Consider the following 57,671-nt stretch of genomic DNA (forward strand, 5'->3'; position numbering starts at 1 on the left):
TCAAATCAGGTACCCAGATTGTTATGGTATTGATATGGCCAAATTAGAAGACTTTATTGCGTTCAAAGCAGCTTTAGCATTACATGAAGACCATAATTCAATGCATATTGTAGAAGAGATTTATAAAAAATGTTTGACTCAGGTACAGAGTAAGGACAAAGATGTAGTGAATTATGTAAAGGATTTCTATGCGCCATTTTCTGCGAAACAGATTTCAAAGAAAATAGGAGAGCTATTGAGTCCGGACGGTATTAATGCTGAAGTAACTATAATCTATCAGACAATTTCGAGCTTACACAAAGCTTGTCCTAAAAATTTAGGAGATTGGTATTTTACTGGAAACTACCCTACCCCAGGAGGAAATAGGGTTGTTAATAGAGCTTTCATAAATTTTTATGAAGGAAATAACGAACGAGCATATTAAATAGATCTTCGATGAAATACATAGATTTTGCGCATTTCATCGTCAAAAAATGTATTTTATCGATAGAATAGTCGAATTGAACTAACCAGCTTTACTTTTAAAGCTACCATAGCATAAGTAGGTTAAGTTCATGGTAAGATTTGGGGCAAAAAAGGTGGAGGTTTCTCCACCTTTTTTATTTAACACCTTTTCCTAAAAACAGTACTCTTTCAAATAATTACTATTATTTGTGCTCTTAAACGTTATTACAGGAAGTTTAACCATTACCTTTTATCTTCATCATATACAGCCTTACTTTTGAACAACCATAGCATAAGTAGGTTAAGTTCATGGTAAGATTTGGGGAAAAAGGCGGGGCTATGCTCCGTCTTTTTATTTTGCACCTTATTTAGAAAAAACTTAAACTTAGAGCAATTATAGTATTATAACCAATGTACGGGGAGTTGAACGGAAAGCTTTCTCTAAAACCTAAACTACATATATATTTGGAGGACCATAGCATAAGTAGGTTAAGTTCATGGTAAGATTTGGGGAAAAGACGGGGCCATGCTCCGTCTTTTTATTTTATACCAATCGGGTTATCTACCCACACATAAGCTATCTTAACAACTGACTGAAATTCAACTTTCATTAAATTAAAGTTATTTTTTTCTTAAAATTTCTTTTTTTATTTACTCAATACCAGTAATTTAGTCGTGCCATAGCATAAGTAGGTTAAGTTTATGGTAAGATTTGGGACGAAAAGGGTGGAGACTTCTCCGCCCTTTTCTATTTTAAACCAAAAACCACCTAAGAATATTTCTTAAGTGGTTTCTTACAAAGCCCATAAGGTACTTTTCTTCTAAATACTATTTGTTACTTGCATAAAGTTTTGAAACTTCATCCCAATTGATGATGTTGAAAAATGCTTCAATATAATCAGGTCTTCTATTTTGATAATGAAGGTAGTAAGCGTGTTCCCATACATCTATACCTAAAATTGGGTGACCACCACATCCTACGCCAGGCATAAGTGAGTTATCTTGATTAGGTGTAGAACATACTTCTACTTTACCACCTTTATGAACGCATAACCATGCCCAACCAGAACCAAATCTAGTTCCTGCTGCTGTAGTAAACTTATCTTTAAATGCATCAAAAGAACCAAAGGCACTATCAATAGCTGTAGCCAATTCGCCACTTGGCTTACCTCCGCCGTTTGGTGATAAAATTGTCCAGAATAAAGAGTGGTTATAAAAACCACCACCATTATTTCTAACAGCTGCATTATTCATATCTAAACCAGTTAAGATATCTTCAATTGATTTTCCTTCAAGATCAGTACCTTCTATAGCGGCATTTAACTTGGTAGTATATCCGTTATGATGTTTTGTATGATGTATTTCCATTGTCCTCGCATCTATATGTGGCTCAAGAGCATCATATGCGTAAGGCAATTTCGGTAGTTGAAAAGCCATAATTTATGTATTTTTAGATTAATATTAATTGTCTATCAAAGTTACGGATTTTAACATTTATATTCATCTAATAATTTGTTAAGAACTGTACAGGAATCCTTAATTTGCAATAAAAATAGGTGCCCAGTAAATCATTTACCATATATAATGCTTCTGCAGGATCAGGGAAAACCTATGCCCTAGCCAAAGTATACTTAAAAATTATACTAGCTTCTCCACAAAATTTTAGAAAAATCTTAGCTATAACATTTACTAATAAAGCGGTGAATGAAATGAAGCATCGTATCTTAAATAGCCTATACGAGTTTTCAATAACAACATCTATAGAAGAAGCTTCTCCTTTATTTAACGACCTAATTAATGAGACGCAGTTTACTTTTGAAGACCTACCTTCTTTAAGCAAACTTAGATTAAAACAAATATTACACAACTACGCATTTTTTGATATTTCTACTATTGATAAATTTACACATAGACTTATAAGAACGTTTGCGAAGGACTTAAAAATTCCGCAAAATTTTGAAGTCGTATTAGATGTTGATTTATTATTACAAGAGGCGGTTGAAAGAGTAATCGGCAAAGCTGGTGATGATCCTGGATTTACTAAGGTGCTTTTGGATTTTGCCCTTGAAAAAATTGAAGATGATAGAAGTTGGGATATTGGCTTTGACCTATTAAAAATAGGAAAACTTATATTCGACGAAAATAACGCAGAGCATCTAAACCACTTAAAAAATGTAGAACTTGGAGATTTCTTGAAACTACAAAGTCACCTTAAGAGCCAGGTAAAAACATTAGAAAATAAAATTGTTGAACTCGCCACTGCCTCACTAGATATCATAATTGATTACGGAGTTGAGTTCAAGGACTTTCCTAGGGAGACTTTACCCAATCATTTTATAAAAATAAAAGATGGTAATTTAAACCCTACATTGCTCTATAATAATAAACTTGAAGAAAACTTAATTGAGGGTAAAATATTAAAAGCTACTATAAAAAATCCGCCATTAGAACTTTCTCCCCTATTACTTAATAAATACCAAAATATAAAACAGCTGATTTACAAAAGAGGCCTGTTTTCCAATATCAATAGAAACATTGTTCCTTTTGCGTTATTAAATGCCATTCAAAAGGAATTAAAAATAATTCAAGAAGAAAAAGACCAGTTATCCATATCTGAATTTAACACCCTAATAGCCAAGGAGATAAAAGATCAACCAGCACCATTTATTTACGAACGACTAGGTGAAAAATACAGACATTATTTTATAGATGAATTTCAAGATACTTCACAGATGCAATGGGAAAATCTTATTCCATTAATCGGAAATGCCATGGAAGGCGAAGATGAACTTGGTGACACAGGATCATTATTTCTGGTAGGCGACCCTAAACAAGCTATTTACAGATGGCGTGGCGGTAAGGCCGAACAATTTCTTGAATTAGCAACACAACAAAAGCACCCGTTCACTATAGAGTCAGAGCTTGTCACTCTACCGAAAAACTATAGAAGTTATGCTGAAATCATCAACTTTAACAATAGCTTTTTTCAAAGTATCAGTCCGTTTTTAGAAAATACATTGTATCAAGAGTTTTTTAAAATTGGAAATCAACAAGAAGTAAATCAAAAAGATGGCGGGTATGTCAACTTATCTTTACTAGAAGAAGACAATGCCGAACAATATGCTTTAGAAACCTTAGCCACCATCAGCAAATGCCTAGCACAAGGGTATACCTATAGTGATATCTGTATTATTGTTAGAAAAAAGAAACACGGCTCGGTATTAGCTAATTTTCTGATGCAAAATGAAATACCCGTAGTTTCACCAGACTCTTTATTATTAAATGGGAGTCCTAAAGCTATTTTTCTGGTTCACCTCATACGCTACATGGTTCAGCCAACTGAGCTAGAGATTCAATTTGAAATACTTAATTATTTATCTGAAGAAAAAGAAGATAGGCATGCATATATTTTTGAAAATCTTAACCACCTCGAAACCCACTTACTAGAAGAATACGGCTTTGATTGCTCAAAATTGAGACAGGCTTCAGTTTTTGACGGTCTTGCTTATGCCATTAAAATCTTTAATCTCATTCCTAACTCAGATGCACATCTTTCTGCATTTATGGATTTGGTTTTTGATGTTGAGCAAAAATATGGTTCAGATATACAATCTTTTCTGGACTATTGGGATAAAAAAGGGAATTCGTCAAGTATCAGTACCCCAGAGAATTTAGATTCTGTGCAGATAATGACTATTCATAAATCTAAAGGATTGGAATTTCCTGTTGTGATATTTCCTTATGCAAATTCCAATGTTTTTGAAGAAATTGACCCGAAGCTCTGGCTACCGGTAGATAAAGAAGAATTTCTTGGGTTTTCAGAAGTGCTCATAAATAAAAAACAAGAAGTAAAAGAATATGGTGAACTTGAATCACTACTATACGACCTTGATCATCAAAAATTACAATTAGACGCCTTTAATCTTTTATATGTAGTACTTACTCGAGCGGTAAACGCATTATTCATTATAAGTTCAAATAATCTTGATAAAAAAGGTGATTATAACCCAAACTATTATTCAGGCTTGTTTATTCATTTTCTAAAGAGTAAAGAACTATACGAACAAGACAAATTAGAGTATGAGTTTGGTGAATTGAAAAGTGTTGAAACAAAACGTTTCTCAAACACTATTCAAAAAAATATACCTTATATATATACCAATAAAGATCGACCAGATTTCAAAATTCTAGCTTTGGGAGGTATTTTATGGGATGAAGGTTTAGATGTGGCCGTTAATCAAGGTAATGTAATTCATACTATTTTAGGGGCTATTTACACAACAGCTGATTTGGAAAGAGCGCTTCAAATGGCCATTCAAAAAGGATTCATCAAAGACCAGGAAAAGGAAAAAATAAAAGCAATCGTTAAAAGAGTAATATATCATCAAGATTTACATCATTTTTACGAAACTGGTTTTGAAGTATTGAACGAACGAGATTTATTAATGGATAACGGAACCATTCAAAGACCAGATAGGGTTGTTCTTAAAGGCAACCACGCTACCATAATTGATTATAAAACAGGTGAACGAAATGCTAAATATCACAATCAATTGAATACCTATGCCGAGAGTTTTTCAAATATGGAATATATAATTGACCACAAAATCATTGTGTATATTAATACAGAAATACAATTAGAATATATATAAGTAATTATGTACGGAAAAATAAAAGAACACTTACAGCAAGAAATTGAGTCTATTAAAAATGACGGTCTTTTTAAGGAAGAAAGAATAATCGTTTCACCACAAGATGCTGTTATAAAGATTAACTCAGGGCAAGAGGTTATTAACTTTTGTGCGAATAACTACCTAGGGCTTTCATCTCACCCAGATGTTATACAAGCCGCTAAAGATACTATGGACACCCATGGTTTTGGAATGTCTTCAGTAAGATTTATTTGTGGCACACAGGATATTCACAAAACCCTCGAAAAAAAAATAGCGCATTTCTACGAAACAGAAGACACCATATTGTATGCGGCAGCGTTTGATGCAAATGCCGGTGTTTTTGAGCCATTACTATCCGCTGAAGATGCAATAATTTCAGACTCACTGAACCATGCTTCTATTATAGATGGTGTACGCTTATGCAAAGCTAAACGATATCGATATGCCAATAGCGATATGAAAGATCTTGAGGAGCAACTTAAAAAAGCGAATGAAGACGGATCTAGATTTAAAATCATCGTAACTGACGGTGTATTCTCTATGGATGGTATTGTAGCCCCATTAGATAAAATATGTGATTTGGCGGATAAATACGATGCATTAGTAATGATAGATGAATGTCATGCGGCAGGTTTTATCGGTGACAAAGGGAGAGGCACCTTAGAAGAAAAAAATGTTATGGGCAGAATAGACATCATTACCGGTACCTTAGGTAAGGCTTTAGGCGGTGCAATGGGTGGTTACACTACGGGTAAAAAAGAAATTATAACTATACTGAGACAGCGTTCTAGACCATATCTATTTTCAAACTCTTTGGCACCAGCCATTGTTGGCGCATCTATAAAGGTTTTTGATATGCTAGAGAACGATACATCTCTACGTGATAAACTTCAAAAAAATACAGAATACTTCAAAAAAGGTATCAAAAAAGCAGGTTTTGATATCGTCGATGGAGCCTCTGCAATTGTTCCTGTAATGCTTTATGACGCAAAATTATCACAAGAAATGGCAAATAAATTACTTGAAAGAGGCATTTATGTTATTGGTTTTTTCTATCCTGTAGTACCAAAAGGTAAAGCACGAATAAGAGTTCAACTATCAGCGGCCCATTCAAAGGAACATATAGATACTGCTATTAAAGCCTTTACAGAAGTTGGCAAAGAACTGAAAATCGTTTAAACGCGCTTTTTAATCTATTAAATGCGTTAAAAAAAATAGGAAATTGATTTTGTTAATAATATTTAACAAGTTACATTTGCACCTAATAAACACTTAAACTTAAAAATTTGAACATGAAACATCTTAGCAAATTATTGGTTGTTGTACTACTTGTTGTAGGTATCAACAACATACAAGCGCAAGACGAGAATAACCCTTGGCAAGTGCAATTTGGGGTTAATGCCATTGACGTATATCCAACTTCGGATGTAAGTTCTTTCGGTAATGAATTCTTCAATGTGAACGATCACTGGAATATTTTACCTTCCATTTCTTACGTAGCAGTATCTAAAAGTGTAGGAGATGGCTTCTCTATAGGAGCAAGAGGTTCTCTTAACAAAATCAGTAAATTAGGTGACGTTAGCGTTGATGATTTATCTCATTACGCTATAGATGGTACAATAAAATATGATTTCATCAAAAGAAATACTGTAATTGATCCTTTCGTTGAGATTGGTGGTGGTTATACTTGGGTTGACGAAATCGGAGCTGGAACTGCAAATGGTGGTCTTGGACTTAACATTTGGTTCTCAGAAAACGTTGGTCTTACATTACAATCTACTTATAAGCATGCTTTTGAAGATTATGGTGTAAAACATTTCCAACACTTAGCTGGTATTTCAGTTAAATTTGGTGGTACTGATACTGACGGTGATGGTATCTATGATAAAGATGATGCTTGTCCAGAAGTTGCTGGTCTTGAAGCTTTCAACGGTTGTCCTGATGCTGATGGCGATGGAATCGAAGATAGTAAGGATGCTTGTCCTAACGAAGCTGGTTCTAAAGAAATGAACGGATGTCCTGATGCTGATGGAGATGGTGTTGCCGATAAAGATGATGCTTGTCCAAACGAAGCTGGTCTTCCTGCTTTAGCTGGTTGTCCTGATGCTGATGGCGATGGTGTTGCTGATAAAGATGACGCTTGTCCTTCTGAAGCTGGTCCTGCTGAAAACAAAGGTTGTCCTTGGGCTGACAAAGATGGTGACGGTGTACTTGACAAAGATGATCAATGCCCAGATGTTGCTGGTACAGTAGCTAACGCTGGTTGTCCTGAAGTAACTGCTGAAGTTCAAAAACAATTGAACGATTATGCAAGAACTATATTATTTGATACTGGTAAATCTTCTATCAAAGCTGAGTCTACTTCAGTAATGGTTGATATTATCACTATTCTTAAAGAATATCCTAACGCTAAATTTACAGTTGAAGGTCATACTGATAGTGTAGGTAGCGAAAAATTAAATCAAAGTCTTTCTGAGTCAAGAGCTCTTTCTGTAAAAGAATTCTTAGTTGACAAAGGAATTGAGGAATTCAGATTATCTGCAGTTGGTTACGGTGAGTCTAAGCCTATCGCAACAAACAATACAAGAGCTGGTAGAACTCAAAACAGAAGGGTAGAAATTAACTTAGTAAAATAAGTTTAAAACAAACCTAAGTGTTTTAATAAAAGCTCCGCAATATTGCGGAGCTTTTATATTTTTACACTATGCAGAGTTTTATACAAGATGTAGTAAAAGACGTATTAAGAAATAACCAGGACACAGGTAAAATTATCTTTGTTTTGCCCAGTAAACGGGCTGGTGTATTTCTTAAAAAAATAATATCCCAATCACTTGCTAAAACGGTACTTGCACCTGAAATTTACAGTATTGAAGATTTTATTGAAAAGGTCTCTAACCTTGTAACCGCAAATACGACGACCCAACTTTTTGAGCTATATAATGCTTATTTAAATGTTGGTGATTACGAAAAAGAATCTTTCGATTCATTTCTAAAATGGGGACAGATACTTTTGCAAGATTTTAATGAAGTAGATAGATATTTAGTTGACGCCTCTACCCTTTATAAAAATATAGAGGCAATACAAGAAGTCAATCATTGGTCTTTGAATCCTGAAAATTCAGAAATGATTGAAAATTACCTTCATTTCTGGAGGTATTTAGAAGAAATTTATAACCTATTCAATTGCAACCTAATTAAACAAGGTCTAGGTCATCAAGGTCTTATTTATAAAACATCGGTATCGGAATTAACGAACTACCTTAAGACAACCCATAAAAAACATATTTTTCTTGGTTTTAATGCTCTGAATACTGCTGAAAGTATTCTTATACAAACCATACTAGAAAAGACCGATGCCAAAATCTATTGGGACATCGACCCTTATTTCTTACAAGATAACATTCACGATGCAGGTTATTTTATAAGAAAATATCAAAATACATGGAGAGTTCTAAAAGGAAAAACCCTTAACGGACTAACCACCCACTATAATACTGAAAAGCATATTGAAATTATAGGTGTGCCCAAGAATATATCACAGGTAAATTTTGTAGGCGATTTACTTTACAAAATTCAAAATGATCATCCTGAATCCCTAAGTAATTCAGCAATAATATTGGGCAATGAAGAATTATTAAATCCTTTATTAAATTCAATTCCTTCTAATATTTCGGCTACCAATATTACTATGGGACAAAAACTAGAATCGACTCCATTAGCTAGTTTTTTCACTAACCTCATAGACTTTCATGAACAAAAAACAGAGAAAGGATGGTTTTACAAAAACCTATTAAACTTACTCACGAATTCTTATGCGGTACTACTATTTGAGGCTAATGAGATGTCTGTCGAGGCATTAATAACCAAAATAAAAATAAATAATTGGTCTTATATCTCTAGTTCTCAAATTGAAGATTTAATACCAACAAATGCAACAATATCATTATTGTTTAAGGAAACCAGCAAAAATCCGAATAACTTAATTGATAACTTCCTAGTGCTTGTTCAATCTATCAGAACTATAGAAATAGTAAAAGAAAATACACTATTACTAGAACAGCTTTATAAATTTTATACCCTATTTAATCAGCTTAAAGATTTATGCGCTACTTTTTCTTATATCAATAATCTGAAAAGTTTCAAGCATCTATTTAAGCAGTTACTAAGTACCGAAACATTAGACTTTCAAGGTAACCCAATAGAAGGGATTCAAATTATGGGAATGTTAGAAAGTAGATTGCTCGATTTTGAAACTATTATTATAACCTCAGTGAACGAAGGGGTTTTACCTTCCGGCAAATCTAATAATTCATTCATACCCTTTGACCTTAAAATCAAAAACGGACTACCCACTTATAAAGAAAAAGACGCTGTTTACACATATCATTTTTACAGATTGTTACAGCGAGCCAACAACGTATATATTTTATATAATACTGAACCTGATGCCTTAGAGGGTGGTGAAAAAAGTAGGCTGATTACACAACTGCTAACCGATGAAAATAGAACGGATATTACAGAGTATATCGCTACCCCTCAAATACAATCGGTTACTAGAGAAAATGAAAAAATTACTAAGACAAAAAGCTTAGTGTCATTAATTCAAGAAAAAGCTAAAAAAGGTTTTTCACCAAGTTCCTTAAGCAACTACATTAGAAATCCAATAGATTTTTACAAACAAAACCTTTTAAATATTAACGATGTTTTACAAGTTGAGGAAACTCTTGCCCCTAATACTTTTGGCACCATCGTACATGACAGTTTAGAAGAACTTTATACTCCATTAGTTGGAATAAACCTTACTGTTGAGCTTTTAAATGGCATTAAAAAGAAAATACCACAAATAGTATCGCTTAATTTTGAAAAGACGTATAAAGAGGGAAATATCAGCTATGGGAAAAACTATATTTCTTTTCATGTTATTCTTAAATACATACAAACCTTTATTGATGCCGAAATATCTACATTGAATGACCATAGCATTAAAATAATTGCTTTGGAGCAATCCTTATCCGTACCGCTTCAAGTAAACGGATTGAATTTTCCTATCATTCTAAAAGGTAAACTGGACCGTGTAGACGAATTTGATGGCATAACCCGTATCATCGATTATAAAACAGGGAAGGTAGAAAGACGTAATGTGGAAATTATGGATTGGAACATTCTTACCGAAGAATATCAATTTAGCAAAGCTTTTCAACTGCTTTGTTATGCATTAATGTATTTTAAAACCAATCCGAAAGAGAATCAATCTATTCAGGCCGGGATTATCTCGTTGAAAAATTTTGCTGAAGGTACGTTGCTTTTCGCTCAAAAAGAATCAGCACGAGGTACCAAAAATCATATCATAGACAATGAGGTAGTTTTTGATTTTGAACAGATTCTTGGTCAGCTGATTACAGAAATCTGTAATGCCGACATTCCGTTTACCGAAAAAGAACTTTAAAGTTATTTTTTATCTGGTCGAGTAGGCCTCACCTCTATCTTACTTGGTAATGTTCTTTCGTTCATTTGTAACAGGTCTAGTACCAATTCACCAATATCTTCTGGCTGAATTTTCCATGCGTCTTTTTCATCTGGTTCATTGTGATTAAAATGTGTGGCCACAGAACCTGGCATAATGGTAGATACCTTAATTCCATACTGTCTTAAATCTAACATCGCCGCTTGTGTAAAGCCCACAACCCCAAATTTAGAAGCATTGTAACCCGCTCCTTGTGCAAAGAAATTTGTACCTGCCAAACTAGCCAACGTAATGTAATAACCCTCTGTTTTCTTTAAAGCTTCTACAGACGCTTTTAGCGTGTGAAAAACACCGTTTAAGTTGGTATCTATCATTTGGTGCCATTCGTTCTCGGTCATTTTATCAATCGGTGCAAAATTACCTACACCGGCATTTGCCAAAACAACATCTAATTGGCCCCATTTTTCCATAATTTTTGAAACGGCATTCTTTTCATCTGTCATTTTAGATACATCGGAAACAATTCCTAAAACAGCATCATTATTAAAATCCTTTAGCGCCTGATCTACACTTTTTTGCGATCTGCCACTAATGGCAACTCTCATACCCTGATTTAACAATGTTTGCGCTACTGCAAAACCAATACCCTTAGTGCCTCCTGTAATATAGGCTACTTTATTTTTCAAATCTTTCATCGTTCAATTTTTAAAATTATCACAAGTTACCAAATCTTTGATTTTTTTGTTGTCTATATACATTAAGATTTAACGGTTTCAATTTGTTATATTTAACGGTTACTTAAACAACCTTAACAACATGAACAAAATACTCATTTGGTCTATTACCGTAGCCCTTGCCGGCTTTTTATTTGGATTCGATACCGTTGTAATTTCAGGAGCGGATAAACAACTACAGGCCTTGTGGCAGAGTTCTGATTCATTTCATGGTTGGGTCGTGATTTCAAGTGCTTTATGGGGTACCGTTTTGGGTGCTTTGTTTGCCGGTTTTCCAACCAACAAATTCGGACGAAAAAATACCTTAATATGGATCGGTATTTTATTCAGCGTATCTGCCATCGGATCAGCACTTGCCAATGACCCTATTACATTTGCTGTTTTTAGATTTATTGGTGGTATCGGTGTTGGTGTTTCTACCATTGCAGCTCCGGCATATATTTCTGAAATTTCACCTGCGGACAAACGAGGTAAACTCGTTGGTTTCTATCAATTCAGTTTAGTATTCGGTATTCTTATCGCCTTCCTATCTAATTATATGCTTAGCGGATTAGGGGAAAACGCATGGCGGTGGATGGTTGGTGTAGAAGGTATACCTGCCGTTATATATACCTTGTTCGTACTTACCGTACCAAAAAGTCCTAGATGGTTGATAACTCAGGGCAGAATTGATGAAGCTAAAAAGGTATTGAGATTAATTGACCCAGATCAAGATGTGGATGCTGTAGTCGATGTAATCCAACAAGACGATAAAAACAACGTTACTGGTGAATCTATATTCATGAAAAAATATCGATTCCCTTTAATGCTAGCGTTTCTTATTGCATTTTTCAACCAAGTCTCAGGTATTAATGCATTCTTATATTATGCTCCACGTATTTTTGAAGAAGCAGGTTTAGGAGAAAGTACTGCCCTTTTAAGTAGTGTAGGTATTGGCGTTACCAATATGTTATTTACGCTATTAGGCATTAACTTAATTGACCGATTAGGCCGTAAACAATTAATGTATATTGGCTCTGTAGGCTATATAGTTTCGCTATCTCTTGTTGCATGCGCTTTCTTCTTTGAGTGGGAAGGTATGGCTGTACCAATCTTCCTGTTCCTATTTATAGCGGCCCATGCTATCGGACAAGGAAGTGTTATTTGGGTATTTATTTCTGAAGTATTCCCAAACCATTTGCGTGGAAGCGGACAAGCATTTGGTTGCTCCGTACACTGGATCTTGGCGGCAGCCATACCGGCTGCTGTACCCTTTTTATTCTCCACCATTGGCGCAGGTACCGTATTCCTGTTCTTTGCAGCTATGATGGTTCTACAACTTTTTTGGGTGCATTTTATGATGCCAGAAACCAAAGGTGTGTCTTTAGAGGAATTGAGTAAGAAATTGACTAATAGATGAAATAAGAAGCGCGTAACCATTATGTTGTTTCATATAATGCGGTAATTAGGATGTTGGTTTATAGCGTTTAATTTAACTAGCTATTGTTCGAAGGATTGTTTAGAAATGGTTGGTGATACTGTCGTTTTCCCGTTGCTTTATACATGGCATTGGCGACTGCGGCAAATGTGGGTGGAAAAGAAGGTTCTCCCAACCCTGTTGGATCTATACCACTTTTTATAAAATGAATTTCGATTTCCTTTGGTGCTTCCGTCATACGTATCATTCGATAACTATCTAAATTACTTTTTTGGGGTACACCTTCCTTAAAGGTCTGTTCGCCATATAAAGCATTTCCAATACCATCTACAATGCCTCCTTCATACAAATTAATAGCAGCATCGGGATTTATTACGATACCACAATCAATTGCACAGGTAACTTTTTTAATAACGGGTTTGTCATTTTCCCATTTCATATTCAACACTTGAGCGGCATATGAATTATGGCAGAAATACGCCGAAACTCCTCTAGATTGTCCTTCTGAATTCTCATCCCAATTCGATTTTTCCTTCACTAATTTCAAAACTCCGGTATAACGTTCGGCATCATAATCATTTCGTTCTCCAACCGGATTGTTTTTTGCTTGTTCTAACAACTCCAATCTAAAATCGATAGGATCTTTTCCAGCGGCTTCCGCCACTTCATCTAAAAAAGACTGTTCTGCACTTGCCATAAAATTAGAACGTGGTGCTCTAAAAGAACCTATGGTTATGTTAGAATTTATTTCCCAGCTTTCTGCCAAATAATTAGCAACGGCACCAGCAGGAAACCTATCTGCATACAAAGGACTCTCAAGTATTCTCCCTGTGTTTACATGAAATTCAGTAATATTATTATCTGTATCGATCGCAGCCCTATACTTAACTTGATAAGCGGCCCGGTAAATACCACCGGTCATATCATCTTAACGTGAATACACCAATTTTATCGGTGCTTTCACTTTTTGTGAAATTATTGCCGCTTCAACTAACCAATGTGCATATGACCTGTGACCATAGCCAACACCCAAACGGGTCATTTGAATGTCTATGTTTTCAATGGGAATACCCAATCGTTCCGAAATGGCGTGCTCTGTAAGTTCTGGTTTGTCTGCCGTAACATTGGCAAAAAAGTTCATAGGCTCCATGCAATTGTGAACCAAAAATGGTGCTGTGCTGGATGTTATTTTTAACTTAGGTGCAAGAAGCAAATAAATATGAGCAAACAAAAACTGATTAAAAGATTAAAGAGTTATTATCCTATGGAAAGATTACACGCTTTTGTGACTTTCCCAGCTATATTGTTTTATCTAATCTTTAATAACTCATTTTCAAATATATTTTTTCTGTTGTATGGAATTTTAGTTTGTATAGTAATACTAATTCAAGGTCAACACTATTGGAAATTAAAATTATATAGATTGATGAACAAGTCCTTCAATCAAGAAAAGAATCTAAATATTTTCAGGAATTCTAAAAAAATAAATTTGATATTAATTGGTCTGATTCCAATAATATTTGCAATTCAATGGTATCAAAATGACTGGGAAATTATACCTGAAAACTTAATTTTATGGGGCGTGTCAGCCAATTTTTTCGCAATTCTTGAACATATAAATTACTATAATCGCCAGTTAATGATTGACAATTCAGCTGATTTAGAATATTTAAGGCGGAATAAAAAATTAAAAATTGCAAGTTTAGCTAAAGATTTAAAAGAGAGTGAAATATAAAGCCAGCACCTAAAACTGGCTATAGTTAATACGGGTATTGGTACTTAACCCAAAGTCTAGGGCTTTAAAGGAGAAAAGATAAAACAAAATAAAATGTTAGGACTAAGAGCTTAATCAAAAGGTAATTACCTTTTAATCCCGAACTAAACATAGCAGAGTCGTTAGGTACGGCATATTTCCTTGAAAATCATAAAAATCAATAAAACAAGAACGGATACTGTATGCGTACTCATCTCAAAGTACTTTCTTTTGTGACCTAGTAAACCCATTTTACATTAGCGGCATGAATTTAAAACTTAAAAATTTTAGTATGAGACAAACAAAATTAGTTCTAGTAGTTACCGCTATTTTTCTTGGCGGATTATTGGCAAATGCACAATCAAAAACGCTAACATTTAAAAAAGGAGAAGTTTTGGATATTCTTCTATTTTCAGGTAAGCCAGATTTTTCTAAATTATTCCCCAGATACAAAGAAACCGCATTTACCTTCGCCCTTAAAACAGGGTACCAGCCGCAACCCATTCTTTCCATAGCAGAAACCACCCAAGGAGGTATACAGCCTGCCTCCTTTGTTTTTGGTAAATGGACAAGTGTAAGTGCACGAAAAAAATTCTTGAATGAAATTACTACAGAAGTGCCTGATTTTCATGAACAAAGAAGAGCTATGTGGTCATCATTTCATCTGGCTTATTATGAGATGGAAAAGGATGTTTCTTTTGATTTGAACCCAGAAAAAGCGATTGTGGCGACTGCTTATTGGAAAGACGAGAGTAATGGCTTCATGAACTTTAAAAAAGAGTGGCTTAAAGAAGCCAAGAACAATGGAGGAAAAGTACTGTTAGAATTAAATGATGCAATGTCATCTATAGGTTACATGTATAAACCCGATTATATGGTATTGACAGAATGGAATGATAGAGATGCTTTTGATACTTTCGCCAAAGTAACTAATGAAATGGGCGAAAAAGGAATTCAGAACGTGAATCAATTTATAATAAAGTAACTCATAATGTTGGCAAGCAACTATTGCTTGTCAGCATATTTCCTTATATGAATACATTCGTCAATCAGTTAGCTTATTTTGGCTTTTTCCAAAGCTTTTTCTTGCTATGTGTTTATTTGTTTTCAGCAAAGAATCGAAAAAATATTAATGGCTACATAGCCTTTTTGATTTTTGTTTTATTTATTGGATTAAGCGGTCGTGTTTTATATGTCTCTAAGCTTTTCGAAGAAAATTTTAGGCTAATTACAATTTCAGAATTTGCTATATTACTTTTTGGAGCAACGGTGTTTCTTTTTACCAGATCATCTTTAACGAATCAACGATTTGCAGTAAGAGATTTGGTCCATTACATTCCTGCTATTGCATATATCTTATTTGTGGTATTCTATTTTATGATTCCTTCAGATGAAGTCATCGTTGCTAGAATACGAAGAGGAGAATTATACAGTGTCGTTAACATTTTAGTAGGTATAGGGCTAACATTTAACTGTACTTATTGGTTTTTAAGTTTAAGACAGTTTCTACGATTTAGGAACAACCTTAAAAACGAATTAAGTTACACCTTAAAAACACAATTTTTCCTAAATTTTTTGATTGCTATCGGTGTTTGTCTTTTGGTTTGGATAGGCATGTATTTTATCAGTCTTTTTGGACCCGAAACCATAGAGCAAGAATCACGTAAATTCATTTGGCTAGGAATTGCTTTTATCATTCTTTTTATAGCCTATTATGGAATGATAGTACCAGATGTATTCCGGATCCAATCTTTCAATCTCTCCCAAAAATATAGTCAGTCTAAATTGAGCCATAAAGATTTAGATACATTGAAAACAGAGCTAGAGGACATGATGGCAGACAAAAAACCTTATTTAAACACAAAGTTAATGAAGGCAGAACTGGCCACGATGTTAGGTATTAGCAACCCGGAATTAGCACGTCTCTTGAACGAACGCATAGGCATGAACTTCTTCGATTTTGTCAACTATTATAGAATAAAGGAGTTTATAGCATTGGCTAAAACCGATAAGGCGAAAGAGCTTACTTTTTTTGGTTTAGCGCAAGAGGCGGGTTTTAATTCAAAAACAACTTTTAATAAATCGTTCCGAAGTTTAATGGGTACTTCTCCTTCAGCTTACTTTAGTAAAGAAGTATAGTTATAACAATATTCTTAAAGGGTTTTAAAGAACGCCATCCTATTATATAACTTAAAGGATTCAAATCCCAAATGGAAATCAGTTCTATGAAATGGAGGTTTTATAGAACTGATTCAAAAGGCAGAAAAGCATTTCTTTAAAAGTCCAATTCGTTGTTTATTTTAGTAGTTTCGTTAATTGACCTTTTATAGAACTTAGACTCCTTAATCTAATATTGAAGTTAAAGCAACCAATAGATGTGATACTATTTCAAAAAAAATATTCTGAAATGGGTAAGTTATGTCTTAAAATAAACCCATTTGTATCAAATAATACCAGGTTAATTTAAAACCAGTTTTGCGTGCAAATGAAAAAAGCTTCAAAAGTCAAAAACTCTTGAAGCCCTATAAAAATTGGTGGAGAATACCGGATTCGAACCGGTGACCTCTTGCCTGCCAGTCCGCAATTTAACACTTTTAACAAAATCAAAATTGTATACATTCTACTGATTTTCAGTTATTTAATAAGATTTGTATTCAAATGAATTCATTTGAATACAAATAAAAGTGTGCACAAAGTGTGCATTTTTATTCCTAACTTGAAGTAGTTTAAGCATCAAAAAATGGCTAAAGTTAGGCTCATATTAGATACAAGAAAATCATCGAAAAACGCTATTTCCAAACTTTTTCCGATTGCTTTGCGTGTATTCCATGCTAAGCCTAGAATTATTAGATTACCATATGAAACTTCAAAAAGTGGCTGGGATTCCAACTCAATTTCTTTAAAGCGGTCCGTTTTGGTTAATAAGGGCTTAGACTGCTCAAAAATCAATTATATACTTTATAATAAACTTCACGATGCCCGTAGCTTAATAAATGAGCTGGGTGATGCCATTCAATATTTGGACGTAGACACATTGGTTGAAGAAATCAAAAAGAAGTGGGAAAACCAGATAAGTCCAGAACTTAAAAGTAAGATGTCTAACGGATTGATGTTAACAGATTGGGGCCAAGTAATTATCGATAGAAAACTTAAATCCAATAAGCCAAGCTCAGCAGAATGGTATAAGAGCGGGATAAAAGCATTTATTAAATTTAATAATAACAAGGATCTCAGGTTAGATCAACTCAATGTGACCATGCTCAAGGACTATCAAATACATAAAGAGTCTGAAGGAGTGAAACCAAATAGTATTAGCTCCGTTCTAAGGGCGATTAGAGCCATTTACAATGCAGCTATTAACGAAGATAGAATAGAAGTGGCCAAGAATCCTTTTCATCGCTATAAAATCCCTTCTTCCAACCAAACAAAGAAAAGAGCGATTTCCAAAGATGACTTTCTAAATATTCGAAAATTAAACTACGAAAAGGGGTCCGCCTTATGGCATACTAAAAACTATGCCCTTATTATGTTCAATTGTCGAGGAATGAATTTGATAGATTTAGTAAAACTTAAAAAATCAAATGTTCGCCTAGAGAGAATATTTTATGGAAGAAGTAAAACTGGTGATCCTTTATCGGTTAAGTTGACCACCGAGTTGAAGGAAATTCTAGGTCATTATTTAGAAAACAAAAAAGATGATGATTTTCTATTCCCGTCGAATTATGACGGTAGCACAGCTAAATATGAAAAGTATAAGACCATTAGGAGAAGGGTAAACGAAAGGCTAAAGATAATTGCGGTAGATGCTGGGATTGAGCAACATTTTACAACCTATGCAATTCGTCATTCTTGGGCTACGATTGCAAAATTCATGGGTATTTCTACCGCTATCATTAGTGAAGGTCTAGGGCATAGTTCTTTAAAAACAACCGAAATCTACTTGAAACGTTTTGACAATGACACTTTGGACGAAGCTAACGAAAGAATTGTGGCTTAGGAGAATCATCCCAAATCTTACCATAACTTACTTGCGCATGGATCCTGTTTCGATTTTATAGTGTTCCGGTAGATAAGCGTAAAGTAAAATCGAAATAGGGCGCAAGCTACTTTTGATTTGGAACTCTTTCTTTTCGATTCATATTACTTTGCGACCATCGGGAGTAAAGCGAGTTTGTTTTTGTGGCAACAAAGACACATCTCGCGCTTCCTGACCAAACCCATTTTGAGTGCCAGATCGCCGATATAACTTTTGGTCTTCCATGACCCCTATTTCACCGTAACTTTTATAGTTCCGGGGCTAATTTTCCATCTTATAATATTTTTTAAATGCTGATGAAGAAAAAAATAAATTCTTCTCTAGTACTAATTGTATAAAGTAGATTTCTATTACATCGACTTTTTTAAACCGAATGTTGAAGATCAAAACGATTTAACGGTCTTTTTTCTTCATCAGCTTATTTTATCCAATTTCACCTACCTTCTTACCTTTTCTAGCAATTATGGGACTTTTGGCTTAGGTTACTTGTTTTTTTGATGTGACCTATGTTACCATTTCGGTAGGATAGGTAATCTTTAGGTAAGATAGATTTATAGAAGTTACCTGAAACGAGGTACAGGTGCCGTTAGCATTCTTCATCCTTAGGTAACTAGGTAGGTGCTATTCCATATTTTTGAAAATTTTAATGGATAGCCTTTATCAAAAAAGCCAGCTTAACCGAATATAATCCAAAAGTCATTGATAACGATTTGCTTTAGTGAACCAATTAATAATGTTGGATGGAGAAAGGTACGAGCTTCTTAGCCAATTTTTTTTCTTTCAATAGCCAATGAGTTTTACACAAATCTTTGATGATATGATGACAATGTCCGCTATAGCCCATAATCATTGCCCTCAAAACGTCATCGATTTATCATCACAGCATCATTCTTTACTATTTCCAAGACTGTTCCGTCATCATTATTTTTTTGATGATAAAATGATGACAGTTTGATGACAGCTTCAGCCTCCGTAAACATTGGGCTTACCCTTCTCTGTCATCATATCATCAAAAAATTTAAAATTAGTAATATGTTTTTTCCTTTCAATAGCAAAACTTAGTGTCTAAAGATGTCTCTTAAAATCTCTAATCTGTACTAAAATGCGAACAACGTATATTCCCTGTTTTGTTGGTTCGTAAAAGATGGTGTGTGCTTTAAAATTAAATCTTTTTAACAGAGGTGCAAATTCAGAAGCGGAACGGCCAAGATCAGGATTTTCGGCGAGAGTTTGCAAGAATTGTAGTAACTCGGTGACATAATCATGTGTTTGTGATTCCCCCCAGGTCTCCAAAGTATAATCTACTATATCGTCGATATCGCCATCTGCCTTTGAGGATAAATTGTAACTAGGCATTTTCCCTAGTTTTACGATTTTTAGCTGCCTCGATAATTTCTTCAACCGATCTATTTTTAGAACTCACCCCGCTATCATAACCTTCCTGTATGGCTGCTTTGGTAGTTATGAATTCCCTATTGCGCTCTTCGTCTAAACGAATTAGATGTCGCATATATTCACTGTCGTTGGCAAAGCCTCCATTTTCAATTTGGAGTTTAATCCATTGCTCTTGGGCCGTGGTGATAGTCAATGATTTTCTAATTGTAGCCATTGTTAAAATTTTAAATCACATACAATATACGCAATTAAACATATTATCAGCACATAAATCATATGATTTTGTCATATCCGGTTGTATATTAGTTGTTGGCAACAATCTAGATTCCTTTCTACAGATTTATTAAGCCCATTATCAAAACTTTTGAGTTTAAGTTTTATTTTATCTTTCAATCCAAACCAGCTATAAGCAAAAAAAAAGAAATACAAAACCATCAATAGCCTAACTAACTGTTTTTCATCTAATTGCTTGAGGTAATTTTTAAGTACGGAAGTTTGAAATAAAGCCATTAATTAATATGTAGTTTAACAATCCTAAAAGTAGGAAATACCACGCTAAATAAACTCAAATGAGTTCCTTTTAGTACAAATAAGACCAATTAATGTTAAATTTTACGTCAAAAGGAAGGAATCTTCAAAAGTGTGCACAAACTGTGCATTGCTAAAAATGAAAAAGCCCTCACATCTGTGAAGGCCCGTGTTTACTGGTGGAGAATACCGGATTCGAACCGGTGACCTCTTGCCTGCCAGGCAAGCGCTCTAGCCAACTGAGCTAATCCCCCGCTTTTTAGAGTGAATCAAAGGAAATACATTTTATTAACCTATCAAAGTACTACTTAATCTTTCTTTACACTTAGCACCAATACCGGTACTGGGGCATAAAACTCCGATTTAGAAATGGTACTTTTCTCCCACAACTTCTTGAAAAAGCCACGTTTTCTTCTAAAAACACATAATAAATCTGGGTGTTGCCCTTGAAAATGTTCCAAAACGCCATGATAGGTAGTTGGGTTCTCTGTAAATGTTAGTTGAGAACTAATATCCATTAATGCCGTATTAATTTTTAAATCATCATCTGTATATCCAGGTGTCTTCACCATTAAAAGATTTACCTTTGACTTATGCTTGTTCTTAATTTCAATTAATGGATCAAGAATTCGCTTTCTCTTTAGAATACCTGATTTAAAGGCTACCAAAATATTTTTAAATGGCTTATATACCGTTCCTTTAGGCACGATCAAAGTTGGAATATTAGTTCTTTTAATAATTGCACCCGAGGTTTGCCCTAAATAATACTCTTCTTGAATATCATTACTTCTAGGTGCCAAAATAATTAGATCAAGACCTATTTCTTTATCAATTTCCCTTAGTCCGTCCTTAAGTTCACCATTAAAGCTTGCAATTTTTATAGATACCTCCTTTGTGTCGACTCGTGCAATAATTTCTTTCAATCGTTCTTTACCACTATCGGCGATTTTTTGGGTAACATTGGTTAACGTACCTGTTTTTCCGGTTACGTTGAAAACCTCCATTACATAAATTTCGGCACCAAAAGCTTCTGCAAAATCTACTGCATATTGTAATGTTTCTGTCGCATTTGTGGAGGTCCCTATTGGAACAAGAATATTCATCATGATAAAAATTGTTGATTATTACTCTAAATTTACGATTTATATAAATCGCTTTTATGATTCAACTGGCAAAGATATCGCAAATACCTGAAATATTAACCATGACCGATGCTTGTAGATTGGCCATGGAAGCAAATGGTATTTACCAATGGACAAAAGAATACCCTTCTAAAAAAGCATTTGAAAATGATATTGAACGCAATGAACTTTATGTACTTCTACATGATAATGAAATAGTAGGATGCATTGTCATTTCCCTTTTTATGGACGAGGAGTATCGTTCGGTAAACTGGCTGACAGAAAACTCCAAAAATTATTACATTCATCGTTTAGGGGTACATCCTAAATACCAAGGACAAGGTTGTGCCCAATGCTTAATGGATTTCGGTGAAAACTTTGCTAGAGAACATAATGCCCAATCTGTTAGGTTAGATACCTTTAGCCAAAACAAGAGAAATCAGAAATTTTACGAGCAACGTGGCTATACTAGATTGGGGGATATCTATTTTCCAAAACAAAGCGAACATCCTTTTCATTGTTATGAACTTGTATTATAGAAACCCACTTTATTGAAGACTTCCGTTAATTTTAAATCTATAAACGCCCTTGCTATTCCGGCAACAATTGCCGGTATTGCTGAACCCTTGTTGTCTATTACAGATACAGCTATTGTAGGCAACATTCCCGTTGACGGATTGGAATCTTTGGCAGCCGCAGGTATTGTTGGTTCATTTCTTTCTATGCTTATCTGGATTCTTGGACAAACCCGTAGTGCCATATCTGCCATAATATCTCAGTATTTAGGTGCTGGAAAATTGGATGAAGTCAAAACCTTACCCGCACAAGCTATTTATCTCAACATTACATTGAGCATTCTTATATTGCTCTCTACCATTTTTGTGATCAAAGAGATTTTTGAATTGCTCAACGCCTCTGGAAAAATATTGGACTATTGCATCAGCTATTACTCCATAAGGGTATGGGGTTTTCCTTTAACCCTCTTCGTTTTCGCTGTTATGGGTGTTTTTAGAGGTTTACAGAATACCTATTGGCCCATGGTGATTGCCATTACAGGAGCTTTACTAAATGTAGTTTTCGATTTTGCATTCGTATATGGCATTGAAGGTATACTTGAACCCATGTATTTAGAAGGCGCAGCTTGGGCGAGTCTACTTGCACAAGCGATTATGGCGTTAATGGCTTTCTACCTACTATTGACCAAAACAGATATTAGTTTGAAACTCAAAATTCCATTACATCCAGAATTGGGAAGATTAGTTATTATGAGCCTTAATCTTTTTGTTAGGGCAATTGCATTGAATACAGCCTTAATATTAGCGGTAAGGGAGGCGGCGGCATTAGGCGATAAATATATTGGCGCACACACAATTGCCATAAATCTTTGGCTATTCTCGGCGTTTTTTATAGATGGCTACGGCGCAGCTGGCAATATTATGGGCGGTAGATTGCTTGGGGAACGAAATTATGATGAACTCTGGTCATTGGTAAAAAAAATTACTAAATATGGACTCATATTAAGTATGGTCATTATGGTTCTGGCTACCATTTTCTACAAACCTTTGGGTAGTTTATTTTCTAACGAAAGTGTAGTGCTATCAGCTTTTTATGGTATTTTCTATATTATAATTCTTGGACTTCCAGTGAATACAATTGCCTTTGTCTTGGACGGAGTTTTTAAGGGTCTTGGTGAGATGAAATATTTAAGAAATACTCTACTGGCGGCCACATTTTTAGGCTTTGTACCCATGCTTTTCTTAGGAAAATACCTTCATTGGGGACTTACAGGAATATGGCTGGCTTTCACCGTATGGATGCTAATAAGAGGTGGAGCGTTAGTGTGGAAGTTTATAAGAAAGTTTAAACCTTTATTGCAAAATCAGTAATTTTGAACTAAACACAATGCTATGGTCACCTCAAGAAAGAATGGAAGTTTATACACACGAATAGTTGGTCAGGTAGCACATGTAGAATTTGGCCACCCAGCAAGCAATTCGTTTGTAGCAGAATTATTGCAAAGACTTACAGATACAATTAATGAGCTATCTGAAAATAAGGGTGTATCAGTAATTCTTTTAAAATCTGAAGGAGAAAAAGCATTTTGTGCAGGCGCTTCTTTCGATGAGCTGTTAGCCATTTCGAACTTAGAAGAGGGCGAAGCCTTTTTTAGCGGTTTTGCCCATGTCATAAACGCTATGCGCAAATGTAAAAAGGTAATCGTAGGTCGTGTTCATGGTAAAACAGTTGGCGGTGGCGTTGGTCTTGCTGCTGCTTGTGACTATGTATATTCTAATGTTGAAGCATCTATTAAACTTTCTGAACTAAGCATCGGTATTGCTCCATTGGTCATAGCACCTGCTGTTGAACGAAAAATAGGCGCAGCTGCTTTGGCAGAATTGTCTCTTGCCCCTGCCGAATGGAAGAGTGCTTATTGGGCAAAAGAAAAAGGCTTGTTTTCAAAAGTATATGATACTGCTCAAGAGATGGATAAGGAATTAGACTTCTTTATTCAAAAGCTAGCAAGTTATAATCCTGATGCATTAACCGAATGGAAGAAAGTTTTGTGGGAAGGTACCGACCATTGGGATATATTATTGACAGATCGTGCAGCGATAACGGGAAAATTAGCCCTTTCTGACTTTACGCGGAATGCCTTGTCAAAATTCAAAAAATAAACAATAACTGAAACAGCTGTTCGTTTTGTTTCTAAATCATAATTATGGAATTCTTTCAAATGTTAAACGGTAATCTCGTTTTCCCTATCCTTGCCCTTTTCGTTTTAGTCATCTATTTTGTAAATAAAGTACGCGCAAAAAGAAAGTATAAAAGGTAAATACGAATCGTAAGCAACTGATACGTATTCACGTATCTACTTAAAAAACATTAATATGTTTCCTAAAGTTACACTGGTAATTCTATCGATATTTCTGGTTGCGTGTCATGACAAAGATGAGCCCACGCAACAAGATTGCACAATGGTTGCTTGCACACAAAATTTTGTCACCCTTACCGTAAGTGTAAAAGATGCATCAGGTGCAGCTATAGTATTAGATAGCTATGAAGTAATCAATGTTGATTCTGGCAAAAACCTGACCGATGATTTCAACGATGAAGAAAATCAGTATTTTAAAGAACAAGGCCTATATCCCATTCTTAGTGATGCTCATAGAGTTGAATATCAAAATTCAACGGCAACACTAACTTTCAAAGGTTATATTTCTAACGAAGAGGTCATAAACGAAGAATTTGTTGTGGGTGCAGACTGTTGCCACGTAAGCTTGATTTCTGGAAATACCGAAATTATTCTAGATTAATTTCTAACGTTTAAATCCTTTTAAACTTTCCCTACCTTTGCCATATAATCACAGGCTATGAGCAGTATTCGTATTACCAAACAATTCAATTTTGAAACAGGTCATGCACTTTATGGTTATGACGGTAAATGTAGAAATGTACACGGTCATAGCTATAAGCTATCCGTAACGGTTATTGGTAAGCCTATTACAGATACCAGTCATGTTAAATTGGGAATGGTGATAGATTTTGGCGATTTAAAAAAAATAGTGAAAGAAGATATCGTAGATATTTTTGATCATGCCACCGTATTCAATAAAAATACACCTCACGTAGAACTGGCTAAAGAATTGACAGATAGAGGGCACAATGTAATTTTAGCAGACTACCAGCCTACAAGTGAAAATATGGTTATCGATTTTGCCGCAAAGATAAAGGCTAGGCTTCCAAAAAATATTTCATTGTTTTCACTTAAGCTACAAGAAACAGATACTTCTTTTGCAGAGTGGTATGCCAGTGATAATTAATTTCATCAAAATTTAACTGCCAACATCGTTTTCATCTACAACTATTGTATTATTTTAAAGGTAATACCTTGATATACAGCAATATAGTGAAGCATCAAATTTACTGGTGGAATCTTGAAAATCTGTTCGATATTGAAAAATCGCCCCGTAGAAGTGAATTTTTAAACAACCTTTAAGCACTGAACTCAACGGTTGGGATGACACCATTCCAGACCAGAAAATAACTAATCTTACTTCGATTATTTCCAAATTAATGATAACAAAGGACCTGATATTTTAGGGGTCTGTGAAGTAGAAAACGAACATGTTATTGAGCTGCTTATAACTTCCATGAGTACCGCTTTAAATAAAAATTATGGGTTTCTTTTATCTGAAGGAGATGACAAACGAGGTATCGATACCGCACTTATTTATGATAAAACCAAGTATGGTCCTGAACAGGTAACTTTTAGCTTTCGTATTATTAAAAGAAATACCACCAGAGATTTATTTCAAGTTCACATAAACACTACAAATGGCAACAAGATTATTTGTATACTTAACCATTGGCCGTCTAGGTCTGGCGGAGAATTAGAAAGTGAACCGTTTAGAATTATGGTAGCGGAAAAACTTATCTTATTGGATCGAAAGAATCTATGAAGAACAGGGTGCAGACACCAATATCCTTCTGATGGGAGATTTTAATGACAATCCATTTAACAAAAGTATTACCCAGTATTTAATGGCGATAAATAATAAAGTATTCGTAAAAAGTAATCGTGTTCGGCTTAAGTACTTTTATAATGTAATGCATCGATTTTTAGATGCACAAATTGGCACCTTCGTATTCGGAAATGAATATAATATGCTCGACCAGTTCATGATCTCTAAAAGCATCTTATCTGAAAAACAGAATTGCCTTTTAATTAAGTACGGTAGCCATTATTTACTACTCAGAACTTACTTCTGGGACGTACCAGAAACCTGTAAAGTTTGGTAGACCCAAATCATCCACATTTAATATAAATGGCTTCAGAGATCACCTCCCCATAAAAATTGTTCTGAACGAAAAAGAGGCTGCAACTTAAATAGACGTACAAAGAACTGCAATCTCTTATTTTGACCTTCGTATCCTCTAGGTAAGCCAAACAGTTATTATATTTACAACCTGATGACGAACATTGAACTTCCGATAGGGAAAAAAGTATATTTTGCTAGCGACAACCATCTAGGCGCGCCTACTATGAAAGATAGTAGATTACGGGAACAAAAATTCGTTCGTTGGTTAGATACGATCAAGTCGGATGCAGGAGTTCTATTTCTTATGGGCGATCTGTTCGATTTTTGGTTTGAATACAAAACCGTAATACCTAAAGGATTTACTAGAACCTTAGGAAAACTTGCCGAACTATCTGATGCGGGAATAGATATCCATTATTTTGTGGGCAATCATGATCTGTGGATGAACGGTTATTTTGAAGAGGAATTGAATATACCGGTATATCATAAACCCCAGCAATATAACATTAATGGCATTTCCTTTTTCATAGGCCATGGTGACGGATTAGGTCCCGATGACAAAGGTTTTAAAAGGATGAAAAAAGTCTTTACTAATCCTGTAGCAAAATGGTTCTTTAAATGGCTACACCCAGATATCGGGGTACGATTGGCTAAGCATTTATCTGTTAGCAACAAATTGATTGGCGGTGACGATGATGCCAAGTTCTTGGGAAATGATAAAGAATGGCTTGTGCAATACGCACATAGAAAATTAGAACTACAACACTATGATCATTTCATTTTTGGTCACAGACATCTTCCATTAGAGATACCATTGAAAGAAAATTCAAAATATACCAACCTTGGAGATTGGATAAATTATTATACCTATGCAGAATTTGACGGAGAAAAACTTTCTTTAAGAGAATTCAAATAATCACTTCATTTTCAACTAACTATCAGTAAAATAATTTATAATCCTTTTCTTTCAAAATAAATTGAAGAGCTCACAACAATAGTTTTATAAAACTAGTACTTCATTATATCTTTACAGTGTTGTAAAGTTTAAATGTTGAGTCCAAATCTTTACAATACCTACAAGTTCCCTCACTTGATGACTCAAATCTTAAGTATTACCTACATTAAAGTACAGCCCCTATTTTAGGGGCTTTTTTTTAATGATATATATTGAAATATCTAACTTTCATGTTCTTCAACATCTTTCTGCAAATCTAGTTTTCTAAAACCAGGTGAAACAATTGCCGTAAGACCAACAGTTAGTAAAGTCATGGTTCCTCCAAATACAACTGCCGTTACCGTTCCCATCAACTTAGCGGTTACTCCACTTTCAAAAGCTCCTAACTCATTAGACGAGCCAACGAACATTGAGTTAACCGACGCAACGCGTCCTCGCATATTATCAGGAGTCTTTAATTGTAATATGGTTTGTCGTATGATCATAGAAACCCCATCTACCGCGCCACTTAAAAACAACGCAATAACCGATAACCAGAAATAGGTTGAAAGGCCGAAAACGATCATGCAAATACCAAAACCAAACACTGCAAATAATAATTTCTTACCTGCATTCTTATGCAAAGGAAAACGTGTAGACCCTAACATGGTAATTGCAGCACCCACCGCTGGTGCAGCTCTTAAAACACCAAAACCTTCTGACCCTACATGTAATATATCTTGTGCAAAAATGGGCAATAAAGCTACTGCGCCACCAAATAAAACGGCAATCATGTCTAGGGTCAACGCTCCTAATATGGCACGCGTTTTAAAAACAAAATTTAGTCCTTCTTTTAAACTTTGAAAAACCGGTTCTCCAATCTTTGGATTAAGAATAGGCTTTTTAGAAATATTGAAAAGTGCCGTTAATGCTAATAAAGAAAACCCAAATATGACACACATAGACCAATGTACACCTATAAAACTAATAGAAAAACCAGCTAAAGCCGGGCCAAGAACTGAGGCCATTTGCCATGTTGTGCTACTCCAAGTAGCGGCATTTGGATATATTTTTTTAGGTACGATTAAAGCTATTAATGAGAAAATAGTCGGCCCTAAAAATGCCCGTACCAAACCACCTAAAAAGACTAAAGCATAAATCCCATAAAGAATAACTTTAGTTTCATAGGTTTCTAAAACAGAAGGCAGGCTTAATATGAATAGTCCAAAACTTATCACAGAAAATCCCAAAATGCACTTCATTAATAAATTTCGTTTTTCTTTCTGATCTACCACATGACCTGCAAAAAGTGCCATACCCACAGCAGGTATAACTTCCATTAAACCAATAATACCTAATGATAGTGGGTCTTTAGTAATGGTGTAGACTTGCCATTCTATGACAATAAACTGCATTGACCATGCAAAAACCATCGCGAAGCGAACTAAAAGAAAAATATTGAATTCCTTGAATCTTAAGGCAGCATAGGGATCATTTCCGCTCATATGATAATCGCTAAATAAACATCAAAGATATTTAATTAATTAGGTGGCATTTCACAATCAAAGAACTAATTAGCGCTTAAAAAATGTAAAAATTGCGATAACCGGTTGAAGTTATTAATTGATGCCAAACTCATCAAAATAGGAATCTAACTCCAATTTAAATAGCGTACCACTTATTAAATCTCTTAGTTCAATAACTTCTTGAAAACTCACTGCAAAGGTTATTTGATGGGCGGGTGAATTTAAAAGCAATGATCTACATTCCCCTTTAACTTTACAGTCTTTACATAAATTACCCTTACAACTCTGTAAAGTATCATTTATACATTTTGAAAAATATTGAAGTTCGTTGGGCATTAGCAGCAAACCAATATCTCTAAAAATCAATTGAACTTTATTCGATTTTTGAGGTTCATCATGTTTCCATTGAAATGCTATACCAAAATCATTTTGGTAAATTCGTCTAATCTCATTCATAACTATCTAACTATTTCATATACATATATGTATCTTATTTAGAATAATTATAAATAACGTGTTTAAATTGTGATTTCTTTTGATTCCCCTTGTGGTCTAAAATGACACTTTCATAATAACCATCACCCGTTGTACTTGGCTCACCAACAATGGTGTACCCATTAACCCTCAACTCATTGGTTAATGAATCTACCTTTTTCTTTTGATCCTAATGAAATGGCCATATGTGCAAAACCTGTATTTATAATATCGAGGTTGGCAGATGTATTTATCTTCGGCCTTTGCATTAATTCTATTCTTGACCCTTCGTTAAAACTTAAAAAATAAGTTATAAAGTTTTTGGTAGGATTAACATATTTTTTTCCCTGTAGCTGTATTGAAATATGTTTCATAAAAAGCACGCATTATTTCTAAATCGGTATCCCAAATAGCAATATGCTCTATTTTCATTTAATATCCTTTAGTTTCAATTGAAGACTAACTGTTCCTTGCCATTCATTCTCATCTAGTGAAAAGACAGCATTGAATGGTTTTCTGCTTGTTACCATTGGTAGTTTATCGCCCATATTAAAACCGATTCCATCAATTTTATAACTGTCTTGCTGTACCACGGAAATCTTTAAATGAGCTGCATTGGCTCCTACCCCTTTTGCATAACCTGTATCTTTTATATTTTCAGCCATAAATACAGGGGACATATTACCAGGACCAAATGGTGCGAACTGTTTCAATATTCTCATTAATTTAGGCGTAAGGTCTTGTAGCGTTATGATCGTATCAATTGTAATTTCTGGGGTGAGTAACTGTGGTTCTATCGTCTCTTTAACTACTTTTTCAAACTGATGTTTAAAATTATGATATTGTTCTTCTAGCAAGGTGAGACCAGCGGCATATTTATGTCCGCCAAATTGTTCGATATAATCAGCGCAACCTTCCAATGCATTGTACACATCAAAACCTTTTACAGACCGTGCCGAAGCTGCTAATTTATTGCCACTTTTGGTAAATACCAAGGTAGGTCGATAATAGGTTTCGATTAATCTTGAAGCTACAATACCTATTACACCCTTATGCCATGATGCATTATACACGACCGATGTAAAGCCTTCTTCTTCATCGTTCTCCTTAATCTGAACCAAAGCTTCTTCAGTAATAGCTTTATCCAATCCTTTTCTATCCGTATTAAACGTTTCAATTTCAGCAGCAAATTTTACTGCTTGAGCCATGTTGGTTTCCGTTAATAGATTTACTGCATATTGACCATGTTTCATTCGTCCCGCAGCATTAATTCTAGGAGCTATGATGAACACAACATCGGTAATGGTCAGCTCTTTTTTGTTCAGCTGATCAATAATGGCTTTAAATCCAATTCTAGGTTGTTGATTAATAACCTGTAGGCCATAAAAAGCTAGAATTCGATTCTCCCCAGTAATTGGAACTATATCTGCCCCAATTGCAGTTGCCACTAAATCAAGATAATAGACTAAATCGTCAATAGTTTCCCCACGGTGAGAGCCTAAGGCCTGAATCAGCTTAAACCCGACACCACAACCACATAATTCATCGTAAGGATATGAACAATCTTGACGTTTTGGATCTAAAACAGCTATTGCATTGGGTAATATTGTACTAGGTCTATGGTGGTCACAAATAATAAAATCTATTCCTTTGTCTTTTGCATAGGCAACCTTTTCAATTGCCTTCACACCACAGTCCAAAGCAATGATCAACGTAAAACCATTATCCTCGGCAAAATCGATTCCTTTATACGATACTCCATACCCTTCTTCATACCGGTCTGGTATATAGGTAGCCACATTGGGATAGTAACTACGCAAATAGGAAGAAACCAAAGCAACGGCCGTCGTACCGTCTACATCATAATCACCAAAAACCAAAATATTTTCACCATTACCAATGGCTTCTTCAATTCTCTTAACGGCTACATCCATATCCTTCATTAAAAAAGGATCGTGAAGCTCGCTTAACTGTGGTCTAAAGAACTTTTTAGCATCTTCGAACGTAGCAATTCCTCGTTGTAAAAGCAGTTGGGCTACCAAATCATCTACCTGAAGTTCATTGGCAAGTACATCAATGTCTTCTTGTTTAGGTTTTGGTTTAATAGTCCAGCGCATTGTTTGTAGTATTCAAGTGTCAAATGGAAGTTCGCAGTTAGCAATTTTATCTCATCATTGCTTTGTGCCTCTCAATGAAGTTATTCGTTATGAAATACAGTCTTTATATCTAACTCAGCAAACTTTCTGAACATTTCCATAACTCCACAATATTTCTCTACGGATAAATCAACTGCCCTTTGAAGCTTTTTCTCATTTAGATTACTACCATGAAAATGGTATTCTATAGTTACTTTATCATAGTACTTTGGATGCTCATCAGTAAGATTTGCAATGGTTTCAATTTGAAAATCATCCACTTCAAGTTTCATTTTCTTAATCAAAGCGGCTACATCCAAACCTGAACAACCTGCAAGCGCAGATAACATTAGTGCCTTAGGTCTATAACCACTTCCGTCACCACCATCTTTCTTAGCGATATCTATTTTTAGGGAATGCCCAGATGGATTATTACTTTCAAAGGCCATGTTGCCCAACCATTTTGTGGTAATATGATTTGTTGTGCTCATAATTTTTTGTTTCTTGTAAGGATACAAAAATACAATAATCTAGGCTGTCATTACTGGCAACGAAATGAACATCGCAACAAATAATTAGATTGATTACCGTCTCAAAATCTTAAAAAAATAACAATGGCATTAGTAACACCGCTTGACCCAAATCATGATCCGGAAACGAAAGAATTGGCCGCTTTTTTCAATGAAACTCTAGGGTTTTGTCCCAATTCAGTATTGACCATGCAGCACAGACCGGCAATTTCAAAAGCCTTTATCAACCTCAACAAAGCGGTTATGGCGAATGAAGGCCGAGTGACCTCTGCTTTAAAAAGAATGATTGCATGGGTGAGCAGTAATGCTACAGGATGTCGATACTGCCAAGCACATGCCATTCGTGCTGCAGAACGTTATGGTGCAGAACAAGAGCAGTTAGATAATATTTGGGAATACAGAACCCATTCGGCATTTTCTGAAGCTGAACGTGCCGCATTAGATTTCTCTTTACAAGCCTCTCAAGTACCCAATGGTGTAGATGCCGAAATAAAAGAACGCCTTTATAAATACTGGAACGAAGGTGAAATTGTAGAAATGCTCGGGGTGATTTCTCTCTTTGGATATCTTAATAGATGGAACGACTCGATGGGAACTTCTATTGAAAAAGGAGCTGTCGATAGTGCCGACCAATACTTAGGAAAACATGGATGGGAAAAAGGGAAGCATGATGGGTCGCAGTATTAGTTAATGGCTGTTGACTTTTGACAAAATAATAAATTTCGCCTTTTCGATCCCGATTGCTAGCGAGATCGAAAAGACGTACCCTATTTTAAAATATGGGCTACTAGCTCTTGTAACTCCCCAACAACCTCCTCTTCAAACCATGGATTTTTTCTTCGCCAAAAGTGATTTACAGGAGAAGGATGCGGCACTGGAAAATACTGTGGTAGAAAGTCTGAATAGTTCAATATATTCTCCGTCAGATTCTTTTTAGATGATTTCCCCAAATATTGGTCTTGTGAATATTTACCGATCAGTAGAATTAGCTTTACATTTTCAAATTGTTCCCATACTTTAGAATGCCATAACGGAGCACACTCTTTTCTAGGTGGTAAATCGCCTGTTTTCCCTTTCCCGGGAAAACAGAAACCCATTGGTAATACCGCAAAATTATCTAGATTATAAAAGACTTCTTCATTAACACCAAGCCACTCTCTTAGTTTTTTACCACTAAGATCATCCCATGCTTTATTTTCAACATGGGCTTTTCTACCTGGCGCCTGACTTACTAGAATTATTTTTGACTTTATTGAACCAGAAATTATTGGTCGAGGGTCTAAAGGCAAATGAGCTTTGCAAACTTCACATCCTCTTATTTCGGTCAATAATTTTTCCATTACGTTAGATTACAAAATACTTCACCAACCAAATCGTCAACATTCCCCAAAATGTTCCTGTCGCCATGCTTAAAATAGCCAGTACAATGGCATGTGGCATCCATTTTAAATTATAGGCAGCGGTAACTGCCGGTGCCGTAGCTATACCGCCAACGTTTGCCATACTTGCAATTGGCACCCATGCCATATTTATATTTAAAAGTTTTGCAATAAGTATCATAAACAAAAAGTGGCCAACCAACCATACTACCAAAAATCCAAGAAAAGGCATATTAAACCCAAGTGTAGCAATTTGTAGTTTTAATCCTAAAACGGCCATAACCACTATAATAAGAATTCCACCTGCTTTTAGGGCGAATTTGTAATTCCATTGTTTTATAAAATTGCTTATTGCCAATCCTAAAAAGGACAATAGCACCACTTTCACAACAAAACTCTCTATTAAAAAATTACATAGAACTACTATTCCTAAAATGATAGCTATACTTACCATGGGATTTAATTTAACACCGTTCTCAACCCGAATATCTTCGGGAATGGCAATGTCAGTAACCTTAAACCATATATTAAGTTTGTTGCTTTTTTTAATACTTTGAAACATTAGAATGGTCCAAACATTCACCAAAATATTATCCATCACCAAAACAGTAAGGAATATATTTTCTGGACATTCTACCAATTCCTTTAAGACCAATTGACTGGTACTACCCCCAATCCAACTTCCTACAATAGGAGGTATGCCCATCCAATAACCCTCTTGTATCATGATTTCAGACACCAATTCGGTCTCAGAAAAAAGTAATAAAAATACTAAAGGGAATACTGCGATGAATAATGACCCCGATGCAAAAACCAATAAAGGTTTTAATCCGATTGCTTTTAGCTGGGTAAGCGACAAACTACTCATCACAGCAATTATCGCTAAGGGAATAAAATAATCCTTACTAAAATCATGAATACTAGACTGGGAATAATCAACATTTAGCACATAGGAAATAATCGCAGGAATAATGTATGCTAAAAGGATGGCGGGTACCCAATCAAAAATAGATTTGATGTGTCTATTCTCCCATCGGTCTAAAAAATATACAGCTATGACCGTGATTGTGGCTATTACCCATGGTACTATCATGGTAACAATTTAAGGTATTTTTAATCCTATCCTGAAATTATTTCAAAGGTTCTCCATCAAAAGTCAAGCCTTCAAAACCGGTTTTCATGAAATTCCTAATATTCTGATGACCGCCACCTTCTGGTTCTTGAAGTACCTCATCAAAATAATAAGTGCCAAAACACGCCAATGTTTCCTGTTTTGTTAAACCTACTTTATTAGCAAAAGCAAATACTTTACATGAACCAGAATTTTGACCCGCTTCATTAGTTAAATTCCCATTTGAAAATGTCGTAGGCGTAAAAGCGTAATTAGATTCAATTACCGCCATAGTGTCGGAAAAAGATATACCCATTGGTTTTGTCGCTAATTTCTTCTTGAACTCTTCTATTTTCATACCACTTACTTTTTTCCTCCAATAACGATTACAATTTCTCCTTTAGGTGGTTTCTCAGTAAAATGTCTCAATACTTCTTCAACTGTACCGCGAACAGTTTCTTCATAAAGCTTTGTCAATTCCCTAGAAACAGAAACAGGTCTGTCCGCCCCGAAATATTCAACAAAATTTGCAAGCGTTTTCAATAATTTATGTGGAGATTCATAAAAAATAATGGTGCGTGATTCTTCCGCCAAAAACTTCAGGCGTGTCTGTCTTCCTTTTTTAACGGGTAAAAATCCTTCAAAAACAAACTTATCATTTGGTAAACCGCTATTGACCAACGCTGGTACAAATGCCGTAGCACCAGGCAAACAATCTACTTCTATATTATTTTCTACACAGGCACGAGTCAATAAAAAGCCAGGATCTGATATAGCAGGCGTACCTGCATCAGAAATCAATGCAATGTTCTCACCATTTTTTAATCGACCTACTAAATAATCGACCATATTATGCTCATTATGCATATGGTGACTTTTCATAGGCGTACCAATTTCAAAATGATGCAATAATTTACCACTAGTACGAGTATCCTCGGCTAGAATTAAATCGACCTCTTTAAGTATGCGAATAGCCCTTATGGTCATATCCTCTAAATTGCCTATCGGAGTCGGAACTAAATAAAGTTTTCCCATGTGTTTCTAAAGTAAACGACCTCGGGGCAAGCCCAAGATATTAGTAACCAAACGACTTAAATTTAGCTAGGCAAACCTCGGTTCATTTAAATCTCGATCATCGAGTAAAAAAACCCAATACAAGTGGCTGGATGTGTAATTTAATTATTATTAAGCAAATCTACGGGCGACCAATTCAATAAAACGTTCTTCATATTGCTCTTTACCTACCCAATTATTATAGTCTGGTTTTACCATATTCTTAATGAAAGAAATAGAACGTTCTTCAGAATCAATTGTATTTAATTGAGACAGCACCCGGTTATAATCTTCCATACTATTATTGAACAAATGCTTAACAAATGCCAACCGATCATTAAGATCGACTTTTACCTTGCTATTTCCTAAACGATCATTTAATGATTTAGGCGACACTTCACTTTTCTTTAAATCCTCATTCGAAGGCATAAAAAGTTCCTTGTCATTTTTCATATAGTTAGGTTTGGACATAAAATCAGCCAAAACATCTTCTAACTCTTCATTATTAGGCATTTCAGAAACCATATCCTTAATCGTATCCATACCAGGAATCATAATATCTTCATCGTGCGGATTATTCTCTGGTACTGATTTATTAGAATCTAATACTGCGTTCGCCAATTCTTCGAATTTAGCGGCAATAGCATTTTTAGAAACATCTACTTCCATGTCGTTAAGTTCCAGTTCAATAAACTTTAGCACAGCCAATTTTTCATAAAGATTTTTAGACAATTCATATAAACCGGAAATATCATCTAGATTATCTGCAGTTAGAATTTCCGTGGACAACTTCCTCAACTCCTTTTTCAACTTATTTTTCATCTCACAATTTTTTATGTCAAGACCAAGAAGGCATCTTTTTTTAATAACTTTATCATTCTAAAATAATAAACGAAAAACCCCTTATTTTCGTCTAAAATTACAAAATGTTTCTTGAAAACACAGTGAATCCGAAAGAACAATTCGGGTGGATAGAAGTCATTGCCGGGTCGATGTTTTCTGGAAAGACAGAAGAATTGATCCGGAGGCTAAAACGCGCCCAGTTCGCCAAATTAAAGGTTGAAATCTTTAAGCCTATGGTAGACACTCGTTATGATGATGAAATGGTGGTTTCACATGATGCCAATGAAATACGTTCTACGCCTGTACCTGCCGCTGCGAATATTCGAATACTTGCAGACACTTGCGATGTAATTGGCATTGACGAAGCACAATTTTTTGATGATGAAATAGTAACGGTTTGTAATGATTTGGCCAATAAAGGCGTTCGTGTTATCGTTGCCGGTCTTGACATGGATTTTAAAGGAAAGCCATTTGGCCCAATGCCAGCACTAATGGCAACAGCCGAATACGTAACTAAAGTGCATGCCATTTGTACCCGAACAGGTAATTTGGCCAATTATAGTTTTAGAAAATCCAGCAATGATAAATTGGTTATGTTAGGTGAAGTAAATGAATATGAGCCCTTAAGCCGTGGAGCTTATTACAAGGCTATGCTAAAAGAAAAGGTAAAAACCATGGATGTAAAATCTGAAGAGATCGATGCAATCAAAAAGAATGAAAATGGCTAAGGCACAAGAGACGGTTTTAGAAATTGACCTAAAAGCACTACAGCATAATTACGAATATTTACGTTCAAAAATAAAGCCAGAAACCAAGTTTTTAGCAGTTGTAAAAGCGTATGCTTATGGTAGTGATTCACAAGCCATTGCTATACACCTACAAGACTTGGGTGTAGATTATTTTGCCGTTGCATATGCTAACGAAGGCATTCATTTAAGAGAAGCAGGCGTCACTGTACCTATTTTAGTGCTTCATCCACAAAAGGCTCATTTTCAATCATTAATTGAGAATAACCTAGAGCCCAGCATTTACTCAAAATCAATATTATTAGAATTTATTTCAACCGCTAAAGATTTAAGTGTTACCGATTATCCAATTCATTTAAAATTTAATACCGGATTAAATAGGTTAGGCTTTTCGGTTGAAGATCTACCAGAAATTTCAAAACTCATCAATAAACAAGATGCTATTAAGGTAATTGCTATTTTATCTCATTTAGCCGCTACTGAAGATAGTAACGAAACTGAATTTACAACCTTGCAACTAAAACGTTTCGATGCCATTTGCAACGAAGCTGACATTACCTTTAAAGACAAACTTTTAAAACACGTTTTAAATACATCTGGAATTATAAATTACCCTCAAGCGCAATACGACATGGTACGAAGTGGTATTGGCTTGTATGGTTACGGAAACCAAACAGATGTAGATTCTCATCTAATACCAGTGGTAACCTTAAAAACCATAATAGCACAGAAGCATAGCATTCCTGCTGGGGAGTCTGTGGGATATAACCGTAAGTATAGTTCAAATTCAGAAACCATTACAGCAACTTTACCCTTGGGTCATGCCGATGGTATAGGTAGACAATATGGCCATGGTAAAACTTTCGTTAGTGTTAATGGTCAATTAGCTCCAATAATTGGAAATGTTTGTATGGATATGATTATGATTGACGTCACAAATATTGAATGTTATGAAGGGGATGAAGTCATCATTTTCGGGAAAGAACTACCGGCTTCAGAATTCTCGAAAACTGCAAATACAATCTCTTATGAGTTAATCACGGGGCTTTCGCAACGCATAAAGCGAATAATCAAACATTGAACTTATTAACATTTCTTTAAGGTTTGAGTATTTTTAGTAAATTGCCTTACATTAATATTAACCATTAATAAAACACTAAAACATGTTTAAAGAATTTAAGAATTTCATTATGACGGGTAACGTCATAGATTTAGCCGTAGCTGTATTACTTGCAGGTGCTATGGGATTAGTCGTTAGCGGATTTGTTGGCGATATCATGATGCCTATTGTTGGTCATTTCAGTGGAGGCGTAGATTTCGCCGATATGAAAATTGTATTATCTGACGCAATTATTGCAGCTGATGGTTCGGTAACAAAACCGGAGAATGCCATTATGTACGGTAAATGGATCAATGCAATTATCAACTTAATAATCGTAGGTTTTGTGTTGTTCATGATTGTAAAAGCTTACAACAAAACAAAAACTCCACCAGCTCCAGTAGAAGAGGCTCCAAAAGGACCAACTGCTGAAGAACTTTTGATTGAAATTCGTGATGCTTTAAAAAAATAAAATAAAATTATTCCTTGACTTCTCAAGGCAAAACGTTGCACTGCAACTTATTATATACATAACCGTCAACTTTGTCAGGAAATCAAAGTTGACGGTTTTTTTTGACAGCGACCCAAACACCTAATTTCATTTATTTTATTTCAATTGTTATATTTGAAACATTTTGTTATATTTTGATTATTCTTTCTTCTTTTGCTTGTGTAGCTTGTAGTAATGATTATTTTTGCCGCTTAATTATAAGAACTGACAAATGAAAGTAGCTGTTGTAGGTGCCACAGGCATGGTAGGGGAAGTAATGTTGAAAGTATTGGCAGAACGTAATTTTCCAATTACGGAACTATTATTGGTTGCCTCTGAACGTTCCGTGGGTAAAAAAATGACTTTTCAAGGCAAAGAGCATACCGTAATCGGCTTGGCAGATGCTGTAGCTGCAAGACCAAATATTGCCATCTTTTCTGCAGGTGGTGACACCTCATTAGAATGGGCTCCAAAATTTGCTGAAGTGGGTACAACAGTTGTAGATAATTCGTCTGCTTGGAGAATGGACCCAACCAAAAAATTAGTGGTTCCCGAAATAAACGCTCATGAACTGACCGCAAATGATAAAATAATCGCCAACCCAAATTGTTCAACGATTCAATTGGTAATGGCTTTGTATCCATTGCACAAAAAATACAAAATGAAACGTGTTGTGGTTTCAACCTATCAGTCTGTTTCAGGTACCGGAGTGAAAGCCGTGAAACAACTCGAAAATGAAATAGCAGGTATACAGGGCGAAATGGCCTATCCTTACCCAATTGGTAGAAATGCTTTGCCACACTGTGATGTATTCATGGAAAACGGTTATACCAAAGAAGAGATGAAGCTTGCACGCGAGCCACAAAAAATATTAGATGACCGTACCTTCTCAATTAGTGCTACCGCCGTTCGTATACCAACTGCAGGTGGACATTCAGAATCTGTAAATGTTGAATTTGAAAATGACTTTGAGCTTAATGAAGTTCGTCAACTTTTAAATGAAATGCCCGGTGTAACCGTTCAAGATAATCCAGATACAAACACCTACCCGATGCCTATTTACGCACATGATAAGGATGAAGTTTTTGTAGGTCGTATACGTAGAGATGAAACACAAAGAAATACGTTAAACATGTGGATCGTTGCCGATAACTTGAGAAAAGGAGCCGCAACGAATGCTGTACAAATTTCAGAATATTTAGTTGAAAAAGGACTAGTTTAAATCATATTTTAAGAACGTTAAAACCTTCAAAACTTATCTGTTTTGAAGGTTTTTTTATGGTATTTTAGTTGAAAAATCACTACTAATGAAAAAATTGCTGCCTGGCCTGTTGGCCATTATCATAATCTCTTCATGTAAAAACGAATGTAACCAGAACCAATTATCGTGAATTACCCTGTTACTGCAAAAGTTGATACCGTAAACACCTATTTTGAAACGGAAGTTAAAGACCCTTATCGTTGGTTAGAAGATGATAGAAGTCCAGAAACCGAAGATTGGGTCAAAGAACAAAATAAAACCACGTTCGGTTATTTAGAAAAAATACCTTTTCGAAAAGATTTAAAAAATAGGCTTGAAAAATTATGGAATTATGAAAAGCTAGGGTCTCCACGTAAAAGAGGCAATTATACCTATTTCTATAAAAATGATGGCCTACAGAACCAATATGTTGTTTACCGAGCAAAAGGAGATGAAGAACCAGAAGTATTTTTGGATCCCAATACGTTTTCTGAAGATGGCACAACTTCATTAGCTGGTTTAACTTTTACCAAAGACGGTTCATTAGCGGCTTATCTAATATCTGAAGGAGGTAGTGATTGGCGAAAGGCAATTATTTTAAATGCCGAGACCAAAGAAATTATGGAAGACACTTTGATTGATATTAAATTCAGTGGTATCTCTTGGAAAGGCAATGAAGGATTCTATTACTCCAGTTATGACAAACCAAAAGGCAGTGAACTATCTGCCAAAACCGACCAACATAAAGTTTACTATCATAAATTAGGTACAACACAAAAAAACGATGAACTTATATTTGGCGGTACTCCTATAGAAAAACATAGATATATTGGAGCAAGTGTTACCGAGGATAATAAATATTTGGTAATAAGTGCCTCAGTATCCACCTCGGGCAATAAATTGTTTATTAAAGATTTGGAAGACCCCAATGGGTTATTAATTCCTATTGTTGAAGATACCGATTCTGATAATTATGTTATTGACAATGTAGGATCTAAACTTTACATAGTAACGGATAGAAATGCACCTAACAAAAAGATAGTTACTGTTGACGCCAAAAATCCGGAGCTAGAGCATTGGATAGATTTTATTCCAGAAACTGAAAATGTGCTTAGTCCAAATACAGGTGGAGGATATATTTTTACAGAATATATGGTAGATGCCATTTCAAAAGTGTTCCAATATGATTATAATGGCAACCTTATTCGCGAAGTAAAATTGCCCGGCATTGGATCTGCAAGTGGTTTTGGTGGTGAGAAAGAAGATATAGATTTTTATTTCTCATTTACGAACTATAATACACCAGGTTCTATCTATAAATACGACCCAAAAAATGGTGAATATGAGTTATATTGGAAACCAGAAATAGATTTTAATCCTGAAAATTATACTTCTGAACAGCTATTTTACAATTCAAAAGACGGTACTAAAATACCAATGATCATCACCTATAAAAAAGGCGTTAAACTAAATGGTAAAAATCCTACTATTTTATATGCTTACGGAGGGTTTAATGTTAGTCTTACACCTTCTTTCAGTATTGCCAATGCCGTTTGGATGGAGCAAGGTGGTATTTATGCCGTACCAAATTTACGTGGTGGTGGCGAGTATGGTAAAAAATGGCATGATGCCGGTATCAAGACCAAAAAACAAAATGTATTCGATGACTTTATTGCAGCAGCCGAGTATTTAATTTCTAATGAATACACTTCAAAAGAGTATTTAGCTATTCGAGGAGGTTCTAATGGCGGTCTTTTAGTCGGGTCCACAATGACGCAAAGACCAGATTTAATGCAAGTAGCACTGCCCGCTGTTGGTGTTATGGATATGTTACGTTATCATACATTCACAGCCGGTGCCGGATGGGCATATGATTATGGAACTGCTGAAGATAATATTGAAATGTTCGAGTATCTAAAAGGATATTCACCAGTACATAATGTAAAAGCAGGAACTTCTTATCCTGCTACTTTAGTGACAACTGGTGACCATGATGATAGAGTGGTACCTGCACATAGCTTTAAATTTGCGGCCGAACTTCAAGAAAAACAAGAAGGTACTAACCCAACTTTAATACGTATTGAAACAAATGCAGGCCATGGTGCAGGTACTCCTGTTAGTAAAACAATTGAACAATATGCAGATATATTTGGCTTTACACTATTTAATATGGGATATTTCGAATTACCGAACAAAAGTGTTTTAAAAGATTTTAAAGAGTAAAATCATTTCAAAATCAATAAATTATTGAAAAATCCGTTTCTAATAGAAGCGGATTTTTCAATTTTGCATTTCAAAGAATATATACATGTTACGAGTAGAGAATCTTTCCTTTTCCTATGATAAACTTCAAGTTTTAGAATCTATTGATTTAAGGATTCAGCGTGGAGAACATGTTGCCATAATTGGAGAAAGTGGCTGTGGTAAAAGCACTTTACTTAAGCTTATCTACGGATTAATGGATTTGGAACAAGGCGAAATTTTCTGGGAAGATGAGCAAATTCTAGGCCCTGCGTACAACTTGGTTCCAGGAGCTTCATTTATGAAATACCTTTCTCAAGATTTTGATTTAATGCCCTTCACTTCCGTTGCTGAAAATATCGGTCAATATCTTTCCGTTTTCTATCCTGAAGAACTTAAAGAAAGAACTCAAGAGCTTCTAGAAATGATTGAACTTACCGAGTTTGCCGATAAAAAGGTAAAAACACTAAGTGGTGGCCAACAGCAAAGAGTTGCCCTTGCGAGGGTTTTGGCTCAAAAACCAGAAGTTTTACTCTTAGATGAACCTTTCGGGCATATCGACAATTTTCTTAAAAATAGCCTACGACGTAATATTTTCAATTATTTAAAAGAAAATAGAATTACCACCATTGTTGCAACACATGATGTAAACGATGTATTACCATTTGCTGATCGCGCTGTTGTTTTAAGAGATAAAGAAATAATTGCAAGGGCCAGGCCGATGGAACTTTATAAAAATCCGAAGAGCTTATATGTGGCATCCCTATTTGGTGAAGCAAGTATGATTTCTATAGATGTACTTAAAACCTATGCAAATACTAAACGAAAAATTATCGTTTATACTCATGAGTTTAGAGTATCACCGTCTTCAGGATTAAAGGTAACTGTTGAAAAAGCTTATCCTATGGGAAGTCACTATTTAACTGAAAGTAGAAGTATCGACAATGAAGTCATCTTTTTTAATGCAGACCAAATGCTACCAAAGGGGAAAGAGGTATTTTTAAACGTGGCCATTGAAACTATCAATCAACGCATACAAGAAGCCGCTTCTATCTAAAGACTAGTAAAGTTTATATTGCTCATTAAGAGTCTTTAAAATAATTCATTTTTAATGAACCCTTTTTCATTGAAAAGTAGGAACATTTGTTTTTAATTACTTTTGTTCAAAACCAAATTTTGAACAAAGATCAAATTCTTACTGAATTACAGTTCAAGGCTATTCGAAGTAGTGGCCCTGGTGGTCAGCATGCAAATAAGGTTTCTTCAAAGGTAGAACTCTCTTTTGAACTAAACACTTCTAACGGACTTACCGAACGTGAGAAGAAAAAAATTCAATTAAAACTTGATAGTAAATTAACCAATGACGGAGTGTTGATTTTACAATGTGATGAATCACGAAGCCAACACAAAAACAAGCAATTAGTTATCAAACGATTTTTTAAATTACTTGAAAAATCTTTAATAGTACCAAAGCCAAGAAAAAAAAGTAAACCGACCCGATCTTCAATTGAAAAAAGATTAAAAGGCAAAAAAATTGCTTCCCTTAAAAAGATAAATCGTGGCAAGCCAGAGTTTTAACCTACTCTGTTCACTAAGGTTCCTATACCATCTATTGAAATAATAACCTCATCATCAATTTCTAATGTAAAATCGCTTGACGGTATAATGCCTGTTCCTGTCATTAATAAACTACCATTGGGAAACGTACATTCTCTATAAAGGTATTCTACAATATCTACTAACTTTCGTTTTATTTGGTCAATACCAATATTTTTATCGAATACGTTTTTCCCAGCCCTATTAATAACTAAACGTATTTTAGTATTAGTTGGCAAAGGTTCGTTGGTTAACAACACACAAGGGCCTAGTGCAGCACAACCATCATATGTTTTGGCTTGCGGCAAATACAAAGGGTTCTCACCTTCTATACTTCTAGAACTCATATCGTTCCCTATAGTGTATCCTATAATTTTACCATTAGATGTAATGACTAAGGTTAATTCTGGCTCAGGCACATTCCAACTAGAATCTTTTCGAATTCGAACAACACCTCCATTGCCAACCGTACGGTGTGCAGTAGCTTTAAAGAACAACTCGGGCCGATCAGCCTCATAAACCTTAGCATAGAAACTACTGCCTCCTGCCTCTTTAGATTCCTCTTCCCTTCCTAATTTGCTATTGTAATAAGTAACACCACTAGCCCATATTTCTTGACTTTGAACAGGAGCTTTTAGATTGTTTTCCAAAATTGAGTTGGCATCCTTAATTCTATTACTTTCATTTAGTTTTGCCTTTGTATTAGTGATAATGCCATCATCATTAATAAACTCGTCCCATTTCTCTTCATTAAGTAGATGGAATTTTGATTCATGTTCTACTAATATTCCACTTTTGGTATTATATACTTTCATATTTTATGAGATTATGCAAAGATTGTATAAAAGATAAAAACGGTAATTGCGCCCGTAAGTCCGAGTAAACCACTTCCCAAACTAAATAAACGATATCCTGTTTTCACATTCATACCACTCATTTGGGTAACCACCCAAAAGAAACTATCGTTCGCATGAGAAACGACCGCAGATCCTGCACCTATTACTATTACCACCAAGGCTTTTTGAATTTCAGAATCAAAACCAAGCGAAGACATCATGGGCATTATGATAGATGCGGTTGTCACCAAAGCCACTGTTGAAGAACCTTGAGCCGTTTTTATTGCCGCTGCCAAAACAAAGGGCAAGAATATACCCATGTTATATTCCGTTAGGGTTTGTCCCAATATATCGGCTATACCTGAATTCTGTAATATTTTTCCGAAAATTCCGCCTGCTCCTGTTATCAAAATTATTGATGCCGCATCTTTAATTGCTTTTCCTACCCATCCAGTAGATGACAGCATATCATAATTCAACTTCTTAGGTAATAACAGACACAATAAAATACCGATCAATAAGGATATAACCGGTTCACCAACAAAATTGATGAAGTCTATAAAACCGTTATCCAATCCTGTTTTAGTTGGATTTAAAACTGATTTCAATACGATAAGTACAATTGGCACTAGAATTGGGATTGAGGATTTAAGCGCTCCTGGAGAATCATTTATTTCTTTGTCGGCTGTTAATGTATCTTCAACATCTGGCTCGATATAGGTTTTGGAAGCATACTTCTTCGCGAAAATAATACCGACAATTAACGCAACTATACTGGTTGGAAAGCCAAAGGCAATGACCAATCCTAAATCTGCATCCAAAATTCCTGCAGCTGCAATGGGACCAGGCGTTGGCGGTACCATTGTATGGGAAGCCATTAGACCCAAACCTAAGGCTATTGCCGGACCAGCAATCGATATTTTTGCTTTCTTGGAAAGGCTTTTGTTCAAGGGATGCAATAGCATAAAACCGCTATCTGCAAAAACCGGTATCGAAACGATATAACCAATAATACCCATAGCTGTAGGCACTCTTTTTCTTCCAATAATTTTCAACACCTTTTCTGCAATAGCGAAAGCCCCTCCGGTATTCTCTAAAAATGCACCTATGATTACCCCAAGAACTATAATCAATCCTATTTTTCCAAGCGTCCCACCAAAACCTTCATTTATAGATAGTATGATATCGGCGTAAGGCATGCCCGCAAAAATTCCGTATAAAATAGAAATAATGAAAAGCGCTAAAAAAGCATGTATCTTCAGCTTGGTCGTTAATATGATAATAGCAATGACTGCAATGATGAGGTAAAATATTTCCATAATCTAGTGTAAATCTCGTTCTACTTTAGATCCAGAACCACCAACCAGAAAATCTAAATCGGCACCTTTATCAGCTTGTTCTACATGATCAATATACATTTTAACATATCCTCTCTTAGCTAACGGTTCTGGTGAAATCCATTCTTTTTTTCGCTTGATCAACTCTTCTAACTCAACATCAAGATGCAGTGAACGTTTTTCTACATTCAACTCTATCATATCACCATTTTTCACAAATGCCAACGTTCCACCAACCGTAGATTCTGGGGAGACATGTAAAATAACCGTACCTGCAGCTGTACCGCTCATTCGCCCATCTGAAATGCGAATAATATCAGTAATTCCTCTTGCTAATAGTTTTTTAGGTAGGTCTACATTACCCACTTCTGGCATTCCTGGATATCCTTTTGGACCAACACCCTTAAGCACGATTACACTATTCTCATCAATTTCTAAATTTGGATCATCTATTCGTTCATGGTAGTCTTCCATACTTTCAAAAACTACTGCTTCCCCTCGATGCTGCATCAACCTTGGCGTAGCGGCCGATGGTTTTATAACCGCTCCATTTTCGCATAAATTGCCTTTTAATACGGCAATGCCTGCTTTTTCCTGAAAAGGATGTTCTAAAGCTGCAATTACATCTCTATCATAACATACTTCACTTTCGTAATTATCTGTGATGCTTTTGCCATTTACCGTAATGGCCTCATCATGTAACAACGGTTTCAATTCTTTCATGACCACTGGTAATCCGCCGGCATAAAAGAAATCTTCCATTAAGTATTTTCCTGAAGGTTTTAAATTCACGAGTAAGGGTACTTTACTTCCCACTTTATCAAAATCTTCCAAATTTAATCTTACTCCAATTCTACCAGCAATTGCTGTAAGATGAATTATAAGATTTGTAGAGCCGCCAACTGCAGCGTTGGTAATTATAGAATTCTCAAATGCTTTTCTTGTTAGTATTTTAGAAAGTGTTAAATCTTCCTTTACCATTTCTACAATTCGCCTTCCAGATAATTGAGCGAATAATTTTTTTCTTGAATCAACCGCAGGTATTGAAGAAAAACCTGGCAACGTCAACCCTAAAGCTTCACACATCGTAGCCATAGTCGAAGCGGTACCCATGGTGTTACAATGCCCTATACTTCGAGCAACGCAAACCTCAGCTTCTTTAATATCTTCTGCAGAATATCCACCAATCTCTTGGCGTTCTTTTATCATCCAATTCATAGAACCAGAACCTATTTTCTCTCCTCTAAAGCGACCTGTTAACATAGGCCCGCCAGGGACGACAATGGTAGGTAAATCTACACTGCACGCACCCATTATTGTCGAAGGCGTAGTTTTGTCACAACCTGTCAACAAAACAATACCGTCTAATGGATTAGCACGAATGGATTCTTCTGTATCCATACTCGCTAAATTGCGAAATAACATGGTCGTGGGTTTCATTATGGTTTCACCCAAAGACATGACTGGAAATTCTAATGGAAAACCGCCTGCTTCTAAAATCCCTCTTTTTACAACTTCTGCAAAATCACGAAGATGACCATTGCATGGTGTTAGTTCAGACCAAGTATTACAAATTCCTATTACCGGTTTCCCTTCAAAATAATCATCAGGATATCCTTGATTTCTTAACCAAGATCGGTGAACAAAACCCATTTTATCATTGCCGCCAAACCACTCGCTACTCCGTAATTTTCTTTTCTTATCCATACTATTAATTAGGCAAAAAAATATGCCGGGATTAAGATAACGAAATATTTTGTATGAAATATTAGTGAATTGTTAGTATCGTTGAGGTTTTACCATTAAAATGAAATGTGTCTCCTATAGACTTACCGTAAATTAATTTTCCGATTGGGGTGGCAGCAGAAATGCAATACACAGAATTGGTCGAATTTTTATACTCTCCTGCAGATATTGCTATATAGTATGTAAAGAAATCAGTTATGACCAAGTTTCCCAATCCCACCAATTGGGAGTTCCTATCTTTTGGGACTTTAGAAAGTAGTTGTTGTGTTTTTTCTAATTCTGATAGTTGCTGACCCAGTTTTTCACGCTCTAATTGAATCATTGCCCTACCAGTTTCATGCTTGTCACCAGCACTACTTTTTGTCTCTGAAGTTAGCGCGGTTTCAAGTTCTTTTATCTGCGACTGTATTCTTCCTAGTCTCTCTTCAACAAATTGGCCACAAAAGTTGTAAGCCTCCTTCTTTAAGGTCTCGCACTCTTCAATTTTCTTCAACGTGGTACAAATCTGCTAATTTATAAATCAAGTAATTTACCATTTGATGGTCTGCATCGCCTGATTGTATCATTCTTTGGATAGCACTTTTATTTTCAATTTTAAAATAATCTAAATCGCCCGAACGGTCCTCGCTAAAAATATTCCAAGACTTTAGCCCACTCAACATCGCTTTATGAGCTTCATATTTTTTAGTGATTTCATGCTCTTGCTTTTTACTTATTGATATAGACGATTCATCGTCTTGCAATAATTTATAATCAGCAGAAATTCGGGCATCGGCTTTCTCTGCTTCGGTAATTATTTTAAAATAGGCTTTTGATACCAGGGTTTGGTACCGATCCTCAAAACCAGCTTCTATTTTTGTATCATTAGCTAGTAAAACCTCGTTATCATTACTAGCATATAATTCCTCTGTATTCTCCGCATTATCAGCAAGTAAAGACTCTTGCCATGCTTGAGATTTTATCAATTCTTTCCACACTTTAGCATATTCGCGCTGATAGTGAGTTTGTGATGCTCCGCATCCTACTAGGCAAACGGTACCTAAAATAGCTAACATTATACCTGTGCCAATTCTTTGTGTCAATTCTTTCATATAGTATTTAATTCTATTACAAACCATTTATCAGTCTACTGTTCTAGGTAAACCAACATTTAAATTTGAGTAACAGATAAGCTAATGGAATGTACAATTTAAAAATAAAATCAAGAGAATAAGTGACTTTTGGATAAGATTTAAAAAAACAGGATAAAAGAAATACAATCTATTTAAAAATATTAGCCAATTGCTTGCCTATTGTTGTGCCAATAGCAATTCCCATACCACCTAAACGCACTCCACATGCTGTGTTATTGGTCAGTTGTTTTACAATCGGTTTCTTTTGCTGGCCAACACCCATTATCCCGCTCCAACCATAATCGATTTCAAATTCTTTATTAGGCAAAATAACTGTTTTCAATAATTCTTTGAGTTTGTCTTTGACCAAATTGGTAGTCCCAAAATTATAAGTCTCCTCTGTCTTAAAATCTAAATTTCTACCCCCACCAAAAAGTATACGATTACCAACATTTCGAAAATAATAATAGCCTTCTTCTAAATGAAATGCTCCTTTAATAGATAAATTAGGAATGGGTTTCGTAATAAGAACTTGTGCTCTTGCTGGGCTTATCTTTTCTGGAAGTAATTGTGAAGCAAAACCATTTGTGGCTATTAAGAGTTTATTGGATTGAAACTCGAATTCATTTGTACAAATGGTAACCTTGTTGCCAAAATCTTCAAAAGAATCAACATTGGTCGCGTTTAATATGGTAATCCCTTTTTGTAAGGCTAACTGTAATAACGATTTCATCATCTCTCCCGTATTAATTTGCCCTTCGTAAACTTGAGAGATATATTCTTTCTTAATACCCTTAAAATGATATTTATTTGGTGAGGTTACGAAAGCATCCCCCTTAAAAATAGGTCGCAACAAATCATTTATCTCAGTAACATTCTTTATGCAGTGTCGATAAAGTTCCTCGTCTTTTTCTAAAAAAAGTTCGTGTCCTCCATGTTTTTCAAAACCAATTGATGAATCGCCTAATATACTACGTAATGCCTGAATACCTTTCCACCTGTCACTAACTAAATTTATGACCTCATGCTCTGAATGTGTTTTTAGGTCGGCTAAAATTTCTGAAATACTGCCAAAACAAGCAAACCCTGCATTTTTCGTACTAGCGCCTTGTGGCAAAGTTCCTTTTTCCAAAACCAAGATACGTGCTTTTGGAAAGTTGTTTTTTAATTCTATGGCACAGTTTAAACCAACAATACCGCTGCCAATTATTGTAAAATCAATATTGGAAAACCAAGACTTGCGCTCCCAGTAGCTAAGGTTCATTCGTGAATACATTTAATTAAGTTATGAAAATCTAGGATAAAATTGCGATAAAAAAACTCCAACATTGCTGTTGGAGTTTTGTATTAATCTTCTTTAGGTGGATTCATTTTCCAATCATTCATAAAGGCTGTCGTATAATTTCCAGCCAAATAATCTGGATGGTCCATTAATTGCCTATGAAACGGAATTGTCGTTTTAATGCCCTCTATTACAAATTCATCTAATGCACGCTTCATTTTATTGATTGCTTCTTCTCTTGTTTGTGCCGTAGTAATCAATTTAGCGATCATAGAATCATAATTCGGTGGTATACTATAACCACTATATACATGCGTATCCATACGTACACCATGACCACCCGGTATATGTAAGGTGGTTATCTTACCTGGCGATGGTCTAAAGTTGTTATAAGGATCCTCTGCATTAATTCTACATTCTATAGAGTGTAATTTTGGAAGGTAATTTTTACCTGAAATTGGCACACCGGCAGCCACTAATATTTGCTCACGAATTAAATCATAATCTATTACTTGCTCAGTTATAGGGTGCTCAACTTGAATACGGGTATTCATCTCCATGAAATAGAACTTACGGTGTTTGTCAACCAAAAATTCTATAGTCCCTGCTCCTTCATATTTAATATACTCTGCAGCTTTAACAGCAGCGTCACCCATTGCTTCCCGTAACTTATCGGTCATAAATGGTGAAGGGGTTTCTTCTGTTAATTTTTGATGGCGTCTTTGTATAGAACAATCTCTTTCAGAAAGATGACATGCTTTCCCATATTGATCACCAACGATTTGAATTTCAATATGCCTTGGCTCTTCAATCAATTTTTCCATGTACATACCACCATTTCCAAAGGCAGCAGTAGCTTCATTAACCGCACTGTCAAAAAGCTCTTCCATTTTGTCTTCAGACAAAACGGCACGCATTCCTTTACCACCACCACCCGCAGTAGCTTTTATCATTACCGGATAGCCCATTTTCTTAGCTATCTTTTTTGCATCAGCAACATCTTTTAAAAGACCTTCTGAGCCAGGTACACAAGGTACACCAGCCTCCTTCATGGTTTCTTTGGCCGTGGCCTTATCACCCATTTTGTCAATTTGATCACCAGAAGCTCCAATAAATTTTATCTCGTGCTCTGCACAGATACGTGAAAACTTCGAATTTTCTGATAAAAAACCATAACCTGGGTGAATGGCATCTGCATTTGTAATTTCTGCAGCAGCAATTATATTCGGTATCTTTAAATAGGATTCACTACTTGCAGCTGGACCAATACAAACCGCTTCATCTGCAAAACGCACATGTAAGCTTTCCTCATCGGCCTTACTATAAACAGCAACGGTTTTAATACCCATTTCCTTACAGGTACGAATAACCCTCAAAGCGATTTCTCCCCTATTTGCAATCAGTATTTTTTTAAACATCTTTTAAATTTTAAGTTCTAGGTTCGACATGATTCTTACATACCATTCTAACAATAGTATCTAACAATTATTACTCAAAATTTAGTTAAGAAGGATCTACCAAAAATAATGGTTGATCAAACTCTACTGGTGAAGAATCGTCTACTAATATTTTAACAATAGTTCCTGAAACTTCAGATTCGATATCATTGAACAATTTCATTGCTTCAATAACACAAAGAACATCACCATTACCAATAGTATCGCCAACTTCAACAAAAACTGGTTTGTCTGGAGAAGGCTTTCTATAAAAAGTACCTATAATAGGTGACTTGATCGTAATATATTTATCGTCTTCTGACTTCTTCTTTTCAGCTTCAGCAGCGCTATTTATTGCTGCCTGTTGCTGTTCTGTTTGTGCAGGTGCCGCAGCGGGTATCGCTTGCTGTGCCATTGGCATCGTATGTACATAGGTAGGTTCCGAATAACCATTCCCAAGGCTTCCAGTACGGATCGTGATTTTAATATCGTCCGTCTCCAGTTTTACCTCGCTTGCACCAGATTTGGCTACAAACTTGATAAGGCTTTGAATTTCTTTAATATCCATATTTATATAAGTTATGTTGGTAGTTTTGTTCGTTAATTATATGCCCATTTTAAATAAATGGAACCCCAAGTAAATCCGCCTCCAAAGGCAGCAAATACTAAGTTATCTCCTTTTTTAAGATGTTCTTCGTAATCAAATAATAAAAGCGGTAATGTTGCAGACGTAGTGTTACCATAACTTTGAATATTCATCATTACTTTTGAATCATCAATACCCATTCTTTTTGCGGTAGCATCAATAATACGTTTGTTTGCTTGATGCGGCACCAGCCAATTTACATCTTTTTCAGTTAAATTATTTCTCGTCATAATCTTGGCTGCCACATCTGCCATGTTTGATACCGCAAATTTAAAAACTGTTTTTCCTTCTTGAAAAATAAAATGCTTTCTGTTCTGTACACTTTCTATAGTGGCAGGCATTATTGAGCCTCCACCTTCCATACCCAAGAATTTTCTTCCTCTACCATCTGCTCGTAAATATTCGTCTTGCAAGCCTAAGCCTTCAGTATTTGGTTCAAAAAGCACAGCACCTGCACCATCACCAAAAATGATACAGGTGGTACGATCAGTATAATCTATAATTGACGACATTTTATCTGCACCAATCAATAAAACCTTTTTATAACGGCCAGTTTCTATATGACCTGCTACGGCCGACATGCCAAATAAGAAACTTGAACAAGCTGCCAATAAATCATAGGCAAATGCATTAACCGCTCCAATTTCAGAAGCAACGAAAGCTGCCGTTGAAGCTACCATACTATCTGGAGTTGCGGTCGCAACAATTACCAAATCTATTTCCGCCGCGTCAAGACCTTTCTTTTTCATTAGATCTTGAGCTGCTTTAATCGCTAAATATGATGTGCCTTCCCCTTCTTCTTTCTTTAATACTCTTCTTTCCTTTATACCGGTTCTTGTGGTAATCCATTCGTCATTGGTTTCAACCAAATCCTCAAGCATTTTATTCGTCATTACAAATTGGGGGACATAGCCGCCTACCGCGGTTATAGCTGCTGTAATTTTGGTCATACTTTATTTGCTTTCTTGTAAAAAACTTAAAAAACGAGTCAAAAGTCATGAAAATTAATGATTTTCAACGACTTTTCTCTTAAAGTTATCCGGTTTTTGAAAATTTCCCTTTGTTGAACAAATAGCACTTACTACTTATATCATCTGCACGACAAAGAGATTATAAACAAATTGGGCTAAAAAAAACTCCCTACTTCAAATGAAGTGGGAGCTTTGTATAATTTAAAAAAGTCTTAAGCTTCTGCTTCTTCAGTTTTATCAACTAAAACTTGACCTCTGTAGTGTAATTTACCTTCGTGCCAGTGAGCTCTATGGTACAAGTGCATTTCTCCTGTTGAGGAATCCTTGGCCAATGTAGGTGCTACTGCCTTATAATGTGTTCTTCTCTTGTCTCTCCTTGTTTTGGAAATTTTTCTTTTAGGATGTGCCATTTAAACCTTATTTATCCGTTAATAGTTTCTTTAATTCATCCCAACGGGGATCGTTTTCTTCTTTGTTTGATCTTTTCTCTTTTGGTTGAAGCTCCTTTAACCTGTCTAACACTTCAGATTCTAAAGTGCCATCTTCAATACCAGGATGAATTCTTTTTTGCGGAACTGCCAATACAAGCATTTCGTACACGTACTGTGCTATGTTCAACTCATGTTCACGGTGAGGAAGAATAAGGATTTCAATATCCTCATCATTAAACTCTTCCCCAAATTTAACAACCAAATGCAAATCTGCATTAACTGGTTGATCAAAAGGTTCACTAGTAATATCACAATTGACATTCACCGTACCCGATGCCTCCATATCAACCTCTAACATAGTACTGGTTTTATTCAGTATAACATCTAAATTGATGTTGGCAGCATTGAACTCATCGTATCCAAAAGAATCAAAGAACGTATTATCAATCTGGTAATTAAAGTTGTGTTTTCCTTGCTTCAATCCTGAGAAAGGAATATTAAACTCCTTTTGTTTCATCTCGTACACACTTAATTTAACAATATTGGCCCATAAAAGGCGGCTGCAAAGATACTATTTTTTTAATAAAAGACAATAGTTATCAACTATTTATCTTTATAACTTTTTTAGCTTTTAAAAACTAGCGTTCTCTTTTTAAACGCTGCTTTTTTAAAACATCTTTAGTAAGTTCTTGATACTCGGTTCTGTTCTTAAATATTTTTAAAGCCATAAACACGGCCTCTTTAAACGAACTTTCGTCAGCAACACCCTTTCCGGCAATTTCATATGCAGTACCGTGATCCGGTGATGTTCTTACCTTATCTAGACCAGCTGTAAAATTAACACCTTGACCAAAAGAAATTGTTTTAAAAGGAATTAATCCTTGATCATGGTATGCCGCTAAAATAGCATCGAATTTTTTGTATCCGTCAGAGCCAAAGAAACTATCTGCAGAATATGGTCCATAGACCAAATGCCCCATATTGGCCATTTCACGAATAACAGGCTTCATTATTTCATCATCCTCTTTACCGATAACACCATTATCTCCGCTATGTGGATTTATGCCCAATAATGCAATTTTAGGCTTACGAATTCCAAAATCCATCATGAGCGATTTTTCAATGATATTGATTTTATCACGAATTAATCTTGGTATAATTGCGGCAGAAACATCCTTTACAGCAACATGATCGGTTAGCAAACCGATTTTTAACGTATCGGTCACCATGAACATTAAACTTTCGCCCTGAAGTTCTTGTGCTAAATAATCTGTATGGCCAGGGAATTTAAATTCATCTGATTGAATATTGTTTTTATTTATAGGTGCCGTTACCAAAACATCAATATCTCCTTTCTTAAGAGCCTCAACAGCCGCTTTTAAAGATTTAATAGCATATGCACCACCTTCTTCCGTAGATTGCCCAAATTCGATTTTAGGAATCTCTTTCCAGACGTTTACGATATTAATTTTATTGTCAATTGCCTTAGAAGCATCTGGCACTCCATTAAATACGATATTAAGTCCCAATTCCTTCATTTGATAAGAAATGGTTTTATTAGAAGCAAAGATTATAGGTGTGCAAAAATCTAACATTCTACTATCTTCAAATGTTTTCAACGCCACCTCACAGCCTATTCCATTTAAGTCTCCTATAGAGATGCCTAATCTTATTTTACTATTTTCCTCCATGATAATCTGTACCTTTGTACTCAATTTTGAATACCCAAAATTACTTAAATTAAACGACACATGTTCACTGGAATTATTGAAACGTTAGGTAAGGTAACCTCTCTACAGGCTAAAGGCGGCAACTTAGATATTACAATAGAATCTAACCTTACTTCAGAACTTAAAATAGATCAGAGCGTAGCTCATAATGGCGTTTGTTTAACCGTCGTAAGCTTAACCGATTCTACATATACCGTGACTGCAATTGCAGAAACTTTAAAGAAAACCAATCTTGACAGTTTAAAAACTAACGACTCTGTTAATTTAGAACGGGCTATGATATTGGGCTCTAGATTAGATGGTCATATCGTACAGGGACATGTAGATCAAACCGGAGAATGTACTGGTATACGTGAAGATAATGGTAGTTGGATATTTTCTTTTACCTATGATTCGGCAACGGGCAACCCTACTATAGAAAAAGGCTCTATTACTATAGATGGCACAAGCTTAACGGTTGTCAATTCTGGTAAGAACACCTTTGAAGTAGCCATTATACCTTATACTTATGAACATACTCGTTTCAACACCTATAAAGTTGGAACCGTTGTCAATTTAGAATTTGATGTAATTGGCAAATATGTGGCAAAGTTGATGGGCAATAGGTAGAATTACTTTTCAAAGAAACTTATTGAAGAGCCGATCCAAGTTTCATCAACTTGATGAGAAACATTGATCATTTCTCCTTTACTCATTCGAGTAAGATTTATGACAGGCGTTAACTTATTCTCCTCATCGCTCCAAACATATAGCATTCGTAATTCTACTTTTGAGTTTTTAGGCGTATTTGTCTTTATCAATGGTGCATATTGAACCTTTTGCTGTAAAATATAATTTTGTTTGTCTGATATGGTATTGATAGCCTCTTGATTGGGATGTAAATCAACACCTTGACCTGCAAATGAAAACAAAGGTTTCAAAACAAATTTATTTAAGTCTAGTTCGGCCGGAAAATCAGATAAATAATATGATTTCGGAATATTCTTATGCTCTAGCATTGGCATAATACATTTTGATATCATAAAAAACCAATCTGGGTGTGTTACCCATTCCACATCTAAATCATCATTCAGGTTGAAATTAGTTTTTAAATCTTTAAGACGTTCCAATTCATCATAAATAACCCTATTGTAAATTCTGTGGATAGGTGTTTTTGTTCCCTCTTTCATGTAGAACAATTTTTTCCCTTCCTTTAAAACTTTAGTCATACAGACAACTTCTATACCTAAGGCTTTTTTGGTCGACCAAAAATCAATTCTTGTTTTTTGCTTTTCAGGAAAAATTTCTAATAAAATTACATTTTCGGGCTTTTCATCACCTAGAATGACCTTCCTCACTTTTTCCGTATAGCTCTTTTTATCCAAGCCATTCAAATAATAATCGAAACCTTCTTTCGGAATATTAGGATAATGCTGCATAAATGCTTCTCCTAAAAAAGGTTGGTAAAAAAATAATGTAGGGAAAGCCTGTAACTCTATTAATTGAGGAGTGATGCCGCCCTTACCATCTTCACAAAGTCCAAAATCTATTGCTAAAAAATGAGGGTTTCCCATGGGTACTGGAGACTGAAGTTCGGCAGGAATAAACTTTCTGCGAATTTCAGGAAAATCAATTTTCCATAATTGAGAAATAATGGAATCGCAAGCTTCTTCCACTTCTTTTTTGACAGCCTTACTAATAAAAACGGGTGTTTCAGAAATTCTAAATGCACTAGGTTCTTTAAAAGTGTCTACTATATGCTTCAAAAGGTTATTATAGTACACTTCTTTATAAGTGGCATTAAATTCTTCTCTAATTTTCGAAATCATACAGTTTGTAGTTTTTGGCTATCGATAGCTTCTGCTGCCAATTTTAAAAAGGTTGGAATTAGAGTTTTATTGGTTTTCCAGATTTTCGCTTTGTCATCAAGCTGGGTTATCATTTCAAGGTATTTTTTCTTACCATGTCTTTTTACTATCTGATTCCTTTTTTCTTCCTTTCCAAAATAACGGAGCATTCCCTCAGCATCTGCTTCTGGATGAAATTGCACCCCAAATATTTCATTGGAAAAACGAATTGCCATTACTGCGCGCTCTAACGGCACATTTGGTCTAATTTTTTCCCTACACAAAACCTTTCCGTCTAGGGTATCCAATTTCCATTCCTTCGGACCCACCACTTGATAGTCCCTCGAATCTACTGCATAAAAAGGATCGTTCAACTCTTTGAATAAAACCTCTTGTTCACCACTTTTGGTTTTGTAAATCGGAAAAATACCGAATGACGTAGATCTCCTTTTTGTAACCCTAGCCACATCCCAATGCAGACAAGCCAATTGAAATGAATGACAGATTAAAAAAGCATGTTTTTTCTGAGCATTAGA

At 35.4% G+C, this 57,671-nt stretch carries 54 protein-coding genes, 1 tRNA gene and 2 pseudogenes (2 of these 57 only partly in view); 27 read left to right on the forward strand and 30 right to left on the reverse strand.

Annotated elements, in window-relative coordinates; translation table 11 throughout:
- On the forward strand, nucleotides 1-424 hold the end of the coding sequence (locus tag AACZ41_RS01530; RefSeq protein WP_339625801.1) for an amidophosphoribosyltransferase. Its footprint begins 1,475 nt before the window's first position; the window shows 424 of its 1,899 coding nt (coding positions 1,476-1,899); its start codon lies off the left edge, out of view; its stop codon occupies nucleotides 422-424.
- 848 nt (nucleotides 425-1,272) lie between these two features.
- Here AACZ41_RS01530 and AACZ41_RS01535 read toward each other — a convergent pair.
- On the reverse strand, nucleotides 1,273-1,881 hold the full coding sequence (locus AACZ41_RS01535) for a superoxide dismutase (RefSeq protein ID WP_091621413.1): 609 nt from the start codon (nucleotides 1,879-1,881) through the stop codon (nucleotides 1,273-1,275).
- A 119-nt stretch (nucleotides 1,882-2,000) separates the two neighbouring features.
- Here AACZ41_RS01535 and AACZ41_RS01540 point away from each other — a divergent pair, with 119 nt between their 5' ends.
- The 4 genes from AACZ41_RS01540 to AACZ41_RS01555 all read left to right on the forward strand — a co-directional run bounded on the left by AACZ41_RS01540 (nucleotide 2,001) and on the right by AACZ41_RS01555 (nucleotide 10,563).
- Nucleotides 2,001-5,096 carry a UvrD-helicase domain-containing protein gene (locus AACZ41_RS01540; RefSeq protein ID WP_339625806.1) on the forward strand — a complete coding sequence of 1,032 codons (3,096 nt, stop codon included), beginning with the start codon at nucleotides 2,001-2,003 and terminating at the stop codon, nucleotides 5,094-5,096.
- A 6-nt stretch (nucleotides 5,097-5,102) separates the two neighbouring features.
- Nucleotides 5,103-6,296: a glycine C-acetyltransferase gene (gene kbl / locus AACZ41_RS01545; protein ID WP_339625808.1), complete on the forward strand. Its 1,194-nt coding sequence runs from the start codon at nucleotides 5,103-5,105 to the stop codon at nucleotides 6,294-6,296.
- A gap of 113 nt (nucleotides 6,297-6,409) precedes the next feature.
- Nucleotides 6,410-7,753, forward strand: coding sequence for an OmpA family protein (locus AACZ41_RS01550; RefSeq protein ID WP_339625810.1), 1,344 nt, complete (start codon nucleotides 6,410-6,412; stop codon nucleotides 7,751-7,753).
- Between the two features lie 68 nt (nucleotides 7,754-7,821).
- Nucleotides 7,822-10,563 carry a PD-(D/E)XK nuclease family protein gene (locus AACZ41_RS01555; RefSeq protein WP_339625813.1) on the forward strand — a complete coding sequence of 914 codons (2,742 nt, stop codon included), beginning with the start codon at nucleotides 7,822-7,824 and terminating at the stop codon, nucleotides 10,561-10,563.
- Nucleotides 10,564-10,565: 2 nt separating this feature from the next.
- Here AACZ41_RS01555 and AACZ41_RS01560 read toward each other — a convergent pair whose 3' ends face one another.
- Complete coding sequence (locus AACZ41_RS01560) at nucleotides 10,566-11,276, reverse strand: SDR family oxidoreductase (protein ID WP_339625815.1); 711 nt, start codon at nucleotides 11,274-11,276, stop codon at nucleotides 10,566-10,568.
- Between the two features lie 88 nt (nucleotides 11,277-11,364).
- Here AACZ41_RS01560 and AACZ41_RS01565 point away from each other — a divergent pair, with 88 nt between their 5' ends.
- On the forward strand, nucleotides 11,365-12,714 hold the full coding sequence (locus AACZ41_RS01565; protein WP_339626936.1) for a sugar porter family MFS transporter: 1,350 nt from the start codon (nucleotides 11,365-11,367) through the stop codon (nucleotides 12,712-12,714).
- Nucleotides 12,715-12,790: 76 nt separating this feature from the next.
- On the opposite strand, the pseudogene AACZ41_RS01570 reads toward AACZ41_RS01565, so the two are convergent.
- Nucleotides 12,791-13,915, reverse strand: a pseudogene (locus AACZ41_RS01570) (molybdopterin cofactor-binding domain-containing protein); the annotation flags it as partial.
- Between the two features lie 36 nt (nucleotides 13,916-13,951).
- Between AACZ41_RS01570 and AACZ41_RS01575 the strand changes: the two are divergent.
- The 4 genes from AACZ41_RS01575 to AACZ41_RS01590 all read left to right on the forward strand — a co-directional run bounded on the left by AACZ41_RS01575 (nucleotide 13,952) and on the right by AACZ41_RS01590 (nucleotide 18,482).
- Nucleotides 13,952-14,467, forward strand: coding sequence for a hypothetical protein (locus AACZ41_RS01575; RefSeq protein WP_339625817.1), 516 nt, complete (start codon nucleotides 13,952-13,954; stop codon nucleotides 14,465-14,467).
- Between the two features lie 310 nt (nucleotides 14,468-14,777).
- On the forward strand, nucleotides 14,778-15,470 hold the full coding sequence (locus AACZ41_RS01580; RefSeq protein WP_339625819.1) for a hypothetical protein: 693 nt from the start codon (nucleotides 14,778-14,780) through the stop codon (nucleotides 15,468-15,470).
- A gap of 47 nt (nucleotides 15,471-15,517) precedes the next feature.
- Entirely contained in the window at nucleotides 15,518-16,624 is a 1,107-nt protein-coding gene (locus AACZ41_RS01585; protein WP_339625821.1) for a helix-turn-helix domain-containing protein, read from the forward strand.
- A gap of 601 nt (nucleotides 16,625-17,225) precedes the next feature.
- The gene (locus AACZ41_RS01590) at nucleotides 17,226-18,482 is read left to right on the forward strand and encodes a tyrosine-type recombinase/integrase (RefSeq protein ID WP_339625825.1); all 1,257 of its coding nucleotides are present in this window, start codon (nucleotides 17,226-17,228) and stop codon (nucleotides 18,480-18,482) included.
- Nucleotides 18,483-19,586: 1,104 nt separating this feature from the next.
- Here AACZ41_RS01590 and AACZ41_RS01595 read toward each other — a convergent pair.
- From AACZ41_RS01595 to AACZ41_RS01610, 4 genes are all read right to left on the reverse strand, one after another.
- Nucleotides 19,587-19,877, reverse strand: a complete 291-nt coding sequence (locus AACZ41_RS01595) for a type II toxin-antitoxin system RelE/ParE family toxin (RefSeq protein ID WP_339625827.1) — start codon at nucleotides 19,875-19,877, stop codon at nucleotides 19,587-19,589.
- Nucleotides 19,870-20,130: a type II toxin-antitoxin system ParD family antitoxin gene (locus tag AACZ41_RS01600; RefSeq protein WP_339625829.1), complete on the reverse strand. Its 261-nt coding sequence runs from the start codon at nucleotides 20,128-20,130 to the stop codon at nucleotides 19,870-19,872. Before AACZ41_RS01600 ends, AACZ41_RS01595 begins: the two co-directional genes overlap by 8 nt.
- 491 nt (nucleotides 20,131-20,621) lie before the next feature.
- Nucleotides 20,622-20,698: transfer RNA gene (locus AACZ41_RS01605), tRNA-Ala, on the reverse strand.
- 54 nt (nucleotides 20,699-20,752) lie between these two features.
- Nucleotides 20,753-21,550, reverse strand: a complete 798-nt coding sequence (locus tag AACZ41_RS01610) for a universal stress protein (RefSeq protein WP_339625831.1) — start codon at nucleotides 21,548-21,550, stop codon at nucleotides 20,753-20,755.
- Nucleotides 21,551-21,603: 53 nt separating this feature from the next.
- Between AACZ41_RS01610 and AACZ41_RS01615 the strand changes: the two genes are divergently transcribed.
- The 8 genes from AACZ41_RS01615 (at nucleotide 21,604) to AACZ41_RS01650 (ending at nucleotide 27,301) form a co-directional block, all read left to right on the forward strand.
- On the forward strand, nucleotides 21,604-22,104 hold the full coding sequence (locus AACZ41_RS01615) for a GNAT family N-acetyltransferase (RefSeq protein WP_339625833.1): 501 nt from the start codon (nucleotides 21,604-21,606) through the stop codon (nucleotides 22,102-22,104).
- 12 nt (nucleotides 22,105-22,116) lie between these two features.
- Nucleotides 22,117-23,451, forward strand: a complete 1,335-nt coding sequence (locus AACZ41_RS01620; protein ID WP_339625835.1) for an MATE family efflux transporter — start codon at nucleotides 22,117-22,119, stop codon at nucleotides 23,449-23,451.
- Between the two features lie 21 nt (nucleotides 23,452-23,472).
- The gene (locus tag AACZ41_RS01625; protein WP_339625837.1) at nucleotides 23,473-24,240 is read left to right on the forward strand and encodes an enoyl-CoA hydratase/isomerase family protein; all 768 of its coding nucleotides are present in this window, start codon (nucleotides 23,473-23,475) and stop codon (nucleotides 24,238-24,240) included.
- Between the two features lie 213 nt (nucleotides 24,241-24,453).
- On the forward strand, nucleotides 24,454-24,879 hold the full coding sequence (locus AACZ41_RS01630) for a hypothetical protein (RefSeq protein WP_339625839.1): 426 nt from the start codon (nucleotides 24,454-24,456) through the stop codon (nucleotides 24,877-24,879).
- A gap of 57 nt (nucleotides 24,880-24,936) precedes the next feature.
- Nucleotides 24,937-25,386: a 6-carboxytetrahydropterin synthase gene (locus AACZ41_RS01635; RefSeq protein WP_339625841.1), complete on the forward strand. Its 450-nt coding sequence runs from the start codon at nucleotides 24,937-24,939 to the stop codon at nucleotides 25,384-25,386.
- 249 nt (nucleotides 25,387-25,635) lie between these two features.
- A complete protein-coding gene (locus AACZ41_RS01640; protein WP_339626938.1) occupies nucleotides 25,636-26,025 on the forward strand; it encodes a hypothetical protein in 390 nt (129 codons plus the stop codon).
- Complete coding sequence (locus AACZ41_RS01645; protein ID WP_339626940.1) at nucleotides 26,018-26,365, forward strand: hypothetical protein; 348 nt, start codon at nucleotides 26,018-26,020, stop codon at nucleotides 26,363-26,365. The genes AACZ41_RS01640 and AACZ41_RS01645 overlap by 8 nt, the downstream gene beginning before the upstream one ends.
- Nucleotides 26,366-26,536: 171 nt before the next feature.
- The gene (locus AACZ41_RS01650) at nucleotides 26,537-27,301 is read left to right on the forward strand and encodes a UDP-2,3-diacylglucosamine diphosphatase (RefSeq protein WP_339625843.1); all 765 of its coding nucleotides are present in this window, start codon (nucleotides 26,537-26,539) and stop codon (nucleotides 27,299-27,301) included.
- Between the two features lie 260 nt (nucleotides 27,302-27,561).
- On the opposite strand, the gene AACZ41_RS01655 is transcribed toward AACZ41_RS01650, so the two are convergent.
- The 4 genes from AACZ41_RS01655 to AACZ41_RS01670 all read right to left on the reverse strand — a co-directional run bounded on the left by AACZ41_RS01655 (nucleotide 27,562) and on the right by AACZ41_RS01670 (nucleotide 31,945).
- Nucleotides 27,562-28,824 carry an MFS transporter gene (locus tag AACZ41_RS01655; protein ID WP_339625845.1) on the reverse strand — a complete coding sequence of 421 codons (1,263 nt, stop codon included), beginning with the start codon at nucleotides 28,822-28,824 and terminating at the stop codon, nucleotides 27,562-27,564.
- Between the two features lie 114 nt (nucleotides 28,825-28,938).
- Entirely contained in the window at nucleotides 28,939-29,301 is a 363-nt protein-coding gene (locus tag AACZ41_RS01660) for a hypothetical protein (protein WP_339625847.1), read from the reverse strand.
- 446 nt (nucleotides 29,302-29,747) lie between these two features.
- Nucleotides 29,748-31,436 carry a single-stranded-DNA-specific exonuclease RecJ gene (recJ, locus tag AACZ41_RS01665; RefSeq protein ID WP_339625849.1) on the reverse strand — a complete coding sequence of 563 codons (1,689 nt, stop codon included), beginning with the start codon at nucleotides 31,434-31,436 and terminating at the stop codon, nucleotides 29,748-29,750.
- Nucleotides 31,437-31,516: 80 nt separating this feature from the next.
- Complete coding sequence (locus AACZ41_RS01670) at nucleotides 31,517-31,945, reverse strand: OsmC family protein (protein WP_339625852.1); 429 nt, start codon at nucleotides 31,943-31,945, stop codon at nucleotides 31,517-31,519.
- Between the two features lie 123 nt (nucleotides 31,946-32,068).
- Here AACZ41_RS01670 and AACZ41_RS01675 point away from each other — a divergent pair, with 123 nt between their 5' ends.
- Complete coding sequence (locus AACZ41_RS01675; RefSeq protein ID WP_339625855.1) at nucleotides 32,069-32,671, forward strand: carboxymuconolactone decarboxylase family protein; 603 nt, start codon at nucleotides 32,069-32,071, stop codon at nucleotides 32,669-32,671.
- 80 nt (nucleotides 32,672-32,751) lie between these two features.
- Here the strand turns inward: AACZ41_RS01675 and AACZ41_RS01680 are convergent, their stop codons facing one another.
- The 5 genes from AACZ41_RS01680 to AACZ41_RS01700 form a co-directional block, all read right to left on the reverse strand.
- The gene (locus tag AACZ41_RS01680; RefSeq protein WP_339625857.1) at nucleotides 32,752-33,324 is read right to left on the reverse strand and encodes a uracil-DNA glycosylase family protein; all 573 of its coding nucleotides are present in this window, start codon (nucleotides 33,322-33,324) and stop codon (nucleotides 32,752-32,754) included.
- Between the two features lie 4 nt (nucleotides 33,325-33,328).
- Nucleotides 33,329-34,456 carry a DUF819 family protein gene (locus AACZ41_RS01685; RefSeq protein WP_339625859.1) on the reverse strand — a complete coding sequence of 376 codons (1,128 nt, stop codon included), beginning with the start codon at nucleotides 34,454-34,456 and terminating at the stop codon, nucleotides 33,329-33,331.
- 37 nt (nucleotides 34,457-34,493) lie between these two features.
- Nucleotides 34,494-34,832 (reverse strand): HopJ type III effector protein, encoded by a 339-nt coding sequence (locus tag AACZ41_RS01690; RefSeq protein ID WP_339625861.1) that lies wholly within the window; start codon nucleotides 34,830-34,832, stop codon nucleotides 34,494-34,496.
- Between the two features lie 5 nt (nucleotides 34,833-34,837).
- The gene (gene rsmI, locus AACZ41_RS01695) at nucleotides 34,838-35,509 is read right to left on the reverse strand and encodes a 16S rRNA (cytidine(1402)-2'-O)-methyltransferase (protein WP_339625863.1); all 672 of its coding nucleotides are present in this window, start codon (nucleotides 35,507-35,509) and stop codon (nucleotides 34,838-34,840) included.
- A 150-nt stretch (nucleotides 35,510-35,659) separates the two neighbouring features.
- Nucleotides 35,660-36,349 (reverse strand): hypothetical protein, encoded by a 690-nt coding sequence (locus tag AACZ41_RS01700; protein WP_339625865.1) that lies wholly within the window; start codon nucleotides 36,347-36,349, stop codon nucleotides 35,660-35,662.
- 104 nt (nucleotides 36,350-36,453) lie between these two features.
- Here AACZ41_RS01700 and AACZ41_RS01705 point away from each other — a divergent pair, with 104 nt between their 5' ends.
- The 7 genes and pseudogenes from AACZ41_RS01705 (at nucleotide 36,454) to arfB (ending at nucleotide 43,764) form a co-directional block, all read left to right on the forward strand.
- Nucleotides 36,454-37,098, forward strand: coding sequence for a thymidine kinase (locus tag AACZ41_RS01705; RefSeq protein ID WP_339625867.1), 645 nt, complete (start codon nucleotides 36,454-36,456; stop codon nucleotides 37,096-37,098).
- Nucleotides 37,091-38,197, forward strand: coding sequence for an alanine racemase (gene alr / locus AACZ41_RS01710; protein WP_339625869.1), 1,107 nt, complete (start codon nucleotides 37,091-37,093; stop codon nucleotides 38,195-38,197). Before AACZ41_RS01705 ends, alr begins: the two co-directional genes overlap by 8 nt.
- An 82-nt stretch (nucleotides 38,198-38,279) precedes the next feature.
- Nucleotides 38,280-38,687, forward strand: coding sequence for a large conductance mechanosensitive channel protein MscL (gene mscL / locus AACZ41_RS01715; RefSeq protein ID WP_339625871.1), 408 nt, complete (start codon nucleotides 38,280-38,282; stop codon nucleotides 38,685-38,687).
- Nucleotides 38,688-38,937: 250 nt separating this feature from the next.
- Nucleotides 38,938-39,927 (forward strand): aspartate-semialdehyde dehydrogenase, encoded by a 990-nt coding sequence (locus AACZ41_RS01720; protein WP_339625873.1) that lies wholly within the window; start codon nucleotides 38,938-38,940, stop codon nucleotides 39,925-39,927.
- A gap of 85 nt (nucleotides 39,928-40,012) precedes the next feature.
- Nucleotides 40,013-42,168 (forward strand): annotated as a pseudogene (locus AACZ41_RS01725) (prolyl oligopeptidase family serine peptidase).
- An 85-nt stretch (nucleotides 42,169-42,253) separates the two neighbouring features.
- Nucleotides 42,254-43,243 carry an ABC transporter ATP-binding protein gene (locus tag AACZ41_RS01730; protein WP_339625876.1) on the forward strand — a complete coding sequence of 330 codons (990 nt, stop codon included), beginning with the start codon at nucleotides 42,254-42,256 and terminating at the stop codon, nucleotides 43,241-43,243.
- Nucleotides 43,244-43,362: 119 nt separating this feature from the next.
- Nucleotides 43,363-43,764: an alternative ribosome rescue aminoacyl-tRNA hydrolase ArfB gene (arfB, locus tag AACZ41_RS01735; protein ID WP_339625878.1), complete on the forward strand. Its 402-nt coding sequence runs from the start codon at nucleotides 43,363-43,365 to the stop codon at nucleotides 43,762-43,764.
- On the opposite strand, the gene AACZ41_RS01740 is transcribed toward arfB, so the two are convergent.
- The 12 genes from AACZ41_RS01740 to pdxA form a co-directional block, all read right to left on the reverse strand.
- Nucleotides 43,761-44,597, reverse strand: coding sequence for a fumarylacetoacetate hydrolase family protein (locus AACZ41_RS01740; RefSeq protein WP_339625880.1), 837 nt, complete (start codon nucleotides 44,595-44,597; stop codon nucleotides 43,761-43,763). The genes arfB and AACZ41_RS01740 overlap by 4 nt on opposite strands.
- Before the next feature lie 11 nt (nucleotides 44,598-44,608).
- On the reverse strand, nucleotides 44,609-45,937 hold the full coding sequence (locus tag AACZ41_RS01745) for a GntP family permease (RefSeq protein ID WP_339625882.1): 1,329 nt from the start codon (nucleotides 45,935-45,937) through the stop codon (nucleotides 44,609-44,611).
- Between the two features lie 3 nt (nucleotides 45,938-45,940).
- Nucleotides 45,941-47,662 carry an IlvD/Edd family dehydratase gene (locus tag AACZ41_RS01750; protein ID WP_339625884.1) on the reverse strand — a complete coding sequence of 574 codons (1,722 nt, stop codon included), beginning with the start codon at nucleotides 47,660-47,662 and terminating at the stop codon, nucleotides 45,941-45,943.
- A gap of 61 nt (nucleotides 47,663-47,723) precedes the next feature.
- Complete coding sequence (locus AACZ41_RS01755) at nucleotides 47,724-48,194, reverse strand: 3-oxoacyl-ACP synthase (protein WP_339625886.1); 471 nt, start codon at nucleotides 48,192-48,194, stop codon at nucleotides 47,724-47,726.
- Nucleotides 48,181-48,792 carry a hypothetical protein gene (locus AACZ41_RS01760; protein WP_339625888.1) on the reverse strand — a complete coding sequence of 204 codons (612 nt, stop codon included), beginning with the start codon at nucleotides 48,790-48,792 and terminating at the stop codon, nucleotides 48,181-48,183. The genes AACZ41_RS01755 and AACZ41_RS01760 overlap by 14 nt, the downstream gene beginning before the upstream one ends.
- A gap of 169 nt (nucleotides 48,793-48,961) precedes the next feature.
- Nucleotides 48,962-50,077 carry an FAD-dependent oxidoreductase gene (locus AACZ41_RS01765; protein ID WP_339625890.1) on the reverse strand — a complete coding sequence of 372 codons (1,116 nt, stop codon included), beginning with the start codon at nucleotides 50,075-50,077 and terminating at the stop codon, nucleotides 48,962-48,964.
- Between the two features lie 83 nt (nucleotides 50,078-50,160).
- Nucleotides 50,161-51,513: an acetyl-CoA carboxylase biotin carboxylase subunit gene (accC, locus tag AACZ41_RS01770; protein ID WP_339625892.1), complete on the reverse strand. Its 1,353-nt coding sequence runs from the start codon at nucleotides 51,511-51,513 to the stop codon at nucleotides 50,161-50,163.
- Nucleotides 51,514-51,598: 85 nt separating this feature from the next.
- Nucleotides 51,599-52,099, reverse strand: a complete 501-nt coding sequence (gene accB, locus AACZ41_RS01775) for an acetyl-CoA carboxylase biotin carboxyl carrier protein (protein ID WP_339625894.1) — start codon at nucleotides 52,097-52,099, stop codon at nucleotides 51,599-51,601.
- Between the two features lie 32 nt (nucleotides 52,100-52,131).
- Complete coding sequence (locus tag AACZ41_RS01780) at nucleotides 52,132-53,127, reverse strand: beta-ketoacyl-ACP synthase III (protein ID WP_339625896.1); 996 nt, start codon at nucleotides 53,125-53,127, stop codon at nucleotides 52,132-52,134.
- 233 nt (nucleotides 53,128-53,360) lie between these two features.
- Nucleotides 53,361-53,558: a 50S ribosomal protein L32 gene (gene rpmF / locus AACZ41_RS01785; protein ID WP_079511443.1), complete on the reverse strand. Its 198-nt coding sequence runs from the start codon at nucleotides 53,556-53,558 to the stop codon at nucleotides 53,361-53,363.
- Nucleotides 53,559-53,565: 7 nt separating this feature from the next.
- On the reverse strand, nucleotides 53,566-54,096 hold the full coding sequence (locus tag AACZ41_RS01790; RefSeq protein ID WP_091621583.1) for a DUF177 domain-containing protein: 531 nt from the start codon (nucleotides 54,094-54,096) through the stop codon (nucleotides 53,566-53,568).
- Nucleotides 54,097-54,217: 121 nt separating this feature from the next.
- Nucleotides 54,218-55,270: a 4-hydroxythreonine-4-phosphate dehydrogenase PdxA gene (pdxA, locus tag AACZ41_RS01795; protein ID WP_091621586.1), complete on the reverse strand. Its 1,053-nt coding sequence runs from the start codon at nucleotides 55,268-55,270 to the stop codon at nucleotides 54,218-54,220.
- Between the two features lie 60 nt (nucleotides 55,271-55,330).
- Here pdxA and AACZ41_RS01800 point away from each other — a divergent pair, with 60 nt between their 5' ends.
- Nucleotides 55,331-55,918 carry a riboflavin synthase gene (locus tag AACZ41_RS01800; RefSeq protein WP_339625902.1) on the forward strand — a complete coding sequence of 196 codons (588 nt, stop codon included), beginning with the start codon at nucleotides 55,331-55,333 and terminating at the stop codon, nucleotides 55,916-55,918.
- Nucleotides 55,919-55,920: 2 nt separating this feature from the next.
- Here AACZ41_RS01800 and AACZ41_RS01805 read toward each other — a convergent pair whose 3' ends face one another.
- Both AACZ41_RS01805 and AACZ41_RS01810 read right to left on the reverse strand, forming a co-directional pair.
- A complete protein-coding gene (locus tag AACZ41_RS01805) occupies nucleotides 55,921-57,117 on the reverse strand; it encodes a hypothetical protein (protein ID WP_339625904.1) in 1,197 nt (398 codons plus the stop codon).
- On the reverse strand, nucleotides 57,114-57,671 hold the 3' portion of the coding sequence (locus tag AACZ41_RS01810; RefSeq protein WP_339625906.1) for a GMP synthase. It continues 279 nt past the right edge of the window; 558 of the gene's 837 nt are visible here — the last part of the coding sequence; the start codon falls outside the window, past its right edge; its stop codon occupies nucleotides 57,114-57,116. The genes AACZ41_RS01805 and AACZ41_RS01810 overlap by 4 nt, the downstream gene beginning before the upstream one ends.

Origin of the sequence: uncultured Maribacter sp. (assembly GCF_963974015.1) — a bacterium.
Classification (GTDB): Bacteria; Bacteroidota; Bacteroidia; order Flavobacteriales; family Flavobacteriaceae; genus Maribacter.

Coding starts and splice junctions, on each gene's coding strand:
- AACZ41_RS01535 (WP_091621413.1), bottom strand. CDS start 1,881: ATGGCTTTTCAACTACCGAAATTGCCTTACGCATATGATGCTCTTGAG.
- kbl (WP_339625808.1), top strand. CDS start 5,103: ATGTACGGAAAAATAAAAGAACACTTACAGCAAGAAATTGAGTCTATT.
- AACZ41_RS01550 (WP_339625810.1), top strand. CDS start 6,410: ATGAAACATCTTAGCAAATTATTGGTTGTTGTACTACTTGTTGTAGGT.
- AACZ41_RS01555 (WP_339625813.1), top strand. CDS start 7,822: ATGCAGAGTTTTATACAAGATGTAGTAAAAGACGTATTAAGAAATAAC.
- AACZ41_RS01560 (WP_339625815.1), bottom strand. CDS start 11,276: ATGAAAGATTTGAAAAATAAAGTAGCCTATATTACAGGAGGCACTAAG.
- AACZ41_RS01575 (WP_339625817.1), top strand. CDS start 13,952: ATGAGCAAACAAAAACTGATTAAAAGATTAAAGAGTTATTATCCTATG.
- AACZ41_RS01580 (WP_339625819.1), top strand. CDS start 14,778: ATGAGACAAACAAAATTAGTTCTAGTAGTTACCGCTATTTTTCTTGGC.
- AACZ41_RS01585 (WP_339625821.1), top strand. CDS start 15,518: ATGAATACATTCGTCAATCAGTTAGCTTATTTTGGCTTTTTCCAAAGC.
- AACZ41_RS01590 (WP_339625825.1), top strand. CDS start 17,226: ATGGCTAAAGTTAGGCTCATATTAGATACAAGAAAATCATCGAAAAAC.
- AACZ41_RS01595 (WP_339625827.1), bottom strand. CDS start 19,877: ATGCCTAGTTACAATTTATCCTCAAAGGCAGATGGCGATATCGACGAT.
- AACZ41_RS01600 (WP_339625829.1), bottom strand. CDS start 20,130: ATGGCTACAATTAGAAAATCATTGACTATCACCACGGCCCAAGAGCAA.
- AACZ41_RS01610 (WP_339625831.1), bottom strand. CDS start 21,550: ATGATGAATATTCTTGTTCCAATAGGGACCTCCACAAATGCGACAGAA.
- AACZ41_RS01615 (WP_339625833.1), top strand. CDS start 21,604: ATGATTCAACTGGCAAAGATATCGCAAATACCTGAAATATTAACCATG.
- AACZ41_RS01625 (WP_339625837.1), top strand. CDS start 23,473: ATGGTCACCTCAAGAAAGAATGGAAGTTTATACACACGAATAGTTGGT.
- AACZ41_RS01630 (WP_339625839.1), top strand. CDS start 24,454: ATGTTTCCTAAAGTTACACTGGTAATTCTATCGATATTTCTGGTTGCG.
- AACZ41_RS01635 (WP_339625841.1), top strand. CDS start 24,937: ATGAGCAGTATTCGTATTACCAAACAATTCAATTTTGAAACAGGTCAT.
- AACZ41_RS01650 (WP_339625843.1), top strand. CDS start 26,537: ATGACGAACATTGAACTTCCGATAGGGAAAAAAGTATATTTTGCTAGC.
- AACZ41_RS01655 (WP_339625845.1), bottom strand. CDS start 28,824: ATGAGCGGAAATGATCCCTATGCTGCCTTAAGATTCAAGGAATTCAAT.
- AACZ41_RS01660 (WP_339625847.1), bottom strand. CDS start 29,301: ATGAATGAGATTAGACGAATTTACCAAAATGATTTTGGTATAGCATTT.
- recJ (WP_339625849.1), bottom strand. CDS start 31,436: ATGCGCTGGACTATTAAACCAAAACCTAAACAAGAAGACATTGATGTA.
- AACZ41_RS01670 (WP_339625852.1), bottom strand. CDS start 31,945: ATGAGCACAACAAATCATATTACCACAAAATGGTTGGGCAACATGGCC.
- AACZ41_RS01675 (WP_339625855.1), top strand. CDS start 32,069: ATGGCATTAGTAACACCGCTTGACCCAAATCATGATCCGGAAACGAAA.
- AACZ41_RS01680 (WP_339625857.1), bottom strand. CDS start 33,324: ATGGAAAAATTATTGACCGAAATAAGAGGATGTGAAGTTTGCAAAGCT.
- AACZ41_RS01685 (WP_339625859.1), bottom strand. CDS start 34,456: ATGATAGTACCATGGGTAATAGCCACAATCACGGTCATAGCTGTATAT.
- AACZ41_RS01690 (WP_339625861.1), bottom strand. CDS start 34,832: ATGAAAATAGAAGAGTTCAAGAAGAAATTAGCGACAAAACCAATGGGT.
- rsmI (WP_339625863.1), bottom strand. CDS start 35,509: ATGGGAAAACTTTATTTAGTTCCGACTCCGATAGGCAATTTAGAGGAT.
- AACZ41_RS01700 (WP_339625865.1), bottom strand. CDS start 36,349: ATGAAAAATAAGTTGAAAAAGGAGTTGAGGAAGTTGTCCACGGAAATT.
- AACZ41_RS01705 (WP_339625867.1), top strand. CDS start 36,454: ATGTTTCTTGAAAACACAGTGAATCCGAAAGAACAATTCGGGTGGATA.
- alr (WP_339625869.1), top strand. CDS start 37,091: ATGGCTAAGGCACAAGAGACGGTTTTAGAAATTGACCTAAAAGCACTA.
- mscL (WP_339625871.1), top strand. CDS start 38,280: ATGTTTAAAGAATTTAAGAATTTCATTATGACGGGTAACGTCATAGAT.
- AACZ41_RS01720 (WP_339625873.1), top strand. CDS start 38,938: ATGAAAGTAGCTGTTGTAGGTGCCACAGGCATGGTAGGGGAAGTAATG.
- AACZ41_RS01730 (WP_339625876.1), top strand. CDS start 42,254: ATGTTACGAGTAGAGAATCTTTCCTTTTCCTATGATAAACTTCAAGTT.
- AACZ41_RS01740 (WP_339625880.1), bottom strand. CDS start 44,597: ATGAAAGTATATAATACCAAAAGTGGAATATTAGTAGAACATGAATCA.
- AACZ41_RS01745 (WP_339625882.1), bottom strand. CDS start 45,937: ATGGAAATATTTTACCTCATCATTGCAGTCATTGCTATTATCATATTA.
- AACZ41_RS01750 (WP_339625884.1), bottom strand. CDS start 47,662: ATGGATAAGAAAAGAAAATTACGGAGTAGCGAGTGGTTTGGCGGCAAT.
- AACZ41_RS01760 (WP_339625888.1), bottom strand. CDS start 48,792: ATGAAAGAATTGACACAAAGAATTGGCACAGGTATAATGTTAGCTATT.
- AACZ41_RS01765 (WP_339625890.1), bottom strand. CDS start 50,077: ATGAACCTTAGCTACTGGGAGCGCAAGTCTTGGTTTTCCAATATTGAT.
- accC (WP_339625892.1), bottom strand. CDS start 51,513: ATGTTTAAAAAAATACTGATTGCAAATAGGGGAGAAATCGCTTTGAGG.
- accB (WP_339625894.1), bottom strand. CDS start 52,099: ATGGATATTAAAGAAATTCAAAGCCTTATCAAGTTTGTAGCCAAATCT.
- AACZ41_RS01780 (WP_339625896.1), bottom strand. CDS start 53,127: ATGACCAAAATTACAGCAGCTATAACCGCGGTAGGCGGCTATGTCCCC.
- rpmF (WP_079511443.1), bottom strand. CDS start 53,558: ATGGCACATCCTAAAAGAAAAATTTCCAAAACAAGGAGAGACAAGAGA.
- AACZ41_RS01790 (WP_091621583.1), bottom strand. CDS start 54,096: ATGAAACAAAAGGAGTTTAATATTCCTTTCTCAGGATTGAAGCAAGGA.
- pdxA (WP_091621586.1), bottom strand. CDS start 55,270: ATGGAGGAAAATAGTAAAATAAGATTAGGCATCTCTATAGGAGACTTA.
- AACZ41_RS01800 (WP_339625902.1), top strand. CDS start 55,331: ATGTTCACTGGAATTATTGAAACGTTAGGTAAGGTAACCTCTCTACAG.
- AACZ41_RS01805 (WP_339625904.1), bottom strand. CDS start 57,117: ATGATTTCGAAAATTAGAGAAGAATTTAATGCCACTTATAAAGAAGTG.